The sequence below is a fragment of the Brevibacillus schisleri genome (assembly GCF_055685845.1).
Genome location: NZ_JBVNDM010000001.1, coordinates 6,145,515 through 6,203,185, shown reverse-complemented (window position 1 = coordinate 6,203,185; position 57,671 = coordinate 6,145,515). Strand labels below are relative to the sequence as shown.

General features: G+C 48.5%; 54 protein-coding genes and 1 pseudogene (1 of these 55 only partly in view). 51 read left to right on the top strand and 4 right to left on the bottom strand.

What is annotated here, in order from left to right; translation table 11 throughout:
• The 9 genes from ACUUHJ_RS29430 to icmF all read left to right on the top strand — a co-directional run.
• Window positions 1-1,615: the 3' portion of a heterodisulfide reductase-related iron-sulfur binding cluster gene (locus tag ACUUHJ_RS29430; RefSeq protein ID WP_472300770.1), read on the top strand. 461 nt of this gene lie to the left of the window's left edge; only the last 1,615 of its 2,076 coding nucleotides appear in the window; its start codon lies off the left edge, out of view; it ends in the stop codon at window positions 1,613-1,615.
• Between the two features lie 115 nt (window positions 1,616-1,730).
• Window positions 1,731-2,270 (top strand): sigma-70 family RNA polymerase sigma factor, encoded by a 540-nt coding sequence (locus ACUUHJ_RS29425; protein ID WP_472300769.1) that lies wholly within the window; start codon window positions 1,731-1,733, stop codon window positions 2,268-2,270.
• Complete coding sequence (locus ACUUHJ_RS29420; protein ID WP_289674964.1) at window positions 2,267-3,385, top strand: hypothetical protein; 1,119 nt, start codon at window positions 2,267-2,269, stop codon at window positions 3,383-3,385. The genes ACUUHJ_RS29425 and ACUUHJ_RS29420 overlap by 4 nt, the downstream gene beginning before the upstream one ends.
• Before the next feature lie 161 nt (window positions 3,386-3,546).
• A complete protein-coding gene (locus ACUUHJ_RS29415; RefSeq protein ID WP_289674963.1) occupies window positions 3,547-4,725 on the top strand; it encodes an acetyl-CoA C-acetyltransferase in 1,179 nt (392 codons plus the stop codon).
• A 15-nt stretch (window positions 4,726-4,740) separates the two neighbouring features.
• Window positions 4,741-5,592 (top strand): 3-hydroxybutyryl-CoA dehydrogenase, encoded by an 852-nt coding sequence (locus ACUUHJ_RS29410; RefSeq protein ID WP_047069849.1) that lies wholly within the window; start codon window positions 4,741-4,743, stop codon window positions 5,590-5,592.
• 30 nt (window positions 5,593-5,622) lie between these two features.
• On the top strand, window positions 5,623-6,765 hold the full coding sequence (locus tag ACUUHJ_RS29405) for an acyl-CoA dehydrogenase (RefSeq protein WP_289674962.1): 1,143 nt from the start codon (window positions 5,623-5,625) through the stop codon (window positions 6,763-6,765).
• A 35-nt stretch (window positions 6,766-6,800) separates the two neighbouring features.
• On the top strand, window positions 6,801-7,943 hold the full coding sequence (locus tag ACUUHJ_RS29400) for an acyl-CoA dehydrogenase (protein WP_087341794.1): 1,143 nt from the start codon (window positions 6,801-6,803) through the stop codon (window positions 7,941-7,943).
• 169 nt (window positions 7,944-8,112) lie between these two features.
• The gene (locus ACUUHJ_RS29395; RefSeq protein ID WP_016740160.1) at window positions 8,113-8,745 is read left to right on the top strand and encodes a TetR/AcrR family transcriptional regulator; all 633 of its coding nucleotides are present in this window, start codon (window positions 8,113-8,115) and stop codon (window positions 8,743-8,745) included.
• Window positions 8,746-8,866: 121 nt separating this feature from the next.
• Complete coding sequence (gene icmF, locus ACUUHJ_RS29390) at window positions 8,867-12,118, top strand: fused isobutyryl-CoA mutase/GTPase IcmF (protein WP_472300767.1); 3,252 nt, start codon at window positions 8,867-8,869, stop codon at window positions 12,116-12,118.
• A 224-nt stretch (window positions 12,119-12,342) separates the two neighbouring features.
• Here icmF and ACUUHJ_RS29385 read toward each other — a convergent pair.
• Window positions 12,343-12,494 (bottom strand): annotated as a pseudogene (locus tag ACUUHJ_RS29385) (IS256 family transposase); the annotation flags it as partial.
• A 12-nt stretch (window positions 12,495-12,506) separates the two neighbouring features.
• A complete protein-coding gene (locus tag ACUUHJ_RS29380; RefSeq protein WP_472300766.1) occupies window positions 12,507-13,028 on the bottom strand; it encodes a hypothetical protein in 522 nt (173 codons plus the stop codon).
• Window positions 13,029-13,467: 439 nt separating this feature from the next.
• On the opposite strand from ACUUHJ_RS29380, the gene ACUUHJ_RS29375 reads away from it, so the two are divergent.
• The 4 genes from ACUUHJ_RS29375 (at window position 13,468) to ACUUHJ_RS29360 (ending at window position 19,163) form a co-directional block, all read left to right on the top strand.
• Window positions 13,468-14,178: a hypothetical protein gene (locus ACUUHJ_RS29375; protein ID WP_472300764.1), complete on the top strand. Its 711-nt coding sequence runs from the start codon at window positions 13,468-13,470 to the stop codon at window positions 14,176-14,178.
• A 588-nt stretch (window positions 14,179-14,766) separates the two neighbouring features.
• The gene (locus ACUUHJ_RS29370; RefSeq protein ID WP_289673754.1) at window positions 14,767-15,981 is read left to right on the top strand and encodes an IS256 family transposase; all 1,215 of its coding nucleotides are present in this window, start codon (window positions 14,767-14,769) and stop codon (window positions 15,979-15,981) included.
• A gap of 819 nt (window positions 15,982-16,800) precedes the next feature.
• Window positions 16,801-17,361, top strand: coding sequence for a DNA-directed RNA polymerase subunit delta (gene rpoE / locus ACUUHJ_RS29365; protein ID WP_016740162.1), 561 nt, complete (start codon window positions 16,801-16,803; stop codon window positions 17,359-17,361).
• A 206-nt stretch (window positions 17,362-17,567) separates the two neighbouring features.
• Window positions 17,568-19,163, top strand: a complete 1,596-nt coding sequence (locus ACUUHJ_RS29360; RefSeq protein WP_015893660.1) for a CTP synthase — start codon at window positions 17,568-17,570, stop codon at window positions 19,161-19,163.
• 73 nt (window positions 19,164-19,236) lie between these two features.
• Here ACUUHJ_RS29360 and ACUUHJ_RS29355 read toward each other — a convergent pair whose 3' ends face one another.
• On the bottom strand, window positions 19,237-20,031 hold the full coding sequence (locus tag ACUUHJ_RS29355; RefSeq protein ID WP_172139199.1) for a lipid II flippase Amj family protein: 795 nt from the start codon (window positions 20,029-20,031) through the stop codon (window positions 19,237-19,239).
• Between the two features lie 171 nt (window positions 20,032-20,202).
• Here ACUUHJ_RS29355 and ACUUHJ_RS29350 point away from each other — a divergent pair, with 171 nt between their 5' ends.
• The 15 genes from ACUUHJ_RS29350 to spoIIR all read left to right on the top strand — a co-directional run bounded on the left by ACUUHJ_RS29350 (window position 20,203) and on the right by spoIIR (window position 34,301).
• Window positions 20,203-20,577 (top strand): response regulator, encoded by a 375-nt coding sequence (locus tag ACUUHJ_RS29350; RefSeq protein WP_007725537.1) that lies wholly within the window; start codon window positions 20,203-20,205, stop codon window positions 20,575-20,577.
• A gap of 103 nt (window positions 20,578-20,680) precedes the next feature.
• Window positions 20,681-21,535 carry a class II fructose-1,6-bisphosphate aldolase gene (gene fba / locus ACUUHJ_RS29345; RefSeq protein ID WP_016740164.1) on the top strand — a complete coding sequence of 285 codons (855 nt, stop codon included), beginning with the start codon at window positions 20,681-20,683 and terminating at the stop codon, window positions 21,533-21,535.
• 14 nt (window positions 21,536-21,549) lie between these two features.
• Window positions 21,550-22,194, top strand: a complete 645-nt coding sequence (gene fsa / locus ACUUHJ_RS29340; protein WP_015893657.1) for a fructose-6-phosphate aldolase — start codon at window positions 21,550-21,552, stop codon at window positions 22,192-22,194.
• A 79-nt stretch (window positions 22,195-22,273) separates the two neighbouring features.
• Complete coding sequence (locus tag ACUUHJ_RS29335; RefSeq protein WP_472300762.1) at window positions 22,274-23,557, top strand: UDP-N-acetylglucosamine 1-carboxyvinyltransferase; 1,284 nt, start codon at window positions 22,274-22,276, stop codon at window positions 23,555-23,557.
• Between the two features lie 28 nt (window positions 23,558-23,585).
• Window positions 23,586-24,539, top strand: coding sequence for a class II fructose-bisphosphatase (glpX, locus tag ACUUHJ_RS29330; RefSeq protein ID WP_015893655.1), 954 nt, complete (start codon window positions 23,586-23,588; stop codon window positions 24,537-24,539).
• Window positions 24,540-24,607: 68 nt separating this feature from the next.
• Window positions 24,608-25,888 carry a transcription termination factor Rho gene (gene rho / locus ACUUHJ_RS29325; RefSeq protein WP_015893654.1) on the top strand — a complete coding sequence of 427 codons (1,281 nt, stop codon included), beginning with the start codon at window positions 24,608-24,610 and terminating at the stop codon, window positions 25,886-25,888.
• A gap of 75 nt (window positions 25,889-25,963) precedes the next feature.
• Window positions 25,964-26,866, top strand: a complete 903-nt coding sequence (locus ACUUHJ_RS29320) for a peptidoglycan DD-metalloendopeptidase family protein (protein ID WP_472300760.1) — start codon at window positions 25,964-25,966, stop codon at window positions 26,864-26,866.
• 70 nt (window positions 26,867-26,936) lie between these two features.
• A complete protein-coding gene (locus tag ACUUHJ_RS29315) occupies window positions 26,937-28,202 on the top strand; it encodes a radical SAM family protein (protein ID WP_026043394.1) in 1,266 nt (421 codons plus the stop codon).
• Between the two features lie 106 nt (window positions 28,203-28,308).
• Entirely contained in the window at window positions 28,309-28,506 is a 198-nt protein-coding gene (gene rpmE, locus ACUUHJ_RS29310; RefSeq protein WP_015893651.1) for a 50S ribosomal protein L31, read from the top strand.
• An 86-nt stretch (window positions 28,507-28,592) separates the two neighbouring features.
• On the top strand, window positions 28,593-30,047 hold the full coding sequence (locus ACUUHJ_RS29305) for a cryptochrome/photolyase family protein (RefSeq protein WP_472300758.1): 1,455 nt from the start codon (window positions 28,593-28,595) through the stop codon (window positions 30,045-30,047).
• 28 nt (window positions 30,048-30,075) lie between these two features.
• Window positions 30,076-30,651 carry a thymidine kinase gene (locus ACUUHJ_RS29300; protein WP_015893649.1) on the top strand — a complete coding sequence of 192 codons (576 nt, stop codon included), beginning with the start codon at window positions 30,076-30,078 and terminating at the stop codon, window positions 30,649-30,651.
• A gap of 93 nt (window positions 30,652-30,744) precedes the next feature.
• Window positions 30,745-31,248 carry a hypothetical protein gene (locus ACUUHJ_RS29295; protein WP_064200385.1) on the top strand — a complete coding sequence of 168 codons (504 nt, stop codon included), beginning with the start codon at window positions 30,745-30,747 and terminating at the stop codon, window positions 31,246-31,248.
• Between the two features lie 235 nt (window positions 31,249-31,483).
• A complete protein-coding gene (gene prfA / locus ACUUHJ_RS29290; RefSeq protein WP_016740170.1) occupies window positions 31,484-32,560 on the top strand; it encodes a peptide chain release factor 1 in 1,077 nt (358 codons plus the stop codon).
• Complete coding sequence (gene prmC, locus ACUUHJ_RS29285) at window positions 32,544-33,434, top strand: peptide chain release factor N(5)-glutamine methyltransferase (RefSeq protein ID WP_472300755.1); 891 nt, start codon at window positions 32,544-32,546, stop codon at window positions 33,432-33,434. Before prfA ends, prmC begins: the two co-directional genes overlap by 17 nt.
• 111 nt (window positions 33,435-33,545) lie before the next feature.
• Window positions 33,546-34,301, top strand: a complete 756-nt coding sequence (gene spoIIR / locus ACUUHJ_RS29280) for a stage II sporulation protein R (protein ID WP_472300753.1) — start codon at window positions 33,546-33,548, stop codon at window positions 34,299-34,301.
• 59 nt (window positions 34,302-34,360) lie between these two features.
• On the opposite strand, the gene ACUUHJ_RS29275 is transcribed toward spoIIR, so the two are convergent.
• Window positions 34,361-35,158 (bottom strand): DUF3298 and DUF4163 domain-containing protein, encoded by a 798-nt coding sequence (locus tag ACUUHJ_RS29275; protein ID WP_472300751.1) that lies wholly within the window; start codon window positions 35,156-35,158, stop codon window positions 34,361-34,363.
• A 230-nt stretch (window positions 35,159-35,388) separates the two neighbouring features.
• On the opposite strand from ACUUHJ_RS29275, the gene ACUUHJ_RS29270 reads away from it, so the two are divergent.
• The 23 genes from ACUUHJ_RS29270 to atpA all read left to right on the top strand — a co-directional run bounded on the left by ACUUHJ_RS29270 (window position 35,389) and on the right by atpA (window position 57,602).
• Window positions 35,389-36,468 (top strand): L-threonylcarbamoyladenylate synthase, encoded by a 1,080-nt coding sequence (locus ACUUHJ_RS29270; RefSeq protein WP_472300750.1) that lies wholly within the window; start codon window positions 35,389-35,391, stop codon window positions 36,466-36,468.
• A gap of 56 nt (window positions 36,469-36,524) precedes the next feature.
• Window positions 36,525-37,085, top strand: a complete 561-nt coding sequence (locus ACUUHJ_RS29265) for a manganese efflux pump MntP (RefSeq protein ID WP_016740175.1) — start codon at window positions 36,525-36,527, stop codon at window positions 37,083-37,085.
• A gap of 33 nt (window positions 37,086-37,118) precedes the next feature.
• Entirely contained in the window at window positions 37,119-37,589 is a 471-nt protein-coding gene (locus tag ACUUHJ_RS29260) for a low molecular weight protein arginine phosphatase (RefSeq protein ID WP_289674946.1), read from the top strand.
• Window positions 37,590-37,729: 140 nt separating this feature from the next.
• Window positions 37,730-38,185 (top strand): ribose 5-phosphate isomerase B, encoded by a 456-nt coding sequence (gene rpiB, locus ACUUHJ_RS29255; RefSeq protein ID WP_007725502.1) that lies wholly within the window; start codon window positions 37,730-37,732, stop codon window positions 38,183-38,185.
• Window positions 38,186-38,755, top strand: coding sequence for a TIGR01440 family protein (locus ACUUHJ_RS29250; protein WP_173604508.1), 570 nt, complete (start codon window positions 38,186-38,188; stop codon window positions 38,753-38,755).
• 19 nt (window positions 38,756-38,774) lie between these two features.
• On the top strand, window positions 38,775-40,025 hold the full coding sequence (locus tag ACUUHJ_RS29245) for a serine hydroxymethyltransferase (protein ID WP_289674945.1): 1,251 nt from the start codon (window positions 38,775-38,777) through the stop codon (window positions 40,023-40,025).
• 182 nt (window positions 40,026-40,207) lie between these two features.
• Window positions 40,208-40,837 (top strand): uracil phosphoribosyltransferase, encoded by a 630-nt coding sequence (gene upp, locus ACUUHJ_RS29240; protein WP_015893638.1) that lies wholly within the window; start codon window positions 40,208-40,210, stop codon window positions 40,835-40,837.
• Window positions 40,838-40,855: 18 nt separating this feature from the next.
• The gene (gene wecB, locus ACUUHJ_RS29235; protein ID WP_015893637.1) at window positions 40,856-42,004 is read left to right on the top strand and encodes a non-hydrolyzing UDP-N-acetylglucosamine 2-epimerase; all 1,149 of its coding nucleotides are present in this window, start codon (window positions 40,856-40,858) and stop codon (window positions 42,002-42,004) included.
• Window positions 42,005-42,227: 223 nt separating this feature from the next.
• A complete protein-coding gene (locus ACUUHJ_RS29230; protein WP_289674944.1) occupies window positions 42,228-45,392 on the top strand; it encodes a phosphodiester glycosidase family protein in 3,165 nt (1,054 codons plus the stop codon).
• A gap of 419 nt (window positions 45,393-45,811) precedes the next feature.
• Window positions 45,812-47,194 carry an adenosylmethionine--8-amino-7-oxononanoate transaminase gene (gene bioA / locus ACUUHJ_RS29225; RefSeq protein WP_289674943.1) on the top strand — a complete coding sequence of 461 codons (1,383 nt, stop codon included), beginning with the start codon at window positions 45,812-45,814 and terminating at the stop codon, window positions 47,192-47,194.
• 5 nt (window positions 47,195-47,199) lie between these two features.
• Window positions 47,200-47,919 (top strand): dethiobiotin synthase, encoded by a 720-nt coding sequence (bioD, locus tag ACUUHJ_RS29220; RefSeq protein WP_289674942.1) that lies wholly within the window; start codon window positions 47,200-47,202, stop codon window positions 47,917-47,919.
• Between the two features lie 20 nt (window positions 47,920-47,939).
• Window positions 47,940-48,935, top strand: a complete 996-nt coding sequence (gene bioB / locus ACUUHJ_RS29215; RefSeq protein WP_289674941.1) for a biotin synthase BioB — start codon at window positions 47,940-47,942, stop codon at window positions 48,933-48,935.
• Window positions 48,936-48,942: 7 nt separating this feature from the next.
• On the top strand, window positions 48,943-50,142 hold the full coding sequence (bioF, locus tag ACUUHJ_RS29210; protein ID WP_472300746.1) for an 8-amino-7-oxononanoate synthase: 1,200 nt from the start codon (window positions 48,943-48,945) through the stop codon (window positions 50,140-50,142).
• A complete protein-coding gene (locus ACUUHJ_RS29205) occupies window positions 50,139-50,876 on the top strand; it encodes an alpha/beta fold hydrolase (protein ID WP_472300745.1) in 738 nt (245 codons plus the stop codon). The genes bioF and ACUUHJ_RS29205 overlap by 4 nt, the downstream gene beginning before the upstream one ends.
• Window positions 50,845-51,663 (top strand): malonyl-ACP O-methyltransferase BioC, encoded by an 819-nt coding sequence (bioC, locus tag ACUUHJ_RS29200; protein WP_289674936.1) that lies wholly within the window; start codon window positions 50,845-50,847, stop codon window positions 51,661-51,663. Before ACUUHJ_RS29205 ends, bioC begins: the two co-directional genes overlap by 32 nt.
• Window positions 51,664-51,824: 161 nt before the next feature.
• Window positions 51,825-53,015, top strand: coding sequence for an acetyl-CoA C-acetyltransferase (locus tag ACUUHJ_RS29195; protein ID WP_472300744.1), 1,191 nt, complete (start codon window positions 51,825-51,827; stop codon window positions 53,013-53,015).
• A gap of 137 nt (window positions 53,016-53,152) precedes the next feature.
• Window positions 53,153-53,362, top strand: a complete 210-nt coding sequence (locus tag ACUUHJ_RS29190; RefSeq protein WP_289674934.1) for an AtpZ/AtpI family protein — start codon at window positions 53,153-53,155, stop codon at window positions 53,360-53,362.
• An 11-nt stretch (window positions 53,363-53,373) separates the two neighbouring features.
• Complete coding sequence (locus ACUUHJ_RS29185; RefSeq protein ID WP_289674933.1) at window positions 53,374-53,742, top strand: ATP synthase subunit I; 369 nt, start codon at window positions 53,374-53,376, stop codon at window positions 53,740-53,742.
• A gap of 68 nt (window positions 53,743-53,810) precedes the next feature.
• Window positions 53,811-54,626 carry a F0F1 ATP synthase subunit A gene (gene atpB, locus ACUUHJ_RS29180; protein WP_289674932.1) on the top strand — a complete coding sequence of 272 codons (816 nt, stop codon included), beginning with the start codon at window positions 53,811-53,813 and terminating at the stop codon, window positions 54,624-54,626.
• A 57-nt stretch (window positions 54,627-54,683) separates the two neighbouring features.
• Complete coding sequence (gene atpE / locus ACUUHJ_RS29175) at window positions 54,684-54,905, top strand: F0F1 ATP synthase subunit C (RefSeq protein WP_015893623.1); 222 nt, start codon at window positions 54,684-54,686, stop codon at window positions 54,903-54,905.
• 114 nt (window positions 54,906-55,019) lie between these two features.
• Window positions 55,020-55,523, top strand: coding sequence for a F0F1 ATP synthase subunit B (gene atpF / locus ACUUHJ_RS29170; RefSeq protein ID WP_015893622.1), 504 nt, complete (start codon window positions 55,020-55,022; stop codon window positions 55,521-55,523).
• Entirely contained in the window at window positions 55,520-56,047 is a 528-nt protein-coding gene (locus tag ACUUHJ_RS29165; RefSeq protein ID WP_015893621.1) for a F0F1 ATP synthase subunit delta, read from the top strand. Before atpF ends, ACUUHJ_RS29165 begins: the two co-directional genes overlap by 4 nt.
• A gap of 43 nt (window positions 56,048-56,090) precedes the next feature.
• Entirely contained in the window at window positions 56,091-57,602 is a 1,512-nt protein-coding gene (atpA, locus tag ACUUHJ_RS29160; RefSeq protein WP_015893620.1) for a F0F1 ATP synthase subunit alpha, read from the top strand.
• Window positions 57,603-57,671 lie beyond the last annotated feature (69 nt).

Here is a 57,671-nt window from a genome sequence, read left to right as displayed (position 1 = left end):
GATGGCGACTGTCTTGCTCTCGCTCGCTTTTGAACAAATTTGGCTCGGACATGAGCCATCGGCGTTCGCTCCGATCTCTTCTGTTTTCGCGATCGTCTTATCTACGATTGGGGTAGGGACAACGGGTGCAGTGATAGGCTTTTACGTTTTCTGGTGGCTGCATCTGATCATCTTGCTCGGCTTCGCGGTGTACGTGCCGCAGTCCAAGCACGCGCATCTGCTGTTTGCGCCTGTGAATGTGTGGTTCAAAAAGCTGGACCCGCCAGGCAAACTGACTAGCATTAATTTCGAGGACGAGACGCAGGAAGAGTTCGGTGTCGGCAAAATCGAGGATTTTACACAAACGCAGCTCATTGACCTGTATGCTTGTGTGGAGTGCGGTCGCTGCACGAATATGTGCCCGGCCTCTGGAACGGGAAAAATGCTCTCCCCGATGGATCTGATTACGAAAATGCGCGACCATTTGACCGAAAAAGGTGCGTCGGTGACGTCGCGTACGCCATGGATGCCGAGCTTCGCTTTTTCGCAGACGACTGCCAATCAGATTGCGTTCCAAGCATCAGAAGTAGCGGCTACAGCGGAAGGAGCAACTGCGGTCTATGAGAAAAGCTTGATCGGCGATGTTATCACCGAGCAGGAGCTGTGGGCTTGTACGACCTGTCGCAACTGTGAAGACCAATGCCCGGTAATGAATGAGCACGTCGATAAAATCATCGATATGCGCCGCTATTTGGTTATGACGGAAGGCAGCATGCCAGCAGAAGCGCAGCGCGCCTTGAACAATATCGAGCGTCAAGGCAACCCGTGGGGAATCAACCGCAAAGACCGGACGAAATGGATTGAAGGTCTGAACGGTGAGTACGAGGTGCCAACTGTGAAGCAGGTCGAGGAATTCGAGTACTTGTTCTGGGTAGGCTCGATGGGATCATTTGACTTGCGCAGCCAAAAAATTTCGCAGGCATTTGTGAAGCTCATGCATGAAGCGGGTGTGAAGTTCGCCATTTTGGGCAACGAGGAAAAGAACTCTGGGGATACGGCTCGCCGCATTGGTAACGAGTTCTTGTTCCAGCAGCTCGCCCAGGAAAATATCGCCCTGTTTGAAGCGTATGAAGTCAAAAAAATCGTCACCTGCGACCCGCATGCGTTCAATACGTTTAAGAATGAATATCCGGAGTTCGGGTTGAATGCAGAGGTGTACCACCACTCTGAGCTGTTGGCGGAGTGGGTGAAGGAAGGCAAATTGAAGCCAACCAAGGAAGTCAAGGAGCGCATCACCTACCACGATTCCTGCTACTTGGGCCGCTACAACGAAATTTACGACAAGCCACGCGTGATCCTCGAAGCCATTCCTGGCGTAGAGGTGGTCGAAATGAAGCGCAGCGGCTGCGACAGTATGTGTTGCGGCGCAGGCGGCGGCTTGATGTGGATGGAGGAACATGAGGGCTCTCGTGTAAACGTCACACGTACAGAGCAAGCTCTTGAGGTCAACCCCACAGAAATCGCCAGTGCATGCCCGTACTGCCTGACGATGATGAACGACGGAATCAAGACCAAAGAGCAGGAAGATCACGTCAAAACACGCGACGTCGCGGAAATTCTCGCAGACGCCATCTAGGTTTATACCATGCGCAAGTCTCGGTGCTAATCAAGCGACGAGGCTTGCGCATTATTTTTTTGCAAAAAAACTGTAAGATAATGGAGCCAGCTGAATCAAAAAGAGTGGGAAGGGAGTGAGGAAGCTGGAGCTTACAGAGAAAAGCTTAACCAAAACAAAGGAAGCATTATTTGATGAATTGATCCGGCACTACTTGAAAAAGGTGCTGCGCCTCGTGTATTTGATGGTCAAGGACCGCAGTCTTGCTGAGGATATTACCCAGGAAGTGTTCCTGTTAGCTTACAAAAACTTGGGGAAATTCCGCCAAGAGAGCTCGATGCAAACATGGGTGTACCGAATCGCCGTCAACGAAGCGAAAAAGCATCTACGCTCGTGGTCGTTCCGTCACTTGTTTTTCAAATCGGAAGTGGACATAGAGGTAGTCGAGGGGGCAGAGTCGGCTGTTTTGCAAAATGACCTTCGCACCCGTTTTGCCCATCTCGTCATGAAGCTGCCGCATAGCTATCGTCAGTTGATTGTTCTTCACTACTACGAGGAGTTGCCCGTAGAGGAGATCGCGGTCATTTTGGACACGTCTGCAGGAGCGATTTATACGAAAATGCACCGCGCACGCCAGAAGCTCAAAGTGCTGCTGGAAAAGGAGGGGATGGAATGAACCTGGACAAATGGCTCGTGGAATTCAAGGAAACGGCTGACCGGACACTGTTGCGCGGAATGGACGATACGACTGGCTTGGAGGAGCGGATTCGCATGAATATCGAGAAGAAAGGCAAGAAAAGGTTTCGTTTCATCTACCCTGTAAGCGCAGCACTTGTTGCGGTTGCGCTTGTCATCGGGTTTACCCCTTATATACTGCAAAAGGAAAGCACGACGAGTACACATACGCCGAAGGGAACGTCTGCCGAGCCAGGGACCCATCAAAAGCCTGATCCAAAGGCTCACCCAGCTTCTGATGATCAGGTGATTATGGGAACGGTAGATGAGATCATCGATGTCTTGCGTGTTGGGATGACACAAGACCAAATCAAAGCAAAGATTTCGTTCCCTTACACAGTTGTAGACGATTATGGCGGAAGCGGGGACGATGGCACAGAAGAGTACTGGGGCTATTCGATTCTCGCAAAAGAAGGATATCAGCGAAAAGATTGGACCATGATCGATACGGAGGCTCTGCTAAAAAGAGACGTGGGCTTGCAGATGTTAGTTGGATGGAAGGATAAAAAGCTTCATTGGTATACCATAAGCTATGTCAAAGGCAAAGAGGTCTATCTTTTCAAACTGAATAGTAACGGTACCGTTACTGAGGATATCGTAGATGTTCCCCAGGATGGCATACAAACACCTCCGGCTACGTCTATATTCGATTTAAAGTCAGAGGAAGAAGATCGTTTTTACAATTACATGTATGAGAAAAAAGATGAGCTTTTGCGTGGATTATCTCCAATCGATGTGTTGAAGCTGTATGTGAAAGCACAGCAAGAGGGTCAGCTCGAAATGCAGTACGCTTTGCATATCGAGGACGATGGATTTGAGAAGCCAACACCGGAGCAATACTTGGAAGATAGGAAGAAAGATCCTGTTGGAGCACGAAATAGCTGGAAGCAGCTGAAATCGATGCAAGAATGGGCAAGTGACATAACGCTTGAGCAAATGTCTGACAAGGAAGCGGTTGTCTGGGTGACTTTCAAGGACAACAGGGATAAGGTTGCCTATAAAATGCAGAAAAACAAGCAAGGCATCTGGAAACTAAGCTGGATGGCACGACAATAGAAAGAACAGCCTGGCTCTCACAAAAGTCAGGCTGTTCTTTTTTTCAATATTGATTGACTATTCGTACGGAAGACGGCAAAATAAAAGTATGCAAAATGAACGAACGCTCGATCAATTTAGTTTTTATTGATGTGAAACATCATCCGAATGGAGGGCATTCGATGAAAACGGTCATTGTAGGGGCAGCGCGTACCCCGTTTGGTAAATTTGGTGGAGCTTTGAAAGCGCTATCGGCAGTTGAGCTCGGTTCCATTGTGATCAAGGAAGCGGTAGAGCGCGCTGGCATTTCCGGCGATCAGGTGGACGAAGTGATCATGGGCATGGTCTTGCAGGCAGGTGCGGGTCAGGTACCCTCACGCCAGGCAGCTCGCAAAGCTGGTTTGCCGTGGAATGTAGCGAGTGAGACGATCAACAAAGTATGCGCGTCCGGAATGCGTGCAGTGACGATGGGGGACCAGATCATTCGGGCCGGGGACGGAGAGATCATCGTCGCTGGCGGCATGGAGAGTATGAGCAACGCACCGTATGCACTGCCAGATGCACGTAACGGAATGCGGATGGGAGATTCGACCGTACGTGATCTCATGATGTACGACGGCCTCACTTGCCCGTTTCATCAAGTGGCGATGGCTGTTCACGGCAGCAATGTGGCGGAAGAGAACGGGATTACGCGAGAAGAGCAGGATGCGTGGGCGCTGCGCAGCCAGCAGAGAGCCGCACAAGCGATGGAAAAAGGACTTTTTGCCGACGAGCTTGTCTCGGTTTCCATTCCGCAAAGAAAAGGGGATCCGCTGCAAGTAACCGTCGATGAAGGACCACGTCCGGATACCACCGAGGAAGGATTGGCGAAGCTGCCACCGGTGTACAAAAAGGACGGAACAATCACGGCAGGCAATGCACCGGGAATCAACGACGGAGCGGCAGCAATGGTGCTGATGTCAGACGCGAAAGCACAACAGCTCGGCATCAAGCCGCTTGCGACGATACTGGGACACGCCGCAGTCGGAGCAGAGGCTCCTTATATCGCGACAACTCCGGGGCTTGCGATCAACAAGCTCTTGGAAAAGACAGGTGTCTCGCTTTCGGAGATCGATCTATTTGAGGTAAACGAAGCATTTGCCGCGGTGATTTTGACCAGTGGTAAAATCGTTGGCTGGGACGCAGAGAAAGTGAATGTAAACGGGGGAGCGATTGCGTTCGGACACCCGATTGGCGCGAGTGGGGCTCGGATCATTATGCACCTCGCCTATGAATTGAAAAGACGAGGCGGCGGCTTAGGGATCGCGGCAATTTGCAGCGGTGCCGCACAGGGTGACGCCATCTTGATTAAAGTAGACTAAGGGAGGCCTTTTTGCATGAACGTACAAACGATTATGGTCATCGGGGCAGGACAAATGGGCAGCGGGATTGCCCAAGTAGCGGCGCAGGCTGGCTTTCGCGTTTTTCTGAACGACGTCCAGCAAGCATTTGTAGAGCGCGGTCTGGCCACGATTACGAAAAACTTGTCGCGCAACGTGGAAAAAGGCAAGCTCAGCGAAGCAGATAAGGAAGCGATTCTCGGCCGTTTGACACTGTCTACTGATCTGGCAGATGCGTCTGAAGCAGATTTTGTGGTAGAAGCGGTGACAGAAAACATGGCGGTCAAAACGCAAATCTTTTCCAAGCTGGATGAAGTATGTCCGCCGCATACGGTGCTCGCGAGCAATACATCCTCGCTGCCGATTACTGAGATTGCGGCAGTTACAAAGCGGCCGGAAAAAGTAATCGGGATGCATTTTATGAACCCCGTTCCAGTGATGAAGCTGGTTGAGATCATCCGCGGGCTGCAAACGTCCGATGAGGTCTATCAGCTGACAGAAGATTTGTCCAAACAAATGAGCAAGGTACCCGTGAGCGTCAACGATTTCCCAGGTTTTGTGTCCAATCGGGTACTGATGCCAATGTTGAATGAAGCGATTTATTGCGTGTACGAAGGAGTTGCAACACCGGAAGCGATCGATGAAGTGATGAAGCTGGGCATGAACCATCCGATGGGACCGCTTCAACTGGCTGATTTCATCGGGCTGGATACTTGCCTCTACATTATGGAAGTACTGCACGAAGGGTTCGGTGATTCGAAATACCGCCCATGCCCATTGCTGCGCAAGTACGTAAAAGCAGGATGGCTAGGCAAAAAATCCGGTCGTGGTTTCTACGTGTACAGCTAGCCGAAGATTTCGCAGAAAGGTAGGACGGACATGGATTTCCGATTGAACGAAGAGCAAGAGATGATGCGCCGGATGGTGCGAGACTTTGCCCAGAAAGAGATCGCACCATTCGTCCCAGTGATGGAGGAGACGGACCAGTTCCCACGTCAGATCCTCAAAAAGATGGGCGAAATGGGGCTCATGGGCATTCCAATTGCCGAAGAGTGGGGAGGAGCGGGAGCGGACTTTATTTCCTACATTTTGGCCATTCACGAGATTTCCAAGGTGAGTGCGACAGTAGGTGTCATTTTGTCCGTGCATACCTCCGTCGGGACGAACCCGATTCTCTACTTCGGTACCGAGGAGCAAAAACGCAAATACGTGACCAAGCTTGCGAGTGGGGAATACCTCGGAGCTTTTGCTTTGACTGAGCCGCATGCAGGTTCTGATGCGAGCAGTATCCGAACCACAGCCGTGAAAAAAGGCGATGAATACATCCTGAACGGAAACAAGGTGTTCATCACGAACGGCGGGGAGGCAGATACGTATATCGCCTTTGCCGTTACTGACTCGACAAAAGGACCCAAGGGAATATCGGCCTTTATCGTAGACAAGGATACACCGGGCTTCACGGTTGGGAAAAAGGAAAAGAAGATGGGACTTCACGGTTCCTATACAACAGAGCTCGTATTCGACAATGCCCGTGTACCGGCTGCCAACCTGCTTGGACAGGAAGGGGAAGGCTTCTGTATCGCAATGGCGAATCTGGATTCCGGTCGCATCGGGATTGCTGCACAAGCTCTTGGTATTTGCGAGGCCGCAGTCCAATACGCGACAGAGTACGCACAGGAACGCAAGCAGTTCGGACAATCGATTGCCAAGCAGCAAGCCATCGCTTTCAAGCTGGCTGACATGGCGACGAAAGCAGAAGTAGCCCGATTGCTGGTATACCGAGCGGCGTGGCTGCGCAGTCAAGGAATTGCTTGTGGAATGGAAGCCTCGATGGCAAAACGCTTTACCACAGACTCTGCGATGGAGCTCGCCACAGAAGCTGTACAAATCTTTGGCGGCTATGGCTATACCAGAGAATATCCGGTTGAGCGTCTGTTCCGGGATGCGAAAGTAACGCAAATCTATGAGGGCACCAACGAAATTCAGCGAATCGTTATCGCCAAGCATTTGCTTGCTGATTAATAGAAATATGAAAAGCACATGGGGGAGTGAGCCATATGAATTTCCAACTGACGGAAGAACATGACATGATGCGCAAAATGATTCGCGACTTTGCAGAGAACCAAGTAGCTCCGACAGCAGCCGAGCGCGATGAAGAAGAGTGCTTTGATCGTTCCATTTTTGAGCAAATGGCTGAGCTTGGACTGACAGGGATTCCTTGGCCGGAGCAATACGGCGGAGCAGGTGCAGATTACCTGAGCTACGTCATTGCAGTGGAAGAACTCTCCCGTGTGGATGCGTCCATCGGTGTAACACTGTCCGCACATGTTTCCTTGGCGAGCTGGCCGATTTACAAATTCGGGACAGAGGAGCAAAAGCAAACGTTTTTGCGTCCATTAGCAGAAGGCAAGAAGATGGGCGCATACTGTTTGACCGAAGCGGGGTCAGGTTCTGATTCTGCTGGAATGCGCACGACAGCCGTACGCGATGGCGATCACTACATTTTAAATGGCACCAAAATCTTCATTACCAATGCAGGTGAAGCAGAAATCTACATCGTATTTGCGGTCACTCAACCAGAATTGAAGCATAAGGGCATCACGGCTTTCATCGTTGAAAAAGGCATGGATGGCTTCACGATGGGGAAAAAGGAGAAAAAGCTGGGTATCCGTTCCTCGCCAACACTTGCGGTCAACTTTGAAGATGTGCGCGTGCCGGTAGAAAATAGACTGGGCGAAGAAGGTCAAGGCTTCAAGATCGCGATGATGACGTTGGACGGTGGAAGAAACGGTATCGCCGCTCAAGCATTGGGAATTGCACAAGGGGCGTACGAGCATGCACGGAATTATGCCAAAGAACGCAGTCAGTTCGGCAAACCAATCGCTTCCTTGCAGGCAATCCAGTTCAAGCTGGCAGACATGGCAACCAAGATCGAGGCATCCCGTTTGCTCACTTACCAAGCAGCGTGGCTGGAGGATCAAGGTCTACCGTATGGCAAAGCATCTGCGATGTCCAAAGTATTTGCAGGAGATACAGCAATGGAAGTGACAACCGAGGCTGTTCAAGTTTTCGGAGGTTACGGCTACACCAGGGAGTATCCTGTGGAGCGCTTTATGCGTGATGCCAAAATTACACAAATCTATGAAGGAACAAATGAAATCCAACGTGTCGTGATCAGCAATTTCCTGCTAAAAGAGTAGGAAGCTGTCCCGTCTTCCAACACGATTACACACATAGAAAAGAAAAGTTTGGCTTTGTGCTCTTACTCGCGTATAATGATCTGCGATGATACAAAAGTAGAGTGTTTGCGCCTTCTTTTCTATGAGGCGTCTGACCAAACGCTCAGTCGGTTGGAAAGGTGGATTTGGAGTGTCTGAAAAGAGAAAAACGATACCATCCTTGGTAAAGGACCCAAAACTGATCGAGAGAAGACGAGAGCAGATTATTGAGGCTGCCGTTCATCTCTTCATTAATAAAGGCTTTCATAAAACGACGACAAGGGAGATTGCCCGGGCGTCTGGATTTAGTATTGGTACGTTGTACGAGTATATCGAGTCAAAAGAAGACGTTCTCTATCTTGTTTGCGATGCCATTCATGCGGAGATGGAGACGCGCTTGCGTGAAGCGATCAACTTCAACGGAACTGGCTTGAAAACATTAAAGGTAGCACTTAAAAGTCTGATCCGCGTGATGGATCAGATGAGCGACCGCGTTTTGCTTATTTATCAGGAAGCCAAATCATTGCCAAAGGAAACACTCCGCTACGTATTAGGGCGTGAAGAAGCCATTTCGCATATTTTCGTCGAAATCCTGGAAAAAGGGATTGCTGATGGTTCGTTGCGCATTGACGAAAAGAACGTCAAGCTGATGGCGGACAATATCATGGTTTTGGGCGAAATGTGGGTCTTCCGCCGCTGGGCATTGAAAAAGCACTATACCATTGAGGAGTACACAGAGAAGCAAATTGCCCTGTTGCTTCGCGAAATCAGTGTCTCCGATTAAGAAGAGAGTTTGAAAAGTCTGGAAAACATGGGGTGCCAAGCATACTTCGCGTCTACTGCGCCTTGATCTGCTTGGCCCTGTTTTTCCTCCTTTTTAAACTTATAAAAAGGAGAGTGGAACGATGGAAACGGAAGTGTATCGTCCGCAAAACAAGGTTCGCTTTGTGACCGCAGCCAGTCTGTATGATGGTCACGATGCCTCGATTAATATCATGCGCCGTATTTTACAATCGTCGGGAGTAGAGGTTATCCATCTCGGACACAACCGCTCTGTTGACGATATTGTAACAGCCGCTGTCCAGGAGGATGTGCAAGGGATTGCCATCAGTTCCTACCAAGGCGGTCATGTGGAGTATTTCAAATACGTAATTGATCTATTACGCGAGCGGGGAGCAGAGCATATCCGTGTTTTTGGTGGCGGTGGCGGCGTTATCGTTCCACGCGAGATAAGGGAATTGGAAGAGTACGGAGTCTGTAAAATTTACTCGCCAGATGACGGCAGACGATTGGGCTTGCAGGGCATGATCAACGACATGATCAGACGTAGCGACTTCCCAACCGTCAAGCAGCTGGAGGAAGAAGTAGCAGGCTTGCGCGAGCAAAACCATCAGGCGATTGCCCGGCTTATTTCCGTTGCGGAGTATGCAGTGGACCAGCCTGTATGGACAGAACCTCTCCGAGAAAGCTTAGTGGAAGCTGATTCAACCATACCGGTATTAGGGATTACAGGTACGGGTGGAGCAGGAAAAAGCTCATTAACTGATGAGCTTGTTCGTCGATTTATTCGCGTTTATCCTGAGAAGACGGTTGCGATCTTGTCTGTCGATCCATCCAAGCAAAAATCAGGTGGAGCGTTACTTGGTGACCGCATCCGCATGAATGCCAACTCGACACCGCGCGTTTATATGCGCAGTCTCGCCACCCGCAAATCAGGCATGGAGCTGTCTGCTGCATTAAAAGACGCGATTCAAGTAACGCGCTCTGCCCATTTTGATCTGATCATTGTGGAAACGAGCGGGATTGGTCAGGGGGATGCGCAGGTCACAGAAGTGTGCGACGTCTCCATGTACGTCATGACCAGTGAATTCGGGGCCCCATCTCAGCTGGAAAAGATTGATATGCTCGATTTCGCTGATGTGATCGCGATCAACAAATTTGAGCGTAAAGGCTCAGAGGACGCTCTCCGCGAGGTTCGCAAGCAATATCGACGCAATCATCAGCTTTTTGAGCTGCCGGATGAGAAGGTTCCTGTGTATGGTACGATTGCAAGCCAATTCAACGATCCGGGAACGAATGTGTTGTTTGCTGCCCTGATGCATCGAATTGTAGAAAAAACTGGCGTTGATTGGTCTGTAGAGCATTTGGATACGACTCCTGTAAAGATTCATAAAACTTCGTTGATTCCGACAGAGAGAATCAATTATTTGCAGGACATTGCCAACACCGTCCGCCAATACCGTGCCTATGCTGAAGAGCAGTCGTTGATTGCTCGCAAGCTGTTCCAATTGCAGGGTGCAAAGGAGACGGTACTTGCCTCAGGAGATTCTGCCGCTGCCGAGCTGGTGGCGGTACTTGATAAACAAATCGTTCTTTTTGAAGAAAAGCTGCATCCAGAGTGCCGACGTATCCTGGAAAATTGGCCGAAGCTGAAGGAAGCGTATCGGAAGGATCAATTCGTCACGAAAATTCGCGACAAGGAATTGGTTACCAAGTTGTTCAGCGTATCTTTGTCTGGTACACGCATTTCAAAAGTAGCTGTCCCTGATTACGAGGATTGGGGCGAAATTTTAAAGTGGTCGTTAAAAGAAAATGTCCCAGGGGAGTTCCCGTATACCGCAGGAGTATTTCCGTTTAAACGCGAGGGAGAAGATCCCAAGCGACAATTTGCAGGCGAAGGTACTCCAGAGCGGACGAACAGACGCTTTCACTTCCTGTCTCAAAATGATGAAGCGAAACGACTCAGTACGGCTTTTGACTCGGTAACGCTGTATGGTGAGGACCCTGACTACCGCCCGGATATTTACGGAAAAATCGGTACGAGTGGGGTTAGCATTTGTACTTTGGATGACATGAAAAAGCTGTACGCCGGCTTTGACCTTTGTGCACCTAGCACCTCTGTGTCCATGACGATCAACGGTCCTGCGCCGATGATTTTGGCCATGTTCATGAATACGGCGATTGAACAGCAGCTGGATGCTTTTGTCCAAAAAGAAGGGCGTCAGCCTACCGAGGACGAAGCGAAGCAAATCAGAGCGTACACGCTGTCGACTGTTCGCGGAACCGTTCAGGCAGATATTTTGAAAGAAGATCAGGGGCAAAACACGTGCATCTTCTCGACAGAATTTGCCTTGCGGATGATGGGGGATATCCAGCAGTATTTTATCGACCATAAAGTGCGGAACTATTACTCCGTGTCCATTTCTGGCTACCATATTGCGGAAGCGGGGGCGAATCCGATTACGCAGCTTGCGTTTACGCTGTCTAACGGCTTTACCTATGTCGAGTACTATTTGAGCCGCGGCATGAACATCGATGACTTTGCGCCGAACCTGTCCTTCTTCTTCTCCAATGGTCTCGATCCGGAATACACGGTGATTGGGCGTGTGGCTCGCCGTATTTGGGCAACGGTGATGAAAAATCGTTATGGTGGAAATGACCGCAGCCAAAAGCTGAAGTACCACATCCAGACATCTGGCCGTTCCTTGCACGCGCAGGAGATGGATTTCAACGACATCAGAACGACCTTGCAGGCCTTGATTGCCATTTACGACAACTGTAATTCTCTCCATACGAATGCATACGACGAAGCGATTACGACCCCAACAGAGAACTCTGTACGGCGCGCGATGGCAATTCAGATGATCATCAATAAGGAAATGGGACTCGCGAAAAATGAGAACCCGCTTCAAGGGGCATTCATCATCGATGAGCTGACAGACCTGGTAGAAGAGGCAGTTATGCAAGAGTTCGAGCGGATCAGTTCTCGCGGAGGCGTGCTGGGGGCGATGGAGACTCAATACCAGCGTGGCAAAATTCAAGACGAGTCCATGTATTACGAAATGAAAAAGCATACGGGTGAGCTTCCGATTATTGGGGTAAACACCTTTATCAATCCGAATGCGTCTGAGGACGATTACGAGATTGAATTGGCTCGTGCGACCGAAGAGGAAAAAGAACAGCAAATCATAAATCTCCGTGCATTCCAGGAGCGACACAAGGGTGTGTCTGCGGCTGCACTGCGGCGCCTTCAGGAAGTGGCTATGGCGGGAGAGAACATCTTTGCCGAGCTGATGGAGACGGTAAAAGTAGCATCGCTTGGACAAATCAGTGCTGCCCTGTATGAAGTGGGCGGCCAATACCGCAGAAATATGTAGCTGGGTAATAACTAGGAAGGATTCTTTGAACTTAGAAAAAATAATCTAAATGAGACAAGGACCACTTCCTTCCATGGAGGTGGTCCTTGCGATTGATTTATTGGAAGCAACCATGAAAGATAAAAGGAAAAGAAGCAGTTATCCCCCTGGGATAGACCACAGAGAGTCCAGCTTCATAACAAAAGGAAATCTTTCACCAAACTAAGGGTGATGCACTTTGTCTAATCTCGAACGGGAATTGTCCATTCCTTCGAATTGTTCGTAGCAGCCAAATATATTCTTAGAGCACCATCACTAGGGTAGACGGCTTTGTTGAGGTGGCATTACGTAGCTGGCGATGATAAGCTTCTACGATGTTCGTTGTATTGATGAGCCGGTCGCTAGTACATTACAATTTATCTATAAAATTGACTTTCCACTTTTGGGTTCCCTCATTTGACATGAATATACCTACAAATCCGCCCTTCCCTTCGTTCTTTTGAAAAACCAAAATCGCATTATTAAATGATTGATCTATTAATACGATAGGAACCAGGTCACCCGTTTTCCTAACACTTATTAAGGAGTTAAGTAATGTGTCATTAAATGAGGTTGCTTCTTCATCCCCCATTTTTTGTGTAATCTGATCGGTTTCAAAGTAATTAAATCGTAAATAATTTGAAACAGGGACCTCAAGTCGATCAATTCCTTCAGACCAAGAACGTTTAATACGATCATCAAAGTCTACAGAAGGCTGAGCACTAATTTTTGACTCGGTTGACTGATAAGTTATCGTTTGATCGGGAATATATTTTTTCATTTGAGTAGAATGATCAACTGGATCTCTTAATGTACTATAAACCAAGGGTAATAAAAATAAGAATAAAAGTGGCATACATATCATTAAAATGAAATGTCTAAAAACTTTCATCTCGCACACCCTCCATAAATTATTGAATAGTTTACATAATTCTCGCCTGAAGATAAAAACAATACTTATATTTGAACTACATAGGAATTTTACTACATTCTCATTAGGTTGAGTATGAAAAAGGCATCTTACTTATTATGGACAGAAAGTATCCATTTAGTTGGTTATGGACAGCAACTACCTGACCATCCCGTTATAACAATTTCTCTTATATCCATATCCTTGAATATTTTTATAACCCAATAAATGTAATGTAAGTCTATTTATATGTAAGGAAGACCATTATATTTAAATATTTGAAAAAATATAAAACTAATAAAGTGTTTTGTTGAAAGATGTAAATGATTGCAATAAAGTGGTATTTATGCAAATTTAAACTATTTTTGGAGGTTGGATTAAGAAAAAGAAATTACTGTCTATTGGATTGGGAATATCACTATTGCTTCCTGTTTCATCTGCCTATGCCGCTTTTGAGTTTGCTGACGCATACACCTTGATGACTTATTCTGGAGACTCCAATCAATTTGTAACAGCACTAGGTGTAACTAGAGGTGACGCAATTGATGCAAAAAAGTCAAAAGCGTATATCGAAATTTATAAAGATGGCGTTTACCAAGACTCTGCTGATAGCGACGTAGTCAATGATGCGTATTCATATGCCAAGGTTAAAGTAACCGATCGAAAAGCTACTTTTTCGGCCAAAACAAACCATAAAATTTGGGATTATAAAGGAAAAACCTTAACTAGGACAACAAAAGATTCTCTAGTAAGTGATGGTCCTAGAAAGAAAGTCCAAATGAATGAGCTTAGAAGTGAACAGGAAAATGCAAGACTTAGCGATTCATGGGATGAACTAAGGAATGATTTTATTCTCTCAGAGGATGAGTGGGACATATACGATTATTTCGATACTGAACTTATCACTCAACAAATGAGCGAAGATGAAGCCACATCATTTAATGATACAGTACTAGAAGCTATCATTGATGTGCGTGAAAAAGATGATTTAGTTCCAGCGGTGCTTGTTAATAAGGAACTAAACGTTGCAAAAGTTCTATTTGAAAGAGAAGAGGGGGCGGGGACAAAGGTTGCAATAACACTGGAGAAGAATGGAGATTCATGGGCTGTTGGTGAGATAGAGGAACAATAGTATTTATTTTTTTGTTTGATAATGTAAAATATTAGAAAAATAGACAATATCAAGGTGTTTTTAGCGAATTATCCACACAATACTGGTCAGTACTGATTACTTTTTGACAGGAATCTAGTGGAAAGTAACTCGGGCGGAATATGAGCAAGGGAGCGGCAACGTTCCCTTTTTCTATTGAATCATGTGTTCATTAGAACGAAAGCTTTAAGCTCGAGGGGTGAGGGCGGAGCTCCTATTATTACCTATATATAGCATATCTGGTCCAATCTCGAACGGGCATTGTAGATTACTTTCAAAGTTCCATAGTGCATAATATAATTTTATTCATAGAGAATAACCAGTGGGTTAAGTAGTCTTTGTATTGGTGGTTTTATTTACCCCGTGATGGTAAGCTTTTACGATGTTCACCTTATAGATGGCCGTCGTATCTCATTTAGATACAGAGTTAGTGCAAACTACGAGCCAATTGTTCGACCTAGAGCGAATAACAATCGATATTTCTTTCCTAATATTTGAGTCTGTAAAATATTTTGTGTAAACTCTCAACCTCTAAACTACAATTAGGAGTAGAAAGGTTGGGAGATTTTTATGATGTCAAAAGAGCAGATCAAGCAGTGGATCAAAGAGAAAAACATGAAGTCAGTGGACGACGTGCAGTCAGCGTTAAAGGATCTATTCGCAGACACGATCCAAGAAATGCTGGAAGCTGAAATCGAGTCCTCTCTTGGATACGCCAAGCATGACATGAAAAACAAGCGGACAACCAACAGCCGCAATGGGTATAGCAAGAAAACCGTCCGTTCTGAGTACGGGGATGTTGACATCCAAGTCCCTCGAGATCGAGAGGGTGATTTTGAGCCGAACATTGTAAAGAAACATCAATCCAATGTGACAGGGATCGAAGATCAAATTCTCGCCCTCTATGCCAAAGGCGTATCCACACGCGATATCCAAGACCATCTGCAACAGCTCTATGGCATCGAAGTCTCACCAACGCTCATATCCAATGTAACGAATAAGATTGTACCGATGATCAAAGAGTGGCAAAATCGCCCCTTACAAGCGGTTTATGCTGTTGTTTTCCTTGACGCCATTCACTTTAAGGTAAAACAGGACGGAGCTATCGTCAATAAAGCCGCCTATATGGTCATTGGTATTGACCTTGACGGTCATAAAGATGTGCTCGGGATCTGGATTGGGGAGAATGAATCAGCAAAATTCTGGCTGCATGTACTCAATGAACTGAGAAATCGTGGAGTGCAGGATATTCTCATTACGAGCGTCGATAACCTTCGAGGCTTTACAGAAGCCATTTCAGCATGTTATCCGAAGACGGAGATTCAGAAATGTGTCATCCATCAAATCCGAAACTCCATCAAGTATGTTTCCTATAAGGATCTAAAAAAGATTACGTCCGAACTGAAACCCATCTATAAGGCTCCAACGGAGCAAGCTGCATTGGAAGAACTCGAGCAATTTGAACAAGCCTGGGGCAGTAAATATCCCTTGATGGTTCGTTCCTGGCGAAATAACTGGGATGAGATTGCGACTTTCTTTAAATATCCCCCAGAGATTCGAAAGCTGATCTATACAACCAACGTCATCGAGAGTTATCATCGACAGCTCCGAAAAGTGACAAAGGGAAAAGCCATGTTTCCCACAGACGATGCCCTTCTGAAGATGCTATATCTCGTGACCATGGATGTTCTGCGAAAGTGGACGGGACGCGTCCAGAACTGGGGACAGATTCTCTTGCAGCTATCCGTTTTCTTTGAAGATCGAGTACAGCCGTACATTCGGTAACAAATGAAAGGCTTCATCCCCGAAGGGATTATCTTTCTCTCCACCAATGCGTCAAGGGTTCGCTTCGCCTTACGCCCTTGACTCTATTGGCTTCGAAAAAGAGGTCCCAATTAGGGGGATGAAACCTTTTCATATATCGGTTGATTGAGTTTACACAAAAATCTTGACAGACCCTAATATTTATTTACTATCAGGAAGACCTTTTCAACCTTAGTCGTTTGGTAAACTTACGAGTGATAATCCGCTATCGCCTCTTGATCCCTGTAATTCATATATTACTTACTGTTTCTGATTTGATGGATCACTCATAGCTTCCATTTGACAGAAAGCGACATAATCTATCTGTTACCTTACTAAATAATTAAAGGTATCTCATATGAACCTCAACCTCAATGTCTCTCGTTGACTTGCCTTTGCCTATAATAGGGATGATTATGAATGAATACTTACATGAACCAAAGAAAAATTCTATTACTGGAATTGACCTAATAAAGATTTTATGTGGCGAGAATTAATAGAAAAATCTAGATTTCCAAGATTCCTTAGTTTAACTCAAACTTCAAGATTGTTAGTGGATGATAAGAGAGATAGTGTTGAGATTTATGACCTTCAAATTCATAAAAAGCCTCTACTGTTTGAAAGCCTTGCATTTTCGTCTAAAATAAGGAATACTGTATGATAGCCTTCTTATGTTGTACGATGTACAATCAAAGAAATCGATATCATTTATGAATGACTTATACAAGCCTGCGTCCCCCGAACAGGGCACCGGGTCAGTATTCAAATCAATCGTTTTCATATGGAAAGGACGTGCCCTGAGTGAGTCAATTGTTTGCTCATATTGATTCCGAGAAACTGAGTGAGATGGCGTTAGTTGACATTGCGTATGAAATTTTGCGTGAAACTAACCGCACTTACAACTTCCGCGAGCTGATGAATGAACTGGTTGCAGTACGCAAGCTGACAGATGAACAACTCATGGCAATCATCGCGCAAGTATACACAGAAATTAACATTGATGGCCGTTTCGTATGCCTTGGTGACAATGTATGGGGATTGAAACGTTGGTACCCAACTGACACCGTTGAGGAAACTCAAGAGGGTGGCGGAACGAAGAAGAAGAAAATCGTCACGGAAGACGACTTCGACGATTACGATACCGAAGACGAAGGTGTCGAAGAATACGAAGACGACGATGTTGTCATCTTTGAGGACGAAGAGGAATTCGTCGACGAAGATTCTGAAATCGAAGAAGAAGAAATCGATGGAGAAATCGACGAGGAAGAACTCGAAGACGAAGAGGATGAAATGTTCGAAGAGGACGAAGAGCTTGAGGAAGAGGAATCCGACGAAGAGCTCGACGACGAAGACGAGAAATAGGTCCTTGACTTCCGCTTGAGGGACAGATAAAATACTCCTTGGGCTTCACATGAAGAAGGATCAAATATGGGAAACTATAAAACAAAAGTGCCCCTACCCCATTTCTTTACGGGATAGGACTCACTTTTGTTTTTCTTTTTTTTTGGAGCCGTCTTCATTCGATTTTTATAACAACTTAAGGGTGAGGGAAAGAGGGGACGTTAACGATGACGAAGTATATTTTTGTGACAGGCGGGGTTGTATCCTCGTTGGGAAAAGGAATTACAGCGGCTTCTCTGGGCCGACTCTTAAAAAATAGGGGTCTGAAGGTAACCATCCAGAAGTGTGACCCATACATCAACGTTGACCCGGGAACGATGAGTCCGTATCAACACGGGGAAGTTTTCGTAACGGACGATGGTGCGGAAACAGACCTGGACTTGGGCCACTATGAGCGCTTTATCGATATCAACCTGAGCGCTAACTCAAATATGACGACTGGTAGAATTTACTCGACTGTCATCGCCAAAGAACGCCGTGGCGACTATTTGGGAGGAACCGTTCAAGTTATTCCACACATCACGAACGAAATCAAAGATCGCATTTTCCGTGCAGGTCGCGAAACCGGGGCAGATGTAGTGATTACCGAGATCGGTGGAACTGTTGGGGATATCGAGAGCTTGCCATTCCTTGAATCCATCCGCCAGATCAAAAGTGACATCGGTCGTGAAAACGTCATGTACATTCACGTAACCCTGGTACCATACATCAAGGCAGCAGGTGAAATGAAAACCAAGCCTACGCAACACAGCGTGAAAGAACTGCGCAGCTTGGGTATTCAACCAAATGTGATCGTGACACGTACCGAGCAACCGATGACGCAAGAAATGAAAGACAAGCTGGCTCTGTTCTGTGATATCGATAAAAACGCGGTAGTGGAATGTGTAGATGCTGATAGCCTTTACGATGTACCACTGCAATTGCAAGCACAAGGATTGGACGATTACGTATGCCGCCACTTGGGTCTAACTTGCCAGGATGCGGATATGACAGAGTGGAAATCGCTCGTAACGAAAATCAAAAACCTGTCCAAAACGACTACCATTGCAATCGTTGGTAAATATGTAGAATTGCATGATGCTTACTTGTCCGTAGCAGAAGCGCTGTACCATGGTGGCTATGCGAACGACTCCAAAGTAGAAATCAAATGGGTGCACGCGGAAGAAGTTACGCCAGAGAATGTTGGCGAACTGCTCGGTGATGTAAATGGTATCCTCGTACCAGGCGGCTTTGGCGATCGTGGTATCGAAGGTAAAATCATCGCTACACGCTATGCTCGTGAAAATAAAGTGCCATTCCTCGGAATTTGCCTGGGTATGCAAATCGCGGTGATCGAGTTCGCTCGCCACGTAGCGGGTATGGATGGCGCAAACAGCTCCGAGATCAACCCGAATACAGCGTATCCGGTGATTGACCTCTTGCCAGAGCAAAAAGATATCGAGGACAAGGGCGGTACCATGCGTCTGGGTCTCGGTCCAACCAAAGTGGAAGAAGGCACGCTGACTGAGGCTGCATACGGAAGCACCCTGGTTTATGAACGTCATCGTCATCGCTATGAAGTGAACAACGAATATCGTGATCAATTGGCGCAAATGGGCTTGCGTTTTGCGGGTACAACGCCAGATGGTCGTCTGGTTGAAATCGTGGAAGTTCCAGAACATCCATGGTATGTAGCCACACAGTTCCACCCAGAGTTCACATCCCGTCCGAACCGTCCGCAGCCGCTGTTCCGTGACTTCGTGAAGGCTTCCCTGAACAAATAACATAGGTCGATAAATAGAAAGACGCACCCGCGATGTATGGTCGCAGGTGCGTCTTGTGTTTTTTAAAAGCAGATCAATGGAACAAGGGAGATAGCCAGGCCACCCAGTAGGCGGCGGGAATGAGCAGGAATTGAGCCAAAATCGTTCCGATAAAACGTGAGATCATCAGCCACAGGTACATGTCGCGAATCGATTCCTGCGTGGTTTTCCCTTGCATCGCTTTTTCTGTCAAAAGGGCAATTTGCGGGTCTACCAAAATGGTCATGAAAATCGTGGCAAAACCGTTGATTAATCCGGAAGACATCAGAACGGTTGCCTTGTAATCTGGGGCTAGCAATGTCGCGTATAACACAGACAGTACGCTGCTTGTGTAGATCGCTGTCCCCAATGCGTTTAATAACAGCAATCGTTTGGGAACGCCTTTGATTCGAAAGCGTGAGATGGCTTGCCAGCTAGGAATCCGGACATGGTGGTGGACGCGTCGGATAGTTTCTACCGTAACTGCCGTCCGAATCATTTGCGGAATCGAGCCCGCTATCTCCAAGTGCGAGATCATTCGTTTCGATATTTGGACAAAAGTGGGAAACAGTACGATAGCTGCTAAGGTTCCGAGCGAGGACGCTGCAATAATCACGTGCAAATACATGCTAGGATCAAAGTGTTGGATTGCAGCTTGGTCCATAAATCCCCCAGTGAATGGTCCTTGAATCAGGTTGGAAGTACGGGAGAGGAGCAATACAATCCCGACCAGAGACAACGCTACAGCGATCCTGCCCGTTTGTACCCCTGCAAAACGGATTCCGAAGGTAAGTGTCTCTGTCGTATGGATAATAAAAGTTAACAAGCAAATCAGCCACAGAGCATCCATAGTGAGTATCTGGCTCCTTGTGTGTAGGGGAAATTGGTTTTTCCCATTATACTCGAAAAGAAGCCTATAGGAAATTTTAAGTTGACGTTCAGCAAAAAACGTGAAGGAGTTTCCTGATTTTAGGCGAACCCATAATAATTAAGAAAACGCATTCGTCAGGGGGGAATCAGAATGTTCGACAAACAAGATAAAAAGGTACTGGTTGTGGATGACCAGTATGGGATTCGCATTTTACTGTATGAGGTGCTGGGAAAAGAAGGGTACAAGACCTTTCAGGCAGCAAACGGGAAAATGGCATTGGAAATCGTGGAAAAAGAATCACCAGATTTGGTTATCCTCGACATGAAGATCCCTGGGATGGATGGTATTGAGATCTTGAAACACATCAAGAAGATCAATCAAGAAATCAAAGTCATCATGATGACAGCTTACGGAGAGCTGGACATGATCAAAGAAGCAACACAACTGGGAGCATTGACTCATTTTACAAAGCCGTTTGATATTGATGAACTACGAATGGCAGTACATCAGCAATTAGCTTGTTAGGAACAGACTGCAAAGGTCAGGGTACAAGCGTCCCTGTTAACAAATGCTTGTCTGTGGTATAATAAGCCACATGACTGAAGTCTGCTAGAGGAGGATTTACAAAATGCCACTGGTACCTATGACCGCTTTTACCGAAGACGTCAAAAAGCATAAATACGCCGTCGGACAATTTAACCTGAACAATCTGGAGTTTACTCAAGCGATTACGGAAGCTGCGATGGAAGAAAAATCGCCTGTGATCTTTGGTGTTTCTGAGGGTGCATTGAAATACATGGGGATCGATTATACAGTAGCGATTGCAAAAGTGGCTGCTGAACGCGCAGGAGTTCCTGTTGCTTTGCATCTTGACCATGGTAGCAATTTCGACATGGTTATGAAGTGTATTCGTGCAGGGTTCTCTTCTGTTATGTTCGATGGTTCCCATCATTCGTTTGAAGATAACCTTCGCCTGACCAAACAGGTTGTAGAGGCTGCTCACGCTGTTGGCGTATCGGTAGAAGGTGAACTCGGTACCATCGGCGGGGTGGAAGACGACTTGTCTGTTGACGAGGAAGATGCCACTCTGGCAAATCCTGAGGAAGCAATCCGCTTCTGGGAAGAAACAAAAGTAGACTACGTAGCGATTGCTGTAGGTACAGCACACGGTATGTACAAAGGGGTTCCAAAAATCCGCTACGACATTATCGAAAAAGTAGCGAGCAACATTGGAGCGCCGATCGTTCTTCATGGTGGTTCCGGCGTACCAGACGAAGCGATTATCGAATCCATCCGTTTGGGCGTAGGAAAAATCAATGTAAATACAGAAAGCCAAGTCGCATGCACGGAAACAGTTCGCAAAGTGCTGGCTGCCAAGCCGAATGAGATCGACCCACGCAAATACCTGGGCCCTGCTCGCGATGCGATCAAGGAAGTAGTCAAAGGAAAAATGCGCTTGTTCGGAAGCAGCAACCGCGCGTAACTGGGAGGATAATCATGCGTTTTTTGATTGATACAGCAAACGTTGAAGAAATCCGCGAAATTCACGAATGGGGAGTTCTGGCGGGCGTAACGACAAATCCGTCTCTGGTTGCCAAAGAAGGACGCGATTTTGTAGAAACCCTGAAAGAAATTCTCGATATTGTTGACGGTCCGATCAGTGCCGAAGTTATCAGTACAGATGCAAAAGGCATGATCGAAGAGGGAGAGAAGCTCGCTGCTCTCTCGAAAAACATCGTCATCAAGCTGCCAATGACCGCAGAAGGTTTGAAGGCAACCAAGTATTTTGCCAAACGCAAAATCAGAACAAACGTAACGTTGGTGTTCTCTGCGAACCAGGCACTTTTGGCTGCGCGCGCAGGTGCGAGCTTCGTGTCTCCGTTCTTGGGACGCTTGGATGATATTGGTCAAGATGGTATGCAATTGATCGAAGATATTGCAGAAATCTTTTCCGTTCACGGTATCGATACCGAAATCATTGCGGCATCTGTGCGCCACCCTGTTCACGTAACGGAGGCAGCCCGCCGTGGTTCTCATTTCGCTACCATTCCAGCGAAAGTTTTCAAACAACTCATTGCCCATCCACTGACAGACAGTGGCTTGGAGAAATTCCTAGCTGACTGGGCAAGCATGCAAAAATAAGGACACGTGTTGAAAGTCCAAGCACCTTTTCCATTGGGGAAGGTGCTTCTTTCCCGATTACGCCTGAGGAGAGCAAAGCATGGATAAGCTGATCATCAACGGTGGAAAACCGCTCGCGGGGACGGTGACCATCAGCGGAGCAAAAAACAGCGCAGTCGCACTCATACCAGCAGCGTTGCTGGCAGATGGACCCGTTGTTATTGAGAATCTCCCCCGTATTCAGGATGTAGGTATTTATCACGAGCTCTTGCAGGAAATGGGAGCTGAAGTGCTGTTCGAAGAAGACTGGATGGAAGTAGACGGTCGCAGTATGAGGCTCATGCTCATGCCAAATGGTCGCATCAAAAAGCTTCGTGCCTCGTACTATTTGTGGGGAGCCTTGCTCGCCAAGTTCGGCGAAGCCCAGGTTGGCTTGCCAGGTGGCTGTGATTTGGGCCCTCGTCCAGTAGATTTGCACATCAAAGGCTTTGAAGCGATGGGCGCCGAAGTGGAGAACAAAAACGGCGTCATGACTATCCGTGCCCAAAATGGACGTTTGCAGGGGGCGCGAATTTATCTCGATCTAGTCAGTGTGGGTGCGACCATTAACATCATGCTGGCTGCTGCCAAAGCAGACGGTGTGACCATTATTGAAAACGCTGCCCGAGAGCCTGAGATCGTCGATGTCGCAACCTTGCTCAACAATATGGGAGCAAACATCAAAGGTGCCGGAACGGATATGATCCGCATTCAAGGCGTAGAACGCTTGCGCGGATGCCGTCATACGATTATCCCTGATCGGATCGAAGCGGGGACGTACATGATTGCGGCAGCCGCTACGAACGGCAACGTGATGGTGGAGAATGTTATTCCAAAACATTTGGAGTCTGTAACGGCCAAGCTGCGCGAAATCGGTGCGCAAGTGGTAGAGCAGGATGACAGTATTCAAGTCATCGGACATGATTCTTATCGATCAATCGATGTGAAAACGAGTCCGTATCCGGGTTTTCCAACGGATCTCCAGCAGCCGATCACGACCTTGCTGACTCTTGCCAAAGGCTCAAGCATCGTGACGGACAATATTTACGGCTCGCGTTTTCGACATGTAGATGAACTACGCCGCATGGGAGCTTCCTTGAAGATTGAAGGAAGATCCGCTGTCATCGAAGGCGGCAGCAAACTGAATGGTGCCAAGGTGATAGCTTCAGATTTGCGTGCGGGAGCAGCTTTGTTCATTGCAGGCTTGGCAACGAACGGCACGACAGAATTAGAAGGACTTGAACATATAGATCGTGGCTACGAAAACTTGGTGGGCAAGCTGCAAGCCTTGGGAGCCGATATTACTCGGGTAGGCCTGCAGAGCATGGAAAACCACCAGCGTTAACCAATCACCAGGAGAGGAGTCTTCCAGAATGGAACGCAGTTTAACACTTGAACTGGTACGTGTGACTGAAGCTGCTGCTTTGGCTTCTGCCAGTTGGATGGGTCTCGGAAAAAAAGATGAGGCTGACGATGCGGCAACGACCGCAATGCGCAATGAATTTATGAAAGTGCCGATGGATGGCGTCGTAGTAATTGGTGAGGGTGAAATGGACGAAGCGCCAATGCTGTACATCGGTGAACGTCTAGGCCAGGGAGTGGCTCCGGCAGTCGATGTAGCTGTAGACCCTTTGGAGGGAACCAATATCCTCGCAAAAGGTACGTGGGGAGCGATTTCGGTCATTGCAATCGCAGACCGGGGAAATTTGTTGCATGCTCCAGACATGTATATGGAGAAAATGGCAGTAGGGCCTAAAGCAGTCGGCAAGGTCGATATCAACGCACCGATTCGCGATAACCTGAAGGCGGTAGCGCAGGCACAAGGGAAAGATATCAGCGATTTGGTTGCTATTGTACTTGACCGTGATCGTCACTCTAAGGTGATCCACGAAATTCGTGAGGCAGGCGCGCGTATTCGCCTCATCTCTGACGGAGACGTAGCCGCTGCGATCAATACCGCTTTCCCTGATACAGGTGTAGACATTTTGTTCGGTTCTGGAGGAGCTCCGGAAGGTGTTCTTGCTGCAGTTGCCTTGAAATGTCTCGGGGGAGAAATTCAGGGCAAGCTCTTGCCACAAAATGAAGATGAGATTAAACGCTGTGTCAAAATGGGATTGACGAACCCTCATCAAGTACTGTTCATGGATGATTTGGTAAAAGGTGATGACGCCATTTTTGCCGCGACAGGTGTAACAGATGGTGAATTGCTCAAAGGGGTTCGTTTCCAGGGAACTCGTGCGACAACCAATTCCGTTGTTATGCGTGCGAAAACCGGAACGGTACGTTTCATTGAAGGGAACCACCGCTTAGAACGCAACGGCTTGTAAGAAAATCATTTTTCGCATTTATTAGTTGAGCTAGGCTTTTTCAAGAGTAAATAAAGAGTGGTGGATGTATGTTACTTTCTGAACTAGAAGAAAAGAAGCTGACCGACCTCTATAAGCTGGCTAAGGAATACCATATTCCGTACTACTCCCAGCTGAAGAAGAAGGAATTGATTTTCGCGATTCTTCGGGCACGAGCGGAGCGGGATGGTCTCATGTTTATGGAGGGGGTACTCGAAATATTGCCGGAGGGATACGGCTTCCTCCGCCCCATTAACTATCTACCCAGCTCAGAAGATATCTACATCTCCCAGTCGCAGATTCGCCGTTTTGATCTGCGGATGGGGGATGTGGTATCCGGAAAAGCAAGACCACCGAAGGAGAATGAACGTTATTTTGGACTCCTTCAAGTAGAGGCAGTGAACGGAGAAGACCCTGAGACAGCCGCAGAGCGTCTTCATTTCCCCGCATTGACACCGTTGTATCCTCAAACCAAGCTCGTACTGGAGACAGCCCCTGAACGTGTTTCCACTCGCCTGATGGATCTTCTCTCTCCTGTTGGACTGGGTCAGCGCGGATTGATTGTGGCTCCGCCAAAAGCGGGGAAAACCATGCTGATCAAAGAAATTGCCAACAGCATTACCGAAAGCCGCCCGGATATCCACTTGTTTGTCTTGCTCATTGATGAACGCCCGGAAGAGGTAACGGATATGCAGCGATCTGTCAAAGGAGAGGTAGTTGCCTCGACTTTTGACGAGTTGCCTGAGAATCACATCAAAGTTGCTGAGCTTGTCTTGGAGCGTGCAAAGCGATTGGTTGAGCACAAAAAAGACGTGGTGATCCTGCTGGATTCTATTACACGTCTCGCTCGTGCCTACAACTTGGTAATTCCTCCAAGTGGTCGAACGTTGTCCGGTGGTATTGATCCGGCAGCCTTCCATCGTCCGAAGCGCTTTTTTGGTTCAGCGCGCAATATTGAAGAAGGCGGCAGCTTGACCATTTTAGCGACTGCTTTGGTTGAGACCGGCTCCCGTATGGACGATGTGATTTACGAGGAGTTCAAAGGAACCGGAAACATGGAGCTTCATTTGGATCGCAAGCTGGCGGAGCGCAGGATTTTCCCGGCGATCGATATCCGCCGTTCGGGTACGCGCCGCGAAGAGCTTCTGCTCACCAAAGAAGAGCTGGATAAGCTGTGGATGATCCGGAAAAACATGAATGAAACAAATGAGTTTGTCGATTCTTTTATTAAAAAGTTGGCAGACACAAAAACAAACGAAGAATTTTTGCAAACCCTAGAGTCTAAGCAACAAGGCAGAGGGAAAGCAGCTAGCACGACGGTGAGTTCATGATGACTCACCGTCATTTTTTTTGTGGCGTTGGCATACCGTTAGGAAGGGAGCTGGAAAAGAAGGAGGAGATGCTTCGTGGAGTACGTGCAAGTTAGCGCTCCGGTGGGGTCACAGATGGAAGCGAAACAAGCAGTCGTGGAGCAAGCGCTATTTCAAGCGTTTAATCCCTATGCCAGTCTGGCTTCACCTGCACCAGCAACGAAAGGAAATTCAGTGGTATACGCTGTTCGGCAAGGAGATACGCTATCTGGTATTGCCGAGCGATACGGCCTTTCTCTAAAAAAACTGGTAGAAGCGAATAGCATTACGAATCCCCATCTGGTAAGCGTGGGCATGAAGCTGATCATCAAGCGTGATGAAGTCGGACATATGGTGAAACAGGGAGAAACGCTGGATTACATAGCAAGGCGATACGGTGTGAGTCGGGAATCGTTAATCGAACGAAATCCGCTGCTAAAATGGCTGTCGGACAACCTGTATGTAGGACAGGTCGTGTATGTCCCTATCGCTAAAGGCAATCCGATGTTGGGTAACGATCCGGAGCAGAAGCGAAGTGCCGTTCAAGCAGCAAGTCGGCAAGTCATCACGAGGATTCGCGGCGGTCTAAGTTGGCCTGTCAGAGAAGCTACGATTACAAGTGGATTTGGAGCACGTTGGGGAAAAACACACAAGGGTGTGGATTTGTGGAATGAACAGGAATCAAAGACCCCAATTTTGGCAGCGAGGGCAGGAGTTGTTGTGGAGGCTGGCGCCAATCGGTCAGGGTATGGGCGGATGGTCGTGATTGATCACGGAGATGGCTTGCAAACCTTTTATGCCCATATGCGTCTGTTGCTGGTGTCATCTGGTCAAACCGTAGAAGCGGGTGAGGTATTGGGATACATGGGGCAAACGGGTAATTCTACAGGCTATCATTTGCACTTTGAAGTACGACAGGATGATGTGCCGATCAATCCACTTCCCTATCTTGGCAGGTAACCCTATACAATTTACATTGCTTTTTCAATGCGATACAATGGGCAAAGCAAAGAAGCGAGGCGATTTTCCCATGTATTTAGTTTACGCAGATGAAAAAGGCAATGTATACGACCACCCAGGTCTTTTTGCAGTGGCTCGTAACGGAGATATATTGACAGAAATTCTGGAAGAAGAACTGATCCCGCTCCCGGAAGGATCGACGTTGGTCAGTTTGCCGGACACCGAGCCGATAGGAATGGACCCTGACACAGGTGAAATGGTCAAGTTGGATGGTTGTACAGCAGTAGGTGCACTTGTGCCACAAGGAATTACACGGCTCTTGCTGCCTGGCTACGTGAAAACGAACAAGGAAAGCAAGCTGCCTTTGTTTGGTTACTCCGCAGTCGTCTGGAAGGATAACCGTTTCTGGGTAACGGGACGTGCAAGTGACGATATTTACAAATGGGACCCGTTGAACTTCCCGATGGATGAGCTGCGCCAGCGAGTGGCAAAGACGTTGGAGACGTTTCCGCAAAACCGTATTTTGAACCATTTGTCCCACTGTGCGTTGGAGTACGAATGCTTGACGGCCTCCAATAACTTTTTCAACCGCTGGGAAGGCAGCTTGCCTGTTTCCTATACCTGTAACGCCGGTTGCTACGGCTGTATTTCCGAGCAACCAGATGACAGTGGATTCCCTTCTCCGCAGACGCGGATGAACTTCAAGCCGACAGAGGACGAGCTGGTGGAAGTCATGCTGCACCACCTGAAGACACCGGAGAGCATCATCAGCTTCGGACAGGGCTGTGAAGGTGAGCCTTCTACGATGGCTTCCATTATTGTTCCTGCTATGCGTCGAGTAAGGGAAACGACAGATATGGGCTTTATCAACATCAATACGAATGCTGGCTTGACAGATCATATCAAAGGCATTGTCGATGCCGGCCTTGATCTGATGCGCGTGAGTATTATCAGTGCGATTGACGAACACTATAATGCTTACTACCGCCCACGCAACTACACGTTGGAAAATGTAGCGCGTTCTGCTGAATACGCTGCATCCAAAGGTGTGTATACGTCCATTAACTACTTGTGCTTCCCTGGCGTGTTTGACCGCGAAGAGGAAATGGAAGCAATGATCGAGTTCATCCGCAGAACAGGCATTAAGCTGATTCAGCTGCGAAATCTGAATATCGATCCAGAGAGCTACTTGGCGATGATTCCAAAAGCGCAAGGCGAAGTATTCGGCATGAAGCAAGCTATCGAAATTTATCAGCAGGAACTGCCAGATGTCGTGATCGGTTCGTTTACACATATTCCACCAGATCAACTCCAGCGTAGGAAAAACATGGCGTAATCGGCCAACCAGTTGCATTTCGACAGTGTTTCATGCTACTATCTTGTATGTGTTTATATAACTCTGTTTCGGCAAACGATTCAGGGCGGAAAGAGGTGTAGAAGAGATGAAACAAGACATTCATCCTAAGTACAACGTAGTAACAGTTAGCTGCGCATGCGGTAACGAATTTGAATCCGGTTCCGTGAAACAAGCGTTGAAAGTGGAGATCTGCTCCAACTGCCATCCTTTCTTCACAGGAAAACAAAAATTCGTTGATGCAGGCGGCCGTGTAGACCGTTTCAAACGCAAATACAATCTGTAATAATCAGAATGTATGGGAACAACCAGGTAGAGCAATCTGCCTGGTTTTGTCTTTTTCTGGCACTGATTTTTTCGGGAGGACAAACGATGACTGCCATAGTCTGGTTCCGTCGGGATCTGCGCTTGCACGACCATGCTGCTCTGCACGCAGCCATGCTCACAGGTGATCCGATTATTCCTGTTTATATAGTGGAGGATTGGCTTTGGCTTTCTTCGGCTGTAGGAGATAAGCGACTCCATGCGCATTTTTCCGCAATAGCTGCACTCGACGACGCTTTGGTTCAACTGGGAGGTCGTCTATTGATTCGCCGCGGCGAACCACAGCAAGTGCTCTGTCAAATAGCGCAAGAGACGGGTGCAGAAAAGCTGTTTTTCAATCGGGATTATACGCCAGACGCTCGCAAGCGAGACGAGCTCGTATCAGAAGTGTTGAGCAGGCACGGCGTGTTTGTCCATGCATGCAAGGATTTGGTTTTGCATGAGCCTGGGGAAATTATGACGAAGCAGCGAAAACCGTATGCGGTTTTTACCCCTTATCGCCGCGTTTGGCAGACGCTCCCCAAAGATCGGCCATTCCCTCAGCCGACAGAATGGATTCTATTTGATCGGTTGAAGGAGTTGCCGAGTGAGCCAGTTCCTACTGTGGAAGCGTTTGGACGAAACCGACCGATGAGCACCGAGTGGGAAATGGAGCAGTTCGGGGAGCGAGCCGCACGTAAACGATTACAGCAATTTTTAGATAGAGACATTTATACGTACAAAGAAAAACGCGACATGCCAGGGGTGAATGCGACATCCCGGCTGTCTTTTGCCTTAAATGCAGGTACTCTGTCTATACGGACGGTGTATCATCGCGTACAGGAAGTGCTTGCTTCCGCGCGGGGTGAGCAGGTTACCTCGATCGAAGCTTTTCTTACGGAGCTCATTTGGAGAGAATTTTATCAGCAGGTGCTTTTTTTTCATCCGCACACGACTAACCATGCCTACCTGCCACAATTTGAAGAGGTCGCTTGGGAAAACAAGAAAGACTTGTTTGTCCGTTGGTGTCAAGGGGAGACGGGCTATCCGATTGTGGATGCTGCTATGAAGCAGTTGAATGAGACAGGATGGATGCACAATCGGCTGCGGATGATTACTGCTTCTTTTTTGACAAAGGATTTGCTTGTGGATTGGCGTTGGGGAATGGCCTATTTTGCACAGCAGTTGATTGATTTCGATGAAGCGGCAAACATCGGGGGCTGGCAGTGGAGTGCTTCCACTGGTACCGATGCCCAACCGTATTTCCGGATTTTTAATCCTGTCACACAAGGGGAAAAGTTTGATCGAGACGGTGCTTTCGTCAAAAAATATCTTCCCGTACTGCGTGAAGTACCTCTACAATATATTCATAAACCATGGGACATGCCGGAGCATATCCAAGAGCAAGCAGGCTGCAAGATTGGCTTCGACTACCCGCTTCCTTGTGTGGACCATGCACAAAGAAGAAAGCTGGCCGTGGCCTTGTTCCAGGAGGCAAAAGATCGCCATGAAAAGACTGAGTAACAACTTTTAGGCAAAGGGAGATAGAGACGTGGCACAACTATATTTTCGGTATGGAGCGATGAATGCTTCCAAATCCATTCAATTATTGACCGTTGCCCACAACTACGAGCAATCGGGGAAAAAAGTAGTAGTGTTTACTCCAGCAGTTGATGATCGCTATGGCGTGGGAAAAGTTGCTTCGCGTGTGGGGATTAGCCGAGAAGCGATTCCGATTAGCGAAGAGACCGATTTGTACCAAATCGTAGAGGCAGAATCAGTCAAGCCGCATTGCGTGTTGGTTGACGAGGCTCAGTTCATCAGCCGCCATCATGTGGATCAGCTCGTCAGGATCGTGGACAAGCTGGGAATCCCCGTCATCGTCTATGGCTTGTTGAAAAACTTCAAGAATGAGCTCTTCCCTGGCAGCGCCGCCCTTTTGTGCGAGGCTGATAAAGTAGAAGAAATTAAAACAGTTTGTGTGTATTGCAATAAAAAGGCGACGCATATTCTCAAGTTCAAAAATGGACAGCCCGTCTACTCTGGGGAAACGATTGAAATTGCTGGGAATGATACATACAGCAGCGTCTGTCGCAAGCATTACTACACCCCTCCAGTTGTCGAATAAATAAAGAAAGCAAGCAAAGCCACCCCCTATTTGTCCCGTGCATGAGCCCAAGAGGCGATGCACAGACTAAGCAAAACAGGAGGTGGCTTTTTCATGCGGACACAGCCTAATTGGCTTTTGAGCAGCTCACGTGTCGTTCTGGGCTTGGTTGTACTTACAACTGTCCTAACTGTCGGATGCGGGGGAAATACGGCTAAGCAACAGAGCTATAGTACGGATGTGAGGAATACACAGCACAATATGAAGATCAGAGGGGATCAAAGCGGCCATACACTTCAAGGCCGTGCGCCTGTTGCGGCGGATCGTGACTCGTTAATGGGACGCAACCAAAATCCGAACATGATTATCGGCCATTGGAACTCACGTAATACCCCAGTAGACGTTACTAATATGGAAAGAATGGCCATGTCGGTAAAAGGTGTGGAAAACGCTCGCATCACACTCAGCGATGCCAATGCATATGTTACTCTTGACCTTGTGCATAACATCACTGCGAATCAGGCGCGAACCATCGAGCAGCAGGTGATTTCGCTTCTTCAGGAAAGACTCCCGCGTTACGATTTTCACTTAACCTCGCATGACGGTTACCATCGCTGACAGGTGAGCAGGACGTATGTAGCAAGGCTCGGCATTGCCGGGCCTGTTTGGCATCGGTAAAACATTTCCAGTTATAATGCACTTTGACTTCTTGCGCCTTTCCTCCTATAATTTATCTGTTATAACCGTTTTTATGGTAGATAGCATTTTATCGCAATTCATATCTAACATACATGCTACCAAGGCTTCGCCTGCGCCAAAAGGCAATTATTCTTTGCGATGGGGTGAAATAAAAATGTTTACACGCTTATCTGCAGTCGAAGAGCGTTTTGAAGAAGTAACCAACCTCCTATGTGACCCCGACGTCATTAGTGATACAAAACGCTTGCGAGAACTGTCTAAGGAACAATCTTCGTTGGAAGAGACGGTAACGACATACCGTGAATATAAATCAGTGGTGAGTCAAATCGATGACGCCAAAGCGATGCTGGAAGAGAAGCTGGATGACGAGATGCGTGAAATGGTCAAGCTCGAGCTCAATGAATTGTCAGCACGCAAGGAACAACTAGAAGATCGCTTGAAGATCCTGTTGCTCCCAAAAGACCCGAACGATGAGAAAAACGTGATTGTGGAAATCCGCGGTGCTGCGGGTGGAGATGAAGCTGCACTGTTTGCAGCCGTGCTTTTCCGTATGTACACACGTTTCGCGGAGCGTAACGCTTTTAAAATTGAAGTGCTGGAGGCAAGCCCAACCGATATCGGCGGATACAAGGAAATTGTCTTCTCGCTGTCTGGTCGCGGTGCTTACAGCAAAATGAAATTCGAAAGCGGCGCGCATCGTGTGCAACGTATCCCGGCTACTGAATCCGGTGGACGCATCCACACTTCTACTGCGACTGTACTGGTTCTGCCAGAAGCAGAAGACGTGGAAGTGGAAGTACACGAAAAAGATATCCGCATCGATACGTTCTGCTCCAGTGGTGCGGGCGGTCAGAGCGTTAACACGACCAAGTCTGCGGTTCGCGTAACGCATATTCCTACAGGGATCATGGTTTCTTGTCAGGACGAGAAATCCCAGCATTCCAACAAAGACAAAGCGTTGCGTGTATTGCGCGCTCGTCTATATGATTTCTACATGCAACAACAAAATGCGGAAGCAGATGCTACGCGCAAAAGCTTGGTGGGTACTGGTGACCGAAGCGAGCGCATCCGCACGTACAACTATCCACAAAGCCGCGTGACCGACCACCGCATCGGTCTGACCCTGCACCGACTGGAATCGGTATTGGAAGGCGAAATGGATGAAGTGATCGACAACCTGATCCTGCATGAACAAACGGAGCTTTTGAAAAGCCATGCACACTCAGCTTGATTGGTCTGATGTCACGACGATTCGAGAAGCCCTATTACGGGCTTCTTCCTTTTTGCGGGAAAAAGGGACAAAGGATCCTTTGTTCGAAGCGGAGCTAATGATTCGTCATTGTCTCGACTGGGATCGGACGCGCTTTTTAATGGCGATGCCGGATTCAATTGATGCAGAAACATTGGTGAAGCTGGACGGACTGTGCGTGCGCAGGGCGAATAACGAGCCATTGCAATACATGTTTGGCGAACAGGAGTTTTACGGGCGTCCTTTTACGGTGCGACCAGGCGTGCTGATCCCAAGACCGGAAACGGAAATACTGGTAGAGCAAGTGATGGCTGCCGCTGCAAAGCTCTGGCCTGAGAGCGAAGAGCTAGCGGTGGTGGATATCGGCACAGGGAGCGGAGCCATCTGCATTACGCTCGCGCTAGAAAAACCGCAATGGCGCGTGACTACGGTGGACCTGTCTCCTGAGGCAACGGAAATTGCACGGGAAAATGCAAGTCGTCTTGGGGCAGATGTCCGCTTTCTACAAGGGGATTTGGTGCAGCCGCTTTTGGAAGCAGGCGAAAAGGTAGACGTCCTCGTATCCAATCCACCGTATATCCCGAGTCGTGATGTCGAGGAGCTGGACGATGAGGTGCGCGTACATGAACCTCGCTTGGCTCTGGATGGCGGCGAAGATGGGCTGGATTGCTATCGTCGCCTGTGTGAGGCGCTGCCGAATCTATTGAAAGAAAGAGCGGTCGTAGCGTTTGAAGTAGGCATTTATCAGGCTGGGGATGTCGCGGCATTGATGAGGGCATCCGGTGTCATGGATGAGGTTGAGATTGCTCCAGATTTGGCGGGGATCGAGCGGGTTGTTATCGGAGTGAGACGATAGCACAAGCTCGTCTCGCCTTTTTTACATAGGGAATGAATGTTTGAAATCGTGTGAATCCGTCCATACTGATTGCTAAAGAGAGAAGATCAGTATAGAGGGAGACGGATAACGATGAAACGGATGTTGTTAATGGCATTTAGCCTGTTTATGCTTATGATGAGCTGGGAGGGGCAGCTTACTTCGGCCAATGTGTTGGATAACGGGCCGATCCCTCAGGAATCCGTTCGCTTGCGCATTATTGCGAACAGCGATTCTGTCCAAGATCAATGGTTAAAGCGCGAAGTCAGAGATGCGATTGTCGCTCAAATGAATACGTGGGCGGACGATATTGAGACTTTGGAGGAAGCAGAGCAAATGATTCAAACACAATTGCCTGTCCTTCAACAAGTCGTGGACAAGACGATCAAGGAACGCGGTTTTTCATACAAAGCGGTAGTCGATTTCGGTGAAGTTCCTTTTCCAACGAAGCTGTACGGCTCTTATGTGTATCCTGCGGGTAATTACCGAGCGGTCCGTGTACAAATTGGAGAGGCAAAAGGTCAAAACTGGTGGTGTGTCCTGTTCCCGCCGCTCTGCTTTATTGACATGTCCAATGGCGACGCTGTAAAAGCCGAGCCAACTCCAAAGTCGGAAGAATCTGAGCCAACGGCAGAAGCTGCATCCGAGAAAGTAGCGGTCTTACCCCTGGAAGAGAACGAAGTAGGGAATCATTCCGAAACAAATAAAGTGGAAGCTGAGCAAACAAAAGCAGAGAAAGAAGAGTCAGAGTCCGAAGAGGTAGAAAAAGCAGAAGAAGTAACTGCCTCTGCTCCTGAAGTAGAAGTGCGATTTTACTTATGGGAAAAAATTGAGGGCTGGCTCTCCTAAGCCGCATATAAAAAAACGACACCCGCCGCATGTGCAGGTGTCGTTTTGAATTGCCACAATTACTTTTTGAGCAAAGCCTCACGAATCTCAGGCTTCAACAGGCTTTGGTAACGATGAGCAGGGATCGCAAACTCAGGCATTCCAGCTGCATAAGCGGCAATTTCGTATTGACCAAAATGAATCATCAGGTTGCCGTCTTTAAAGGAGAAGCCTTGATCCTCTCTGATGCCCTCGAATGCATCGTAAGGGTTAAAGCCATCCGCCTGAGTCTCTGCTTTGATTTGTTGTGCAATGATTTGATTGAGAATGGTACGGTAGTCATAGCCAGGCTGGAACAGGTCAGCCAGCTTCAGTTGTTTTGCCTTGGCCTGATTATCGATGGTGTAATACATAACATCCGTCATGCCATGTGCTCCGCCTGTGTAAATGTATGTCTGTACAGAGAAAGAAACGAGCTTGCCGGCATTGTGTACCTCATAGGAGATGTCGAGTGCATGAGGGCGTAGCTCCCAGCCGTTCTTTTTCGCGTCTGCGGCATCTTCTTTGCCGGCCTTTTGTCCTTCTGCCAAGCCTGTTTGTGCTTCTTTTAGCAGAGTAGCATTCAGTTTTGCTTCAAAAGCTTTATCCTTCATCCCGCTAATCACTGGGATGGATACTTTACCTTGAAATTCTTTCGTATCGACCGTAATGGTTTTTGGTGTGAACACGACACCGTTAGCTTGTGGCTTTGGCGCTTGTACAGCAGGCTTTGTGGAGGTTGCAGGTAAAGCAGGTGCTGCAAATACTGGAGCAGCGACGGCTGTTAACAATACAGCTGTGCCAAGCAGGCTGGAAGCTAAGGATTTAAAAGATGACATTTCATTCACGGTCCTTTCGATAAAGGGAAAGTTATTGTTTTGTTTTCATGTTCATTCTACTACAAGGCAAAGACGCAGGAAGTTAAAAAAAGGTAACAATGTTCTCTTTTCCACGCTGTTCTGAAAAGTTATTCACAAGTTACCCACAGCCTGTTGAAAACTTTTTGGTGCACATCTATACTTAAGGCACTCCTTACAAAGAAACGAGCTAGAGAAAGGATTTTTTAACGATGGAAATGAATGGTGTGACAAAAGTCTGGTCTGTGGATAACGATGTGGAAAATCAGCCTAGTTGTGCACAGATTGTGGATGCAGCCCGTTTTCTTCGAGAAGGGGCAGTTGTCGCGTTTCCCACGGAGACCGTTTACGGCTTGGGAGCGAATGCATTATCAAATGACGCAGTGGAAAAGATATTTACAGCAAAAGGCAGACCCAGCGATAATCCGCTGATTGTACATATTGGAGCGTGGGACCAGTTATCCACAGTAGCAAGTGAGGTTCCGGAGAAAGGGAAAAAGCTGATGGAGGCATTTTGGCCTGGACCCTTGACGGTGATTTTGCCAAAAACAGATCAGGTAGCGTCGCTAGTAACGGCAGGGTTGGATTCAGTCGGCGTTCGCATGCCTGATCATCCGATTGCCTTGGCTTTGATTAAAGAAGCGGGGGTACCGATTGCGGCTCCGAGCGCCAATCGCTCAGGACGTCCGAGTCCAACAACTGCGGCGCATGTATTGGCTGACCTAGATGGACGTGTAGCGGGTGTGGTCGATGGAGGGGCAACAGGTGTTGGGGTAGAGTCTACTGTTATTGATGTGACACAGGACCCGCCCATGATTTTGCGCCCAGGCGGCATCACACGGGAGCAAATGGAACCAGTAATTGGCTATGTGGAGTTGGACCCTTCCTTTCAAGTGGGAGCAGCCGAGGCACCGCGCTCTCCAGGGATGAAATATACGCATTACGCTCCTGAAGGGGAAATGTGGCTAGTATCAGGAGAGTGTGAAAAAGTTCGGGCAAAAATGGAAGACATGCTGCAACAGGCGAAGCGGCACGGTCAAAAAACGGGCGTGCTGGCAACGGAAGAAACAGCTCGCTTTTGGCAAAGTCACGCATCGGTAGATGTTGTTCTCGTGGTTGGATCACAAGCGGATCTGGAAGGGGTTGCCCAACAGCTGTATGCAGTCCTACGAGAATTCGACGATCAAGAAGTGCAGTATATTGTCGGTGAGACTTTCCCGCGAAACGGGTTGGGTATGGCCGTGATGAATCGCTTGGAAAAGGCTGCTGGAGGCCGTGTCTTGTCCGTGTAAACCTGTCCTAAACTCCTCCTCGTCCGCATAAGGTGAAGAGACGGGAGGGGAGCTGTTTGGACCAGGTGTTATTCCAATGGGGGCAATTTTTGACCTTGCTCATTATTGCTTTCGCCTTAAGTATGGATGCCTTTTCGTTAGGAATTGGCGTAGGAATGGTTGGCATTCGGTTACGAGAGATTATCAAGGTAAGTATTACCATCGGACTGTTTCATATTATGATGCCGATCATCGGGATTGTCGTTGGAGCGTACTTGTCCGATTTGGTTGGAGATATTGCCGTGTTTATTGGTGGCGGGGTCCTGATGATCATCGGCTTGCATATGCTATGGAATGGCTTCGTTCAAGGGGAACAAAAAAGTGTATGGAAGACAAAAGGGTTCGGACTTCTTCTCTTCGCATTTAGTGTCAGCCTGGATGCATTCACCGTCGGTTTCTCGTTCGGCTTGATCGAGGTCAATAGAATTTTGGCCATCTCTCTTTTTGGAGTAATGGGTGCCACGATGTCCTACTTCGGTTTATTGTTAGGCAGGAGTGTGGGAGGGTGGCTTGGGGATTATAGCGAATTAATAGGTGGACTTATTTTGTTTGGTTTTGGGTTAAAATTTATGATATAACCGGACTAATTAATAGGTGAGGAGGAACCATACGTGAAACGGATACTTTTCGTCTGTACGGGAAATACGTGCCGAAGCCCCATGGCAGAAGCGATTTTCCGTGCGAAGACAGACGGACAGGGGCTTGAAATACGCTCAGCTGGCGTGGCGGCATTTGCCGGTCAGGATGCTTCCTTGCACGCTAAACAAGTATTAGAAGAGCGAGGAATTGCTCACGATCATAAGTCCAGTAAGGTAGACGAAGGGTTGATCGAATGGTCTGATGTCATTTTGACGATGACGCATGGTCACAAGCGCGCGATCTTGACGTATTTCCCCTCAGCCACTGAAAAGGTGCATACCCTACAAGAGTTCGTTGGGATAGAAGGCTTTAGTGATATTGCTGATCCGTATGGGGGATCACTGATGGATTATCGCAGGTGTGCCGAAGAAATCGAAGAGTCACTGGAAAGGCTCTCATTGATGCTCAAGGACCCAGGTCTTCGTAAATCAGTAGATGAATAGGGTGCTGGTGTATAGCCAGGACCTTGTTTTTTGTGAGAGTACGAACGATTTTTTAGTCGCTTGATAAAAATGTTCACTTTTTACTTATTGTGTTTTGATGTATACTAGACGAAGATTATGAGACAAGCGAGGGATGACAGATGAAAGTAGCACTTGCTGCTGATCACGGTGGATACAAGCTAAAAGAGGAGATCAAGACTCTGCTGGCCTCCATGAACATCCAGACGGAAGATTTCGGCTGCACCTGCGAGGAATCGGTTGATTATCCCGATTATGCTTTGCCAGTGGCGGAAAAGGTAGCAGCGGGGGAGTTTGATCGAGGCATTCTCGTTTGCGGAACAGGTATCGGCATGTCGATCGCGGCCAACAAGGTTCCAGGCATCCGTTGTGCACTTGTGCATGATACGTTTTCCGCACGCGCTACCCGTGAGCATAACAACACCAATGTGTTGGCGATGGGGGAGCGGGTCATTGGACCGGGGCTTGCGCTTGATATCGTGAAAATTTGGTTGGAAACAGAGTTTCAAGGTGGTCGCCACGAGCGTCGCGTGGAAAAGATTTCCCAAATCGAAGCGAAGCATGCGGGAGTGAAGTAAGTGGATTTATCCGCTATCGAAAAACAAATCAGTGACATTGTCGAAGAAGTAGCTGATATGGCAGAGCTTGCAGCCGGACAACTTATGGTGATTGGGTGCAGTACCAGCGAGGTGCTCGGTGAGCATATTGGAAAGGCTGGCAGCCAAGATGTAGCGAAAGCTCTATATCGTGGGATTCAATCTGTTGTAGGGAAGCGCGGCTTTGCTGTTGCCTTTCAATGTTGTGAACATTTGAACAGGGCTTTGGTCGTCGAGCGCGAGGTTGCATTGCGATACGGACTGGAAGAAGTCTCGGTTGTTCCCGTTCCGACCGCTGGAGGCTCTATGGCTGCGCATGCGTTTACACAGTTCACGGATGCAGCCGTTGTAGAGCAAATTCGGGCGCATGCAGGCATAGATATCGGCCATACGCTTATCGGCATGCATCTGAAGCATGTGGCAGTACCGGTGCGTCCGACACAGCGTCTCGTTGGACAAGCACATGTTACGGCAGCGCGCACACGTCCCAAGCTGATTGGCGGACCGCGTGCCGTGTATGAGAAGACACCACCAAATGAAAGCTGCACGTAAACAAGGAGGAGAAACTACTATGCTAGATTTTTTGCGTAAACAAGACCCGCAAGTAATGGAAGCCATTCAACTGGAGCTCGGAAGACAGCGCGACAAGATTGAGCTGATTGCTTCTGAAAACTTCGTAAGCCGCGCAGTTATGGAAGCAATGGGCACCGTTTTGACGAACAAATACGCAGAAGGATACCCAGGTCGCCGTTATTACGGTGGTTGCGAGTATGTGGATATCGTGGAAAACATCGCTCGTGACCGCGTAAAAGAAATTTTTGGCGCTGAGCATGCAAACGTACAACCACACTCCGGTGCTCAGGCGAACATGGCTGTATACTTCACGATTCTTCAGCCTGGCGACACCGTACTGGGAATGAACCTGTCCCACGGTGGTCACTTGACGCATGGTAGTGCAGTAAACTTCTCCGGTACTCTGTACAATTTCGTTGACTACGGTGTAGACGAAGATACTCACCTGATCAACTATGAAGATGTTCGTGCAAAAGCATTGGAGCACAAGCCAAAGCTGATCGTTGCTGGTGCGAGTGCCTATCCGCGTACGATTGATTTTGCCAAGTTCCGTGAGATCGCGGACGAAGTGGGCGCGTACTTCATGGTGGACATGGCGCACATCGCTGGTCTGGTTGCGGCAGGTCTGCATCCAAACCCAGTACCGCACGCGCATTTCGTTACTTCTACGACGCACAAGACTCTGCGTGGACCACGTGGCGGTTTGATTTTGTGCAAGGAAGAGTTCGCGAAAGGCATCGACAAATCCGTGTTCCCAGGCGTTCAAGGTGGTCCGTTGATGCACGTCATCGCAGCAAAAGCGGTTGCCTTCGGTGAAAACCTGCAACCAGAATTCAAGGATTACGCAACTCGCATCATCAAGAATGCACGTGCGTTTGCGGAAGGCTTGACTGCTGAAGGTCTGACGCTTGTTTCCGGCGGAACGGATAACCACCTCGTATTGGTTGATGTAAGCAAAATCGGCCTGACAGGTAAAGTAGCTGAGCATCTGTTGGACGAGGTAAGCATTACTACGAACAAAAATACGATTCCTTACGATACACAAAGCCCGTTTGTTACAAGCGGTGTGCGCATGGGTACGCCAGCAGTGACAAGCCGTGGTTTTGATGAGGAAGCAATGAAAGAAGTAGCAGCGATTATCGCTCTGACATTGAAAAATCCAGAGGATGCTGCGAAACACGAGGAAGCACGCCAACGTGTGGCAGCTTTGTGCCAACGTTTCCCGATGTATGAAGGCTTGAATATCTAAGTTAAGACTACGTGAAGCAGACCCAGTGGAAATTTTCTATACGGGTCTGCTTTTTTCTTTACTTCGCGGCTGTAGGTAGGGATCGAGGATGAGAAAAAGTACGAAGATTAGGCAAATTGACTGAGCCACTCTCACCAGCTATTATAGAAAGGATGTATTGATAGGGAAACGGAGGAAATGACATGAGCCGTGTATATGTGTTTGACCATCCGCTGATTCAGCATAAAGTTACGTATATTCGTGACAAGAATACAGGGACCAAGGAATTTCGCGAGCTGGTAGATGAAGTGACTACTCTGATGGGCTATGAAATTACCCGTGATATGCCTTTGGAGGAAATCACTATCGAAACGCCAGTGGCTACCTGTCAGTCGAATGTAATCGCTGGTAAAAAAGTAGGGTTGGTACCGATTCTGCGTGCTGGTCTTGGTATGGTGGATGGCCTGATGAGGCTGATCCCTGCTGCCAAAGTAGGACACGTAGGTCTTTACCGTGATCCGGAAACCCTGCAGCCTATTGAGTATTATGTGAAGCTACCATCCGATGTTGCTGAGCGTGAGTTGATCGTAACTGACCCGATGCTGGCGACTGGTGGCTCTGCTGTTGCCGCGCTTACTGCTTTGAAAAAACGTGGAGCGAAAAACTTGAAACTGATGTGCCTCATCGCTGCTCCAGAAGGTATCAAGCTGGTTCAGGACGAGCATCCTGATGTAGATATTTACGTAGCGGCTGTTGATGAATATTTAAACGACCATGGATACATCGTGCCAGGCTTGGGCGATGCGGGCGACCGCTTGTACGGCACGAAGTAGTCGGAGAGGGAAAAACGGATGAAAACTGTAAAAGTAATGACGGTATTCGGCACACGTCCAGAAGCGATCAAAATGGCACCGCTTGTCCATGAATTGAACAAGTACAGCGAGCAGATCGAATCTGTCGTTTGCGTGACGGCCCAACATCGTCAAATGCTCGATCAGGTTTTGGACATTTTTGATATTCAACCAGACATTGATTTGAACATTATGAAGGATCGCCAAACGCTGGTGGGCGTGACTACTCGCGCATTGGAGAGCCTGGATGAAACAATGAAGGAAGTAAAACCGGACATCGTCCTCGTACACGGGGATACGACAACCACTTTTGTGGCGAGTCTGGCTGCTTTTTATAATCAAGTCGCGATTGGCCACGTGGAAGCGGGCTTGCGCACATGGGACAAGTACTCGCCGTTCCCGGAAGAGATGAACCGTCAGTTGACAGGTGTAATGGCTGACCTTCATTTCTCTCCGACCAATGGATCGGCTGACAATCTTCGTCGCGAAGCAAAGCCGGAAAAGAGCATCTACGTGACAGGAAACACAGCGATTGACGCGTTGAAAACAACGGTTCGCGAGGATTACACGCATCCGGTGCTTGATCGCGTAGCTGGTCAGAAGCTGGTGCTGATGACGGCTCACCGCCGCGAAAATTTGGGCGAGCCAATGCGCCGTATTTTCCGTGCAGTTCGAAGACTGGTGGATGAGCATCCTGAGATTTCTGTTGTGTATCCGGTTCACTTGAATCCTGCTGTACAAGAAGTGGCGCAGGAGATTCTCGGAAACCATGATCGCATTTCATTGATCGAACCATTGGATGCCCTTGATTTCCACAACTTCGCTCGTCGTTCCCATCTCATCCTGACCGATTCCGGCGGGGTACAGGAGGAAGCGCCGTCTCTTGGCGTACCAGTCCTGGTTCTGCGCGATACGACAGAACGTCCTGAGGGGATTGAAGCAGGCACGTTGAAGCTCGTGGGAACCGACGAAGAGCAAGTGTATGCAATGGCAAAAGAATTGCTGACCAACCAAGCGGCTTACGATGCAATGGCGCATGCTGTCAACCCATATGGGGATGGCGAGGCTTCACGCCGTATTGTAGAAGCAATCCTCTATCACTTTGGTTTGCGGGCTGAACAACCAGAGCCGTTCCAACCAGGTCAGTAACATACAGCTAGGAAAACCCGCCAGGTTCCGTTCGTCAAAACCGGGCGGGTTTCTTGTTGTAGAGGGATATTGTTGTTTTCTATGACTGACGATTTGGTATGTTTTTCTAAAAGGGAATCGAGAGAATTGGCGAAACTATCCATGACCTTTTGCGTCTAATATTTAGTTGCCTAGCTTAGATGGTAGAAAGATAGAGTTTGGAATACGGAGAGGAGTTATCAACATGAGAGCGCAAAGGATAGTGACGCTGCTCACGGCTACGACCATGGCCTGGGGAGCTTTTGTTCCGTTTGTGCCGTTTGCGACCAATGTCGCACACGCCAGAGCGGAGACAAGTGCATTAAATATGATGTGGCAAACCCCAATTGGTGAGGGGACCACTTTGCAGAAATATACGAAATCATTTGCCAATCAAGTAGTCACGATCATGGTGACCAAGGTTGATTTGAACAATCCTTATGTTGAGGTAAAACCGGTATACGGAACGAAAGGTAAGCTGACAGACAGGCAGACGGTTACACAAATGGCGCGTGAAACCGGAGCTGTAGCAGCGATCAATGCCGACTTTTTTAACATGTCTAAGCGGGGAGCGCCGTTTGGTATTGTCATGAAAGACGATGAACTGATTTCTTCCATGGGTTTGGTCTCCTACTGGTACGCGCTGGGCTTGACCGGAGACAAGATGGCCATCGTCGACAAGTTTGGGTTTGGCGGCAAGGTTACTGCTCCTAATGGCGCTACCTATTCGATTCAGGGTGTCAACAAGGAAGAGTACAACCCGAGTGATTCACGAAAAAGTCACCAGAACCAACTGAACGTCTATACCCCTTCCTTTGGCAAAACCAGCTTGGGGACGATACCGGGCTACAAAGATGTCGTCGAGATTTTGTTTGTAGACAACGTAGCCAAAGAAGTTCGTGTGAATCAACCAGGCGTATACATACCTTACAACGGCTATGTCCTTTGGGGACATGGGGCAGCTGGAGCATTCCTCAAGCAAAACTTCCCTGTAGGCGCTACTGCAGCGGTTGAGTACCAAACGACACCACAGACACTCAACCTAAAGCAAGCGGTAGGCGGCAATGTGATTTTGGTTGATCAAGGGAAAGCGCTCACTTCCTTTCAAGCGGACAAGTCCATCATTAACAAGACGGCACGCACATCGGTCGGAGTTTCCCAGGACGGGAAGACCTTGTACATGGTCACGATCGATGCGAGCCAAGGCGTTTATTTGGACGAGCTGGCAAAAATCATGGCGGAGCTCGGTTCTTATCGGGCTGTAAACTTTGACGGTGGTGGCTCTACGACCATGGCAGCCCGCATGCTGGGTGAGACACACGCGAATCTGGCGAATAAGCCAAGCGGGGGTGCTGAGCGTCGAGTGCCTACTGGACTGGCCGTATACAATACGGCACCTGCTGGAGAATTGAGAGGCTTCCAAATCGATGTGCCAGCAGATGTGCTTATCGGACAATCTATCCCGCTCAGTGCATCCAAAGGTTATGATGTGCATTTCCAACCGTATGCGATCAATGCCGGCGATGTGAGCTGGGATGCTAGTCAGTCCGAAGCGGGCTCCGTAAATGGCAAACACTTCACACCAGCTCGTTCCGGCAAAATCACATTGACTGCGCGATTGGGCAATGTGACGCAAAATAAAGACATTCAAGTCATTTCCGGCAACGATGTGCAGCAAATCATCGTTTCCCCGAATCCGATTACCATTGCACCGGGACAATCCATTACTCTCGATGTCAAAATCAAAACGAAAAAGGGCTCTACCGTACAAGCGACGCCACTTAGCGTAAAAGCGAGTGTCGATTCTTCTGTAGCGACGATTAACGACAATCTGCAACTGGTAGCAGGCAATGAGCCGGGCAACGGAAACCTGACGATTACGTATGATGGCGTGGCGACAACCGTACCATTTGCCGTTGGACAATTCGAGCAGCCATGGCTCACCTTCGATAATCAGGCAGGCATGTACCATGCGGCAAATCCGTCTAGCATCAGTTCGGCTGGTTCGTTCGCGCTCGTCTCCGATCAGACATTCCGCACGAAAAAGGCAGCGAAGCTAGTGTACAACTTCTCTGGAGCACCAGCGAACAACATGCGGATTTCGTACGGTGTGTTGGGGGCAAACCCTGTGACGATTCCTGGCAAGCCGCTCGGATTGGGCTTATGGGTCAATGGGGACAACAGTGGACATTGGCTCCGTGCAGAAGCAATTGATGCAAACGGCAAGCCGGTCTACGTCGATCTGGCAAAAGAGATCAATTGGACAGGCTGGAAGCAAGTGAAAGGCTACTTCCCGAGCAATGTTGCCTATCCATTGCATCTGAAGAGTGTGTATGTCGTTGACCAAGCCAATGATGGCATTACACACGACCAAGGAACACTATACTTCGACGAATTCTCGCTCCTCTTGGGCAACAAGACAGGTCAACCGAGCGATGTGGCCGTTGTCCCTGAACTGCCAGGCAGCATGTCACTCGGAGCGGAGCTTGATCTCCATTACTCCTTAGAAAATACCGCATCTTATCTGGATAGTGCACTGATTGATGTGGAGTCGATCGTGACCCAGCCAATGCCAGGATATGTACCTGCTGATTACTCGTTTACGATTAAGCCGGGCGAACTAAAAGCAGGGCAAGAGGACGCGATTTCAACCTCGTCGATTCGATTGACCTTGACACCGAAGCAATGGCTCGCTGGAAAAGGCGTTGGACTCTTGTACGTAAACCAAGTAAACAATACGTTGGATCCGCTTCTGGGAACCATGAATGCTCAAGGTCAGTGGGTATATGAAGTCAATAGCTACGGCAAGTACATTCCGTACTACCTGGACAATGCAGGCACGAGCAGCGCTGGATTTACAGATATCACGAAGCATCCAGCCAAGGCAGAAATCACCTACATGGCGGAAAAGGGCTACGTGAAGGGTTTGACGGAGACGACGTTTGGCCCAGAGGTTTCTCTGACAAGAGCACAGTTCGTCACCCTGCTCTCGCGCTCTTTTGGGTGGGAGCTCCCTTCCTCACCAAAGCTGAAATTCAAGGATAAGGTGCCTTCCTATGCGCAAGGTGCCGTACAGGTTGCCGTTTCCAAAGGTCTGGTGAAGGGGTATAACGATAATACCTTCCGTCCGGATCAGCCGGTGACTCGCGCAGAGGCCGCAGTCATTCTCGATCGTCTCGTGAATAAAAAGGGAGCGACGAAAAAGGTCTCGGATAAAGGAATCTGGCCATCCTGGGCAACTAAATCCATCAATAACATGGTCGGACTTGGTCTGATTGATCCAGTTGGAGGAAATTATCAGCCGAATAAACCGACGACGAGAGCAGTGTGTGTCGTGGCGCTTTATCGCATCCTGCATCAGGATAAATAGAATCGGAATATAAAAGGTCAAGCTTCTCTAACAAAGAGGAGCTTGGCCTTTTTGAGTTTTAGGAGGTATCGATGAGCTGACAAAGCTGGTGAGAAGAAAAAGCGCAGGGCTCGTAGACCTTGACAACGCCTACCCAGTCGGAACTTCCAAAAGGGGACCACGCTTGTCGAACACTTCTTCCTTGAGAACCTTCCGCCCGTAGGGTGGCTTTGGCTCGACGGTCCCCTTTTGGAAGTGGAGACGGACAGTAAATCCCCCTTGCGGGCGTGTCAGAGTCGAAGAGAACTGCGCTTTTTCTTCTCTTCCACTATGTTGACTCAAACTAGAAGGACCTTCTTAGATCTTACTAATTTTTCAAAGTCGAGAAAAAAGCTTTGCCAAAATAGGTTAACCATTTTAAAATAACAGTTAACAAATATATGTTAACCAAGGTTGTGATTTGGTTGTTAAATAACTTTGCAGAACTCTCTGCCAAAAACAAGCAATACGTTTGGCATCCCTTCACCCAAATGAAAGACTACGTCGCACAGGACCCACTCATTATTGCGAGAGGAGAAGGGATCAAGCTATTCGATGTGAACGGCAAAGCTTACTATGACGGTTTTTCCTCTGTGTGGTTGAACGTCCATGGCCACAACGTTCCCGAGCTGAATCAGGCGATCACGGAGCAGCTCGACCAGATTGCCCATTCTACTTTGCTCGGCATGGCAAACGTCCCATCCATTTTATTAGCGGAAAAGCTGATCAATCTCGCTCCAAAAGGATTGAGTAAAGTTTTTTACTCTGACAACGGGGCAACTGCGGTCGAAATCTCACTGAAAATGGCGTTCCAATATTGGCAAAATCGCGGACAGACCGGAAAGCATTCGTTTATCACGATGAACAATGCCTATCACGGGGATACGATTGGAGCCACCAGTGTGGGAGCCATTCCCCTCTACCATCAAGTCTACAAACCGCTGCTCTTTTCTCCACATGCCATTCCATACCCTTATCCGTACAGGCAAGGCGGCGAAGAAGCAGCCGTTCAGGCCACATTGAGCAGCCTGGAAAGTTTGCTTAGGGATAGAGCACATGAGATTGCGGCAATGATCGTAGAGCCTGTCGTGCAGGGAGCAAGCGGAATGATTATCATGCCGGATGGTTGCTTGAAAAAAATCGCGGAGCTGTTGCGCGCCCATGATGTATTGCTGATCGCAGACGAAGTAGCGACAGGATTTGGACGTACGGGCAAAATGTTCGCTTGTGAGCATGATGGGGTCGTGCCAGACATCATGGCAGTTGCCAAAGGGCTTACGGGAGGGTATTTGCCTGTAGCGGCTACCTTAGTAACCGAGCAGATTTATGATGCCTTTTTCGCTGACTATGAGGAACAGAAAACCTTTTTCCACGGACATTCGTTTACAGGAAATCCACTCGGCTGTGCAGTTGCTCTCGCCAACCTGCGGCTGATGGAGGAGCGCGGAGTTGTTCAACAAGTAGCACAAAAGGCAATCGTCCTGGAGCAATTGCTAAGGCCGCTGTACAACCTGCCTCATGTAGGAGATATCCGGCAAAAAGGCTTGATGGCGGGAATCGAGTTGGTTCGTGATAAAGAGACCAAGGAGCCTTATCACTGGAATGAGCGGATCGGTGTGCGTGTCTGTCAGGTAGCGAGAGAAAAAGGGCTTTTGACACGACCGTTGGGCAACGTCATCGTTTTTATCCCACCGCTTGTATCTACAACCGAAGAATTGGCTGACATGGTTCGGATTTTGGCGGAATCGATTCAGGATGTAACGACAGGTGAAGTAGAGGAGTGATTGATATGGCTGATCGCCCTTTTTCCGGATTGTTCATCACAGGAACAGATACTGGGGTAGGCAAAACGATTGTGACTGCCGGAATCGCATCCTTGTTGCGTGAGACAGGAGTGGACATCGGAGTTTGGAAGCCAGTCCAGTCAGGAGCACGAGCACATGATGAGGGCAGTGACGCTATGCACTTGAGATCGTGGAGCGGAGTGCCTGACGCGTGTGAGGAGATCGCCCCACTTTGTTTTGAGGCACCGCTTACCCCTTATCTGGCTGCGGAAGCAGAGGGGAAGAGCTTGACTATGGAGGAAATAATCGCTTGCGGGCGACCCTTGATGGAACGTTATCCAGCACTTCTTGTCGAAGGAGCGGGTGGTCTGATTGTTCCATTGACTCCAACCGAAACGATGGCGGATCTTGCTGCTCGCTTAAACCTGCCCATGCTCATCGTGGCTCGGGCTGGGCTCGGCACAATTAACCATACGCTCTTGTCCGTTTGGTATGCACGGGAACTCGGGATCGAGGTTGTAGGTGTCATCCTGAATCAAAACAACTCAGCTGGAGTTATCGATGAGAGTGTCAAAACAAACGCGAGCATGATTGAGAGCTATGGAGGAGTTCCCGTATGGGGCGTGCTCCCATGGATAGACCAACCGTTAGAGCGCCTGCACTTGACGCATCTGATCCAAGAATGTGTAGACATCGGGCAGCTGTGTCAGTGGCGCCATAAATAATAAGAGGGGGAGACGAGAAAATGGAGCAAAGCACCTGTTTGGATTGGAAGGGATACTCTCGTAAAGCAATTAGTAAGGAAGTGCTTACGCACGAAGAGGCAATGAAGGTGTTGCAAGCACCGGATGATGAGCTGCTGCTGGTCATGAACGAAGCGTTCCGGGTCAGAAAGCACTTTTTTGGAAAAAAGGTCAAACTGAACATGATCATCAACGCCAAGAGCGGACTATGCCCAGAGGATTGCGGTTACTGCTCGCAGTCGATTGTTTCGAATGCTCCCGTATCCAAGTACACGATGCTGGACAAGGAGACATTGCTATCAGGTGCGCGGGAAGCCATGAATCGAAAAGCAGGTACATACTGTATTGTCGCCTCAGGACGCGGCCCCACGGAAAAAGAGCTGGGCCAAGTCATCGAGGCCGTCAAAGAAATCCGCGAGACGATGCCGCTGAAAATTTGCGCGTGTTTAGGGATTTTAAGCGACGAACAAGCAACGCGTCTAAAAGATTCAGGTGTTCATCGTTACAACCATAATCTCAACACGAGTCGCAACCATTACGAAGCGATTACGACAACGCACACGTACGACCAGCGTATTCAGACAGTTGACACCGTGAAAAGAGCAGGGATGTCTCCCTGCGCAGGCGTGATCATTGGCATGGGGGAGAGCGATGAGGAGATCGTCGAAATGGCATTTGCCCTGCGCAATCTCGACGCAGATTCCATCCCGATCAATTTTTTAAATGCGATTCCAGGAACCCCGTTGGAGGATAAAGGACGCACCCCAGCAATGAAGGCTCTTCGTGTTCTCGCTTTGTTCCGATTTATTTGTCCGGATAAAGAAATTCGTGTTGCGGGTGGGCGCGAAGTGAATTTGCGAACCTTGCAGCCCCTTTCCTTGTATGCGGCCAACTCGTTGTTTGTAGGCGATTATTTGACGACGCCCGGGCAAGAAATCACGACAGACCATCAGATGATTGAAGACCTCGGGTTTGAAATCGAGCTGTGTGCGCTGTAGGTCAGTTATGAATAAACGTTACACATGGCTGGAAGAAGAATACGATTCATTGCGGAAACAATCATTGGCAAGAGAGTGGAGCACCGTAGAGTCAGCCAGCAATCGCGCAGGCACGTGGATTCAAGTCGAAGGGAAACCATTATTAAATCTGTCATCGAACAACTATTTGGGCTTGGCCCACGATCAACGAATCGTGGAAGCTGGCAAATTGGCGGCAGAGGAGTGGGGGGCAGGAGGAACTGCCTCTCGTCTCGTCCATGGCAACTACGCGTTATACGACGAGCTGGAACAACAATTGGCGGAGTGGAAAGAGAGAGAAGCGGCGCTTGTTTTTGCAAACGGCTATCAGGCAAATACAGGGGTAATTGCAGCGCTTGCTGGAAGAGGCGACGCTGTTTTTAGTGATCGATTGAATCACGCCAGCATTGTAGATGGGATCGTGCTCAGTCGGGCGGAGCATTTTCGGTACAGACATAACGACATGGAGCATTTGGAGTTTTTACTGAAAAAGCACCAGGATGCAAGACGGAAGTGGATCGTCACGGACAGCATATTCTCCATGGACGGTGATAAAGCTCCCCTACTTGAATTGGTAAAACTGCGTGATCGTTACGATACCATGCTGATGGTTGACGAAGCCCATGCAGGGGGAGTGCGCGGTGAAGAAGGGCAGGGCTTGTGCCACGAGCTCGGCATCGGCGGACAAGTCGATGTTTTGATGGGAACCTTCAGCAAGGCATTTGGTGTTTATGGGGCATACGTATGCGCAGATGAGATCGTCATTCGTTATTTGATGACAAAAGCGCGCTCGCTGGTATATTCCACAGCTCTGCCTCCTGCTGTGATTGGCTCGAATCTGGCGGCGTTGTCTTTGGTACAAACAGACTCTTGGCGCAGAAGAGAAGTGAGGCAGAATGCGCTCATGTTTCGCCAGTTGCTTCGCTCACGCGGGTTTACTGTAGACGAAGAAGATACGCCAATCATCCCGCTCACGTTAGGAGAGAATGAGTGGACTTTGCAATTCAGCAAAAGGCTTAGGCAGCGAGGGATTGCAGCAGTGGCGATTCGACCTCCTACTGTGCCAGCAGGAACCGCGCGTATCCGTTTTACCGTGATGGCTGCTCATACGCGCGAAGAGCTGGAGTGGGCTTGCGAGCAAGTGAGCGAAATCAGGGACGAGCTTCAGAAAGGAGGAACGATATCGTGAGAAAAGTGATGCTGTGGCTAACCGGGTGGGGAATGCCAGATTGCAGCTGGGATGCAGTTCGCTCACAGTTTCCTTCCTATCAGCACATTATTCCTACTTATTCGGACGTCACGGATTCCTCGCAATTTTACGAGAGAGTAGTAGAGGAAGTCCGCCCTCTAGCAGCGCAGGAGCTAATTGTAGTGGGGTGGTCTATGGGAGGAATGCTCGGAATACGCCTAGCTGCCCAGTACCCGGTCTCAGGACTTGTTTTGATCGGCACAACAGCTCGCTTTACCTGCGAACAGCATGACCTTCGCGCTGGGTGGCATCCTGTTGTTTTACAAAGGATGAAAAGGCAGCTTTCCGTAGCACGCGAGCGGGTGATGGACGCATTTGTCGAACAGATGCTCACACCGGGTGAGCGTGAACAAACAGGTCTGCATGTGAGACTGGACAGCCAGAAGTGGGGTACGGCGGCGTTGATTGCGGGCTTGACCTACTTAGAAGAAGAGGATTGCCGCCCGTTCTTGTCTTCGCTGACTACTCCTACTCTCGTCATTCAAGGCACGGAGGATACTATTTGTTCGCTCGCAGCCGGAGAAGAACTGGCGGGTAGCCTTTCAGGTGCCAATTTCGTACAAATTCCTGACTGTGGTCATGCCCCGCATGTGTTTGTTCCAGAGGTTGTAGGAGATTCGCTAAAGAGGATGGTGGAGCAGCTTGCAGAAGAGGGCAATCAGCAGCCGATTTAGTGAGAAGGCTGTCTCCTATGAAAAATACGCACTTGTGCAAAAGAAGATGGCCGATCATTTGAGTCAAATGGTTACAGAGAGAACGAACGACAATGATGTGCGAAACATCCTAGAGATTGGCTGTGGAACAGGGGGGTTAACCCGCGTCATTCGCAGCCATTTTAATGCTGCCCATTACGAGGCGGTAGAGATTGCGCCAGGCATGCTGGAGCAGGCGAAGAACAATCTGGAGCAGAACGGCCTGATTTGTTCATTTTCTCAAGCTGATGCCGAAGAATGGGTTTGGGAACAACAGGCGAAGTCAAAGGATTTGATCGTTTCAGGAGCGTGTTTTCAGTGGTTTGCCAGGCCAGCGCATACGCTAAGAGGATTGGCAAGAATCCTGAAGCCGGGAGCACCTTTGGTTTTTTCGACATTTGGACCTGATACTTTTTGGGAGCTGCATGATTCGTTTACGAATGCTCATGCGATTTTGGGAGAAAAGGGTGTACGCCATGGCCTGGAGTTTCTCTCTGCACGTGATTGGCATGAGCAATTGGAGCAAGCAGGGTTCACGGATATAGAGATCAGTAGGAAATATGAACGGCTAACTTACCCGGGTGTACGGGATTTTCTGCATGCTGTGAAAGCCGTGGGCGCCAGTGCAAGCATGGAGCAAGGAAGCGGTCTTGGACGCAGAAAACTTCTTGCAGAAATGATTCGTTACTATGAGCAGACGTATAAAAGAGAAGCGGGCATCCCTGTCACCTACGAAGTTGTTTACGTTCGCGCTGTTTCATCCATATAGAGTGCCAGCCTGATTCGTGACAGACTGGCACTCTCCCCCCAAGAGCCGTGACGTTTTTTAAATAAACTGGAAAAGAAAGCGATTTCCTAGCAGGAATTATCATGAAGAGATGGAATCTTAAGAAGGTTGCCTATCCTGTGTATTTGAGGGGTGTGTGGAAGATGAGTCAAAGAGAAATCGTCATTGCGAGTGCTGTGCGCACTGCTATAGGTAGCTTTCAAGGAACGCTTGCAGGTGTCAGCGCGACAAAGCTGGGCGGGATTGTACTGGAAGCAGCGCTAGAGCGTGCAGGTGTTTCCAAGGATGCGGTCGATGAAGTGATTATGGGGAACGTACTGTCAGCAGGCTTGGGTCAAAACCCGGCGCGTCAGGCTTCTATTCACGCGGGCCTTGCTCATGAAGTTCCCTCCCTGACAATTAACAAAGTTTGTGGTTCAGGTCTAAAAGCCGTTCATCTGGCCGTTCAGTCCATCCTAGCTGGTGAGGCAGAGGTTGTCTTGGCTGGTGGAATGGAAAATATGAGTCAGGCACCATACTTAATGGAAGGTGCGCGTTCGGGCTACCGCATGGGAGATCAGAAAGTGGTAGATTCCATGATTCGCGACGGGCTGTGGTGTGCTTTCAACGACTACCACATGGGCATTACAGCAGAGAACCTTTGCACCAAATACGAAATCGGACGCGAGGAGCAGGATGAATTTTCAGCGTGGAGCCAGGAAAAGGCTCAGCAAGCGCTCACTAGTGGTCGTTTTCAAGAAGAAATCGTGCCGGTTCCGATCCCGCAGCGCAAGGGTGACCCGGTGCTGTTTGCCGTAGACGAATTCCCGCGTGCTGGCGTGACAGCCGAAGCCTTAGGCAAACTAAAGCCTGCATTTAAAAAGGATGGAACTGTGACAGCCGGGAATGCATCTGGCATTAACGATGGGGCAGCAGCTCTCTTGATTATGACACGGGAGAAGGCAGAAGAGCTGGGTGTGAAGCCTCTTGCCCGTATCGTAGCCAATGCGAGTGCAGGTGTTGATCCGAGCATCATGGGGTACGGTCCAGTTCCTGCGACCAAACGTGTACTGGAAAAAGCGGGTCTGTCGATTGCTGACATTGACTTGATCGAAGCAAATGAAGCTTTTGCCGTCCAATCGCTGTCTGTTGGCAAGGCACTAGGCTTTGATCACGAGAAGCTGAATGTCAACGGCGGAGCCATCGCCTTGGGACATCCAATTGGTGCGAGTGGAGCGAGAATATTGGTCACGCTCGTGCATGAATTGCAAAAACGCGAAGAGGCAAAATATGGATTAGCAACTCTTTGCATCGGCGGTGGACAAGGCGTCTCTACAATTGTCGAGAAAATTTAAATTTCAAATTGTGAACGCTTTGTGTACAGACGGAGCCGAACGTTGACAAAGGGAATAATTCTTCGTTAATATGAATGAGGGCAAAGGGGCACTTGACACCAGCCCTCTCCTTATGTATGAAAGGAGAATGTTACTCTGTGTCGAAATTGGATAATCCGTGGCGAGCGATCACATTGGTCACCCTGATCGGTGTCGATATGGCCGTCTGCGTGATTTCGGGAGTCCTTCTGGGAAAATACTTAGATAGTCTTTTCTCTACCAGTCCGCTTTTTTTGATGGTTGGGCTGCTCGCGGGATTAGGAATAGGCGTGTACAGCGTCTACCGCATCGTTCGCGGTTACCTCTAGGGAGATGGAACATGCAAACGTTTTCTTCGGCAATGCGATCCACTTTTCGCTATGCCTTTTTCTGTATGGCAATTGCCTCGATACTCTGGGCGGTGTTGCCATCGTATCGTTTCTTTTTGCAAAGCCTCCTGCTTGGGATGGTTTGCAGTTTGGTGAATGGCACGGTTCTCTTCAGCAAAACCTGGCGCATTGGTCAGATGGCTGTTGATCCAAATGTCCGGCCAAAAGGGACTGGTATGCTGCAGCGACTGGCTGTGGCAGGCTTTGCAGTCTTTTTGACATTGCGTTTTCCCCATTTGTTTGGAATCGCTGGTGTATTGATAGGTTTATTCCTCTTTCAGATTCTCAGTTTCCTTTTTGTGTATCGCTCCTTTAAATAGATAGTAGATATTTTTTCTTTACAACGTACGTAAGCAATAGATTCGCGCGGAAGAAAGGGGTGAAATACATGCATTATTCTCTGCGGTTTGAATGGTTGGGCATGGTATTTGACATCTCCACTATTCTCATGATTTTGGTTACCTCTCTGGTGGTGCTTTTGCTGTGTATCGGGATGACCCGCAACCTGACCTCCGCAACTCCAAGCGGCGCGCAAAACGTGATGGAATGGATTGTGGACTTCGTTACCGGCATTACAAAAAGCTACATCACACCGAAGAAGGCTGCGGGCTTTGTCTCGCTGGCACTCACTTTGTTCCTTTACATTTTCCTTGGAAACCAACTGGGTCTCGTATTTAACGTAAACACGGCTCACCACAACGGTCCTGACCATCAAGTAAGTGAAAAGGTTAAAGACATGTTGACGGCTTCCACGAATGAACAAATGAAGCAACAAAAGGTGGCCAAGCTTGAAGAAGAGCTGAACTCTACCGATCCGTCCTCGCATGGCGTTGTCATTGGCTGGTGGAAATCACCAACAGCGACTCCTAGCGTAACTTTCGCTCTGGCGTTCATCGTTCTTCTCTACTCTCACTATCTGGGCATCAAGAAGAGCTTCAGCGGATGGTTGAAACATACATTCCTGAACCCGATTCACATTCTGGAGGAGTTCATCATCAAGCCGTTGACGCTGCCTTTGCGTCTATTCGGTAACATCTTTGCGGGTGAGGTTTTGATCGCCTTCCTGCTGGGTGTAGGGATCTTCGGAAGCATTCCGCTGTTCCTGTGGCTGGGCTACTCAGTGTTCGTCGGTTCCGTACAGGCATTCATTTTCACAACGCTGGCGATGGTTTATCTGTCACAGCAAGTGAATGAAGATCACTAATTTAGCGCTTACCCGATTTTATCTTCGCTTTTTAAACACTAAGGAGGTTTTTAAACAATGGAAGGTTTGGCTCTTGCAATTGGTATCGTATTTGGTCTGGCTGCTCTTGGCGCAGCAATTGGTAACTCTTTGGTAATCTCTCGTACAATTGAAGGCGTAGCTCGTCAACCAGAAGCACGTGGTAGCCTGATGGGTCTCATGTTCCTGGGTCTTGGTCTGGTAGAGGCAGTTCCGATCATCGCTGTAGCGATCGGTTTCATTCTCTTCGGTCGCCTGTAATCAGCGAGCATTTAGTAACAATAGGCGGGCACCTGATACCCGCCTATATTTTTGACAAAGACAATTAATAACCTTGATGATACATCTTTCTTTTCGCAGGAAGGAGTGAAACGAATGCTCGACTTTGGAGCGGTATCCCTGGAATGGGGAACGCTGTTAACCCAGGCAATTGTGTTCTTGTTGTTGTTGCTGCTTGTTCGTAAATTGGCTATGGGCCCGATCGTAGGGATCATGGAAAAACGTCGTCAGCATATCGAAAGTCAAATCTCCTCAGCTGAGAAGAACCGCACTGAAGCGGAAGCTCTTCTAGCTGAGCAACGTCGCGTGCTGGATGAAGCGCGTGCAGAATCAAAAGCAATCATTGACCGCGCTGCAAAGCAAGCGTCTGATGAAGCAACCAAAATCGTGACAGAAGCGCAAGCTGCATCCGAGCGTATGAAAGCGGAAGCAAGTGCTGAACTGGCGCGTGAAGTGGAAAAAGCAAAACTCGAACTGCGTGAGCAAATGACCAGCCTGTCCGTGCTCTTGGCTTCCAAGATCATCGAGAAGGAACTGGACGAAGCAGCTCAAAAGTCTACTGTTGATAAATTTCTCGCACAAGTGGGAGATCGCCTATGAGTAGCGCAGTAGGAAAACGTTATGCTCGTGCGCTCTTTGAAGTAGCGAGTGAACGTAGCAAGATTGATCAGGTAGAAGCAGACCTGGGTGCAATCGTAGAAGCGGTTGAAGGCAATGAAGATCTGAAAAAGATCATGCTGCACCCTCACATCGCAGCAGATGCGAAAGCTACGCTCGCTGACGAATTGTTCAAAAGCCATGTAGGGGAAGAAGCCTTTAATTTTCTGAACGTCCTGATTGAGAACGGACGCGAAGTTGATCTGGTTGATATCTACCGTTCTTTTGTACAATTGGCGAACGAAGCTCGTGGATTTGCAGATGCGATTGTGACAAGTGCAAAGCCGCTTTCTACTGAAGAGCAAAATGAGCTGGCTGAGAAGTTCGGACAAACGCTGAATAAAAAGCTGCGTATGACAGCAGTCGTAGATCCAGCGATTCTCGGTGGCGTTATTATCAAAATTGGCGACCGTCTGTACGATGGCAGCTTGAAAACGAAGTTGGAAACCTTTGCGCAAAAAGCGTAAAGTTCGATGGCTTTTAAGAAGTTGGATGAATGGGGTGAATTAAGTGAGTGCAATCAGACCAGAAGAGATTAGCTCCCTCATTAAAGAGCGGATCGCTAACTTTAAATCTGAAATCGAAGTTGTGGATGTAGGCACAGTCATCCAAGTAGGTGACGGTATTGCTCGTGTTCACGGTTTGGAAAAGGCCATGCAAGGGGAGCTTCTCGAGTTCCAAAATGGCGTAATGGGTATGGTACTCAACTTGGAAGAAGATAACGTGGGTGTCGTTATTATGGGACCTTTCCGCGACATTAAGGAAGGCGATACTGTAAAACGTACCGGCCGCGTTATGGAAGTTCCAGTAGGGGAAGCGCTGCTCGGCCGCGTTGTAAACCCACTGGGTCAACCAATCGATGGTCAAGGCCCTATCGCAAATAACGGTTTCCGTCCAATCGAGAGCCCAGCTCCTGGTGTTATGGCACGTAAATCCGTACACGAACCACTCCAAACAGGTATCAAAGCGATTGACGCGATGATCCCAGTTGGTCGTGGACAGCGTGAGTTGATCATTGGTGACCGCCAAACTGGTAAAACAGCAGTGGCGCTCGACACGATCATCAACCAAAAAGGTAAAGACATGATTTGTATCTACGTTGCAATTGGTCAAAAGCAATCTACCGTTGCAAACATCGTAGAAACTCTGCGTAAAGCAGGGGCTCTGGAATACACAATCATCGTTTCTGCTACTGCGTCTGACCCAGCTCCAATGTTGTACCTGGCACCTTATACAGGTGTAACAATGGCTGAGTACTTCATGTACAAAGGCGGACACGTTCTGTGCGTATACGATGACCTGTCCAAACAGGCTGCTGCATACCGCGAAATGTCCCTCTTGCTCCGTCGTCCTCCAGGTCGCGAAGCATATCCTGGTGACGTATTCTACTTGCACTCCCGCTTGCTGGAGCGCGCTGCGAAACTGTCTGATGATCTGGGCGCTGGTTCCATTACGGCTCTGCCATTCATCGAAACCCAAGCGGGTGACATTTCCGCATACATTCCAACGAACGTGATCTCCATCACGGACGGTCAGATCTTCCTGGAGACAGACTTGTTCAACGCAGGTCAACGTCCAGCGGTTAACACCGGTCTTTCCGTATCCCGTGTAGGTGGTTCCGCGCAAATCAAGGCGATGAAAAAGGTAGCAGGTCCACTCAAGCTCGAGTTGGCTCAATACCGTGAGTTGGCTGCGTTTGCTCAGTTCGGTTCCGATCTGGACAAAGCGACCCAAGCTCGTCTGACCCGTGGTGAGCGCTTGATGGAAATCATGAAACAAGGTCAGTTCGATCCAATGCCTGTTGAGAAGCAAGTTGCTTCTATTTATAGCGCTACAAGAGGTTTCCTGGATGACATTCCAGTAGCAGAAGTGCGCCGTTTTGAGAAAGAGATGTTGTCTTTCTTGGATTCCAACAAACCGCAACTGTTGGAGCACATCCGCACAACGAAAGACCTTCCAGATGAAAAAGAATTCAACGCAGCGATCGAAGAGTTCAAAAAAGGCTTTTCGGTAACTCGCTAATCGTTAACCTGATAGACATCAGATGCATGCCGGGTGATTTGCCCGTGCATGCGTCCTCAAGGTGGTGAA

Excerpts from the sequence above, each read along its gene's own strand:
- spoIIR (WP_472300753.1), top strand. The coding sequence starts at position 33,546 with ATGAAACGGATGTTGTTAATGGCATTTAGCCTGTTTATGCTTATGATG.
- fsa (WP_015893657.1), top strand. The coding sequence starts at position 21,550 with ATGCGTTTTTTGATTGATACAGCAAACGTTGAAGAAATCCGCGAAATT.
- atpE (WP_015893623.1), top strand. The coding sequence starts at position 54,684 with ATGGAAGGTTTGGCTCTTGCAATTGGTATCGTATTTGGTCTGGCTGCT.
- prmC (WP_472300755.1), top strand. The coding sequence starts at position 32,544 with ATGCACACTCAGCTTGATTGGTCTGATGTCACGACGATTCGAGAAGCC.
- ACUUHJ_RS29420 (WP_289674964.1), top strand. The coding sequence starts at position 2,267 with ATGAACCTGGACAAATGGCTCGTGGAATTCAAGGAAACGGCTGACCGG.
- bioA (WP_289674943.1), top strand. The coding sequence starts at position 45,812 with ATGTTAACCAAGGTTGTGATTTGGTTGTTAAATAACTTTGCAGAACTC.
- bioD (WP_289674942.1), top strand. The coding sequence starts at position 47,200 with ATGGCTGATCGCCCTTTTTCCGGATTGTTCATCACAGGAACAGATACT.
- icmF (WP_472300767.1), top strand. The coding sequence starts at position 8,867 with ATGGAAACGGAAGTGTATCGTCCGCAAAACAAGGTTCGCTTTGTGACC.
- ACUUHJ_RS29305 (WP_472300758.1), top strand. The coding sequence starts at position 28,593 with ATGACTGCCATAGTCTGGTTCCGTCGGGATCTGCGCTTGCACGACCAT.
- ACUUHJ_RS29415 (WP_289674963.1), top strand. The coding sequence starts at position 3,547 with ATGAAAACGGTCATTGTAGGGGCAGCGCGTACCCCGTTTGGTAAATTT.
- ACUUHJ_RS29410 (WP_047069849.1), top strand. The coding sequence starts at position 4,741 with ATGAACGTACAAACGATTATGGTCATCGGGGCAGGACAAATGGGCAGC.
- ACUUHJ_RS29165 (WP_015893621.1), top strand. The coding sequence starts at position 55,520 with ATGAGTAGCGCAGTAGGAAAACGTTATGCTCGTGCGCTCTTTGAAGTA.
- ACUUHJ_RS29295 (WP_064200385.1), top strand. The coding sequence starts at position 30,745 with ATGCGGACACAGCCTAATTGGCTTTTGAGCAGCTCACGTGTCGTTCTG.
- atpF (WP_015893622.1), top strand. The coding sequence starts at position 55,020 with ATGCTCGACTTTGGAGCGGTATCCCTGGAATGGGGAACGCTGTTAACC.
- ACUUHJ_RS29370 (WP_289673754.1), top strand. The coding sequence starts at position 14,767 with ATGATGTCAAAAGAGCAGATCAAGCAGTGGATCAAAGAGAAAAACATG.
- ACUUHJ_RS29275 (WP_472300751.1), bottom strand. The coding sequence starts at position 35,158 with ATGTCATCTTTTAAATCCTTAGCTTCCAGCCTGCTTGGCACAGCTGTA.
- ACUUHJ_RS29400 (WP_087341794.1), top strand. The coding sequence starts at position 6,801 with ATGAATTTCCAACTGACGGAAGAACATGACATGATGCGCAAAATGATT.
- ACUUHJ_RS29355 (WP_172139199.1), bottom strand. The coding sequence starts at position 20,031 with ATGGATGCTCTGTGGCTGATTTGCTTGTTAACTTTTATTATCCATACG.
- rho (WP_015893654.1), top strand. The coding sequence starts at position 24,608 with ATGTTACTTTCTGAACTAGAAGAAAAGAAGCTGACCGACCTCTATAAG.
- rpmE (WP_015893651.1), top strand. The coding sequence starts at position 28,309 with ATGAAACAAGACATTCATCCTAAGTACAACGTAGTAACAGTTAGCTGC.
- bioF (WP_472300746.1), top strand. The coding sequence starts at position 48,943 with ATGAATAAACGTTACACATGGCTGGAAGAAGAATACGATTCATTGCGG.
- ACUUHJ_RS29230 (WP_289674944.1), top strand. The coding sequence starts at position 42,228 with ATGAGAGCGCAAAGGATAGTGACGCTGCTCACGGCTACGACCATGGCC.
- fba (WP_016740164.1), top strand. The coding sequence starts at position 20,681 with ATGCCACTGGTACCTATGACCGCTTTTACCGAAGACGTCAAAAAGCAT.
- rpiB (WP_007725502.1), top strand. The coding sequence starts at position 37,730 with ATGAAAGTAGCACTTGCTGCTGATCACGGTGGATACAAGCTAAAAGAG.
- ACUUHJ_RS29405 (WP_289674962.1), top strand. The coding sequence starts at position 5,623 with ATGGATTTCCGATTGAACGAAGAGCAAGAGATGATGCGCCGGATGGTG.
- ACUUHJ_RS29185 (WP_289674933.1), top strand. The coding sequence starts at position 53,374 with ATGCAAACGTTTTCTTCGGCAATGCGATCCACTTTTCGCTATGCCTTT.
- ACUUHJ_RS29335 (WP_472300762.1), top strand. The coding sequence starts at position 22,274 with ATGGATAAGCTGATCATCAACGGTGGAAAACCGCTCGCGGGGACGGTG.
- ACUUHJ_RS29270 (WP_472300750.1), top strand. The coding sequence starts at position 35,389 with ATGGAAATGAATGGTGTGACAAAAGTCTGGTCTGTGGATAACGATGTG.
- glpX (WP_015893655.1), top strand. The coding sequence starts at position 23,586 with ATGGAACGCAGTTTAACACTTGAACTGGTACGTGTGACTGAAGCTGCT.
- ACUUHJ_RS29350 (WP_007725537.1), top strand. The coding sequence starts at position 20,203 with ATGTTCGACAAACAAGATAAAAAGGTACTGGTTGTGGATGACCAGTAT.
- ACUUHJ_RS29315 (WP_026043394.1), top strand. The coding sequence starts at position 26,937 with ATGTATTTAGTTTACGCAGATGAAAAAGGCAATGTATACGACCACCCA.
- prfA (WP_016740170.1), top strand. The coding sequence starts at position 31,484 with ATGTTTACACGCTTATCTGCAGTCGAAGAGCGTTTTGAAGAAGTAACC.
- atpB (WP_289674932.1), top strand. The coding sequence starts at position 53,811 with ATGCATTATTCTCTGCGGTTTGAATGGTTGGGCATGGTATTTGACATC.
- ACUUHJ_RS29195 (WP_472300744.1), top strand. The coding sequence starts at position 51,825 with ATGAGTCAAAGAGAAATCGTCATTGCGAGTGCTGTGCGCACTGCTATA.
- bioB (WP_289674941.1), top strand. The coding sequence starts at position 47,940 with ATGGAGCAAAGCACCTGTTTGGATTGGAAGGGATACTCTCGTAAAGCA.
- ACUUHJ_RS29245 (WP_289674945.1), top strand. The coding sequence starts at position 38,775 with ATGCTAGATTTTTTGCGTAAACAAGACCCGCAAGTAATGGAAGCCATT.
- upp (WP_015893638.1), top strand. The coding sequence starts at position 40,208 with ATGAGCCGTGTATATGTGTTTGACCATCCGCTGATTCAGCATAAAGTT.
- ACUUHJ_RS29360 (WP_015893660.1), top strand. The coding sequence starts at position 17,568 with ATGACGAAGTATATTTTTGTGACAGGCGGGGTTGTATCCTCGTTGGGA.
- ACUUHJ_RS29380 (WP_472300766.1), bottom strand. The coding sequence starts at position 13,028 with ATGAAAGTTTTTAGACATTTCATTTTAATGATATGTATGCCACTTTTA.
- wecB (WP_015893637.1), top strand. The coding sequence starts at position 40,856 with ATGAAAACTGTAAAAGTAATGACGGTATTCGGCACACGTCCAGAAGCG.